53 protein-coding genes (1 of these 53 cut by a window edge) are annotated in these 56,779 nt (G+C 65.8%); 39 read left to right on the plus strand and 14 right to left on the minus strand.

What is annotated here, in order from left to right; translation table 11 throughout:
• Both STE01S_RS00080 and STE01S_RS00085 read right to left on the minus strand, forming a co-directional pair.
• A partial coding sequence (locus tag STE01S_RS00080) for a M16 family metallopeptidase (RefSeq protein ID WP_062763886.1) occupies nt 1-2,620 on the minus strand: 2,620 nt, incomplete at its 3' end.
• A 43-nt stretch (nt 2,621-2,663) separates the two neighbouring features.
• The gene (locus tag STE01S_RS00085) at nt 2,664-3,788 is read right to left on the minus strand and encodes a GGDEF domain-containing protein (RefSeq protein ID WP_062763888.1); all 1,125 of its coding nucleotides are present in this window, start codon (nt 3,786-3,788) and stop codon (nt 2,664-2,666) included.
• Nucleotides 3,789-3,963: 175 nt separating this feature from the next.
• On the opposite strand from STE01S_RS00085, the gene STE01S_RS00090 reads away from it, so the two are divergent.
• A complete protein-coding gene (locus STE01S_RS00090) occupies nt 3,964-5,958 on the plus strand; it encodes a lipoxygenase family protein (protein WP_062763890.1) in 1,995 nt (664 codons plus the stop codon).
• A gap of 156 nt (nt 5,959-6,114) precedes the next feature.
• Here the strand turns inward: STE01S_RS00090 and purC are convergent, their stop codons facing one another.
• Nucleotides 6,115-6,894 carry a phosphoribosylaminoimidazolesuccinocarboxamide synthase gene (gene purC, locus STE01S_RS00095; RefSeq protein ID WP_003040316.1) on the minus strand — a complete coding sequence of 260 codons (780 nt, stop codon included), beginning with the start codon at nt 6,892-6,894 and terminating at the stop codon, nt 6,115-6,117.
• 340 nt (nt 6,895-7,234) lie between these two features.
• On the opposite strand from purC, the gene STE01S_RS00100 reads away from it, so the two are divergent.
• The 3 genes from STE01S_RS00100 (at nt 7,235) to STE01S_RS00110 (ending at nt 10,921) form a co-directional block, all read left to right on the plus strand.
• Nucleotides 7,235-8,158, plus strand: a complete 924-nt coding sequence (locus STE01S_RS00100; RefSeq protein ID WP_058812586.1) for a crotonase/enoyl-CoA hydratase family protein — start codon at nt 7,235-7,237, stop codon at nt 8,156-8,158.
• 290 nt (nt 8,159-8,448) lie between these two features.
• Nucleotides 8,449-8,847 carry a DUF3597 domain-containing protein gene (locus STE01S_RS00105; RefSeq protein ID WP_062764520.1) on the plus strand — a complete coding sequence of 133 codons (399 nt, stop codon included), beginning with the start codon at nt 8,449-8,451 and terminating at the stop codon, nt 8,845-8,847.
• Between the two features lie 217 nt (nt 8,848-9,064).
• Nucleotides 9,065-10,921, plus strand: a complete 1,857-nt coding sequence (locus STE01S_RS00110) for a DUF885 domain-containing protein (RefSeq protein WP_062763892.1) — start codon at nt 9,065-9,067, stop codon at nt 10,919-10,921.
• A 75-nt stretch (nt 10,922-10,996) separates the two neighbouring features.
• On the opposite strand, the gene STE01S_RS00115 is transcribed toward STE01S_RS00110, so the two are convergent.
• The 3 genes from STE01S_RS00115 to STE01S_RS00125 all read right to left on the minus strand — a co-directional run bounded on the left by STE01S_RS00115 (nt 10,997) and on the right by STE01S_RS00125 (nt 13,687).
• Complete coding sequence (locus STE01S_RS00115; RefSeq protein ID WP_003040328.1) at nt 10,997-11,353, minus strand: hypothetical protein; 357 nt, start codon at nt 11,351-11,353, stop codon at nt 10,997-10,999.
• A 37-nt stretch (nt 11,354-11,390) separates the two neighbouring features.
• Entirely contained in the window at nt 11,391-11,843 is a 453-nt protein-coding gene (locus STE01S_RS00120; protein WP_062763894.1) for a hypothetical protein, read from the minus strand.
• Between the two features lie 242 nt (nt 11,844-12,085).
• Nucleotides 12,086-13,687, minus strand: a complete 1,602-nt coding sequence (locus tag STE01S_RS00125; RefSeq protein WP_062763896.1) for a phosphoenolpyruvate carboxykinase — start codon at nt 13,685-13,687, stop codon at nt 12,086-12,088.
• A gap of 246 nt (nt 13,688-13,933) precedes the next feature.
• On the opposite strand from STE01S_RS00125, the gene STE01S_RS00130 reads away from it, so the two are divergent.
• From STE01S_RS00130 to STE01S_RS00165, 8 genes are all read left to right on the plus strand, one after another.
• Nucleotides 13,934-14,644 carry a response regulator transcription factor gene (locus STE01S_RS00130; RefSeq protein WP_003040337.1) on the plus strand — a complete coding sequence of 237 codons (711 nt, stop codon included), beginning with the start codon at nt 13,934-13,936 and terminating at the stop codon, nt 14,642-14,644.
• On the plus strand, nt 14,634-16,226 hold the full coding sequence (locus STE01S_RS00135) for a sensor histidine kinase (protein ID WP_371830024.1): 1,593 nt from the start codon (nt 14,634-14,636) through the stop codon (nt 16,224-16,226). The genes STE01S_RS00130 and STE01S_RS00135 overlap by 11 nt, the downstream gene beginning before the upstream one ends.
• 59 nt (nt 16,227-16,285) lie before the next feature.
• Nucleotides 16,286-16,732: an HPr kinase/phosphorylase gene (locus tag STE01S_RS00140; protein ID WP_003040343.1), complete on the plus strand. Its 447-nt coding sequence runs from the start codon at nt 16,286-16,288 to the stop codon at nt 16,730-16,732.
• Nucleotides 16,729-17,667 (plus strand): RNase adapter RapZ, encoded by a 939-nt coding sequence (gene rapZ, locus STE01S_RS00145; protein ID WP_003040345.1) that lies wholly within the window; start codon nt 16,729-16,731, stop codon nt 17,665-17,667. The genes STE01S_RS00140 and rapZ overlap by 4 nt, the downstream gene beginning before the upstream one ends.
• A gap of 38 nt (nt 17,668-17,705) precedes the next feature.
• Complete coding sequence (locus STE01S_RS00150) at nt 17,706-18,110, plus strand: PTS sugar transporter subunit IIA (RefSeq protein ID WP_040589359.1); 405 nt, start codon at nt 17,706-17,708, stop codon at nt 18,108-18,110.
• On the plus strand, nt 18,107-18,385 hold the full coding sequence (locus STE01S_RS00155) for an HPr family phosphocarrier protein (protein ID WP_003040349.1): 279 nt from the start codon (nt 18,107-18,109) through the stop codon (nt 18,383-18,385). The genes STE01S_RS00150 and STE01S_RS00155 overlap by 4 nt, the downstream gene beginning before the upstream one ends.
• A 147-nt stretch (nt 18,386-18,532) precedes the next feature.
• The gene (locus tag STE01S_RS00160; protein WP_082813167.1) at nt 18,533-19,345 is read left to right on the plus strand and encodes a TrmH family RNA methyltransferase; all 813 of its coding nucleotides are present in this window, start codon (nt 18,533-18,535) and stop codon (nt 19,343-19,345) included.
• A gap of 72 nt (nt 19,346-19,417) precedes the next feature.
• Nucleotides 19,418-20,128, plus strand: a complete 711-nt coding sequence (locus tag STE01S_RS00165; RefSeq protein WP_062763898.1) for an META domain-containing protein — start codon at nt 19,418-19,420, stop codon at nt 20,126-20,128.
• Between the two features lie 37 nt (nt 20,129-20,165).
• Here STE01S_RS00165 and STE01S_RS00170 read toward each other — a convergent pair whose 3' ends face one another.
• From STE01S_RS00170 to STE01S_RS00180, 3 genes are all read right to left on the minus strand, one after another.
• Nucleotides 20,166-21,521, minus strand: a complete 1,356-nt coding sequence (locus tag STE01S_RS00170; protein WP_062763900.1) for a DNA recombination protein RmuC — start codon at nt 21,519-21,521, stop codon at nt 20,166-20,168.
• An 85-nt stretch (nt 21,522-21,606) separates the two neighbouring features.
• Nucleotides 21,607-23,238, minus strand: a complete 1,632-nt coding sequence (locus STE01S_RS00175) for an alkaline phosphatase D family protein (RefSeq protein WP_062764523.1) — start codon at nt 23,236-23,238, stop codon at nt 21,607-21,609.
• A gap of 55 nt (nt 23,239-23,293) precedes the next feature.
• The gene (locus STE01S_RS00180; protein WP_003040363.1) at nt 23,294-24,427 is read right to left on the minus strand and encodes a DUF3667 domain-containing protein; all 1,134 of its coding nucleotides are present in this window, start codon (nt 24,425-24,427) and stop codon (nt 23,294-23,296) included.
• A gap of 79 nt (nt 24,428-24,506) precedes the next feature.
• Here STE01S_RS00180 and STE01S_RS00185 point away from each other — a divergent pair, with 79 nt between their 5' ends.
• The 16 genes from STE01S_RS00185 to rplQ all read left to right on the plus strand — a co-directional run bounded on the left by STE01S_RS00185 (nt 24,507) and on the right by rplQ (nt 37,589).
• Nucleotides 24,507-25,802: a glutamate-5-semialdehyde dehydrogenase gene (locus tag STE01S_RS00185; RefSeq protein ID WP_062763902.1), complete on the plus strand. Its 1,296-nt coding sequence runs from the start codon at nt 24,507-24,509 to the stop codon at nt 25,800-25,802.
• The gene (locus STE01S_RS00190) at nt 25,766-26,461 is read left to right on the plus strand and encodes a nicotinate-nucleotide adenylyltransferase (RefSeq protein WP_120694120.1); all 696 of its coding nucleotides are present in this window, start codon (nt 25,766-25,768) and stop codon (nt 26,459-26,461) included. The genes STE01S_RS00185 and STE01S_RS00190 overlap by 37 nt, the downstream gene beginning before the upstream one ends.
• Nucleotides 26,458-26,868 (plus strand): ribosome silencing factor, encoded by a 411-nt coding sequence (gene rsfS, locus STE01S_RS00195; RefSeq protein ID WP_003040371.1) that lies wholly within the window; start codon nt 26,458-26,460, stop codon nt 26,866-26,868. The genes STE01S_RS00190 and rsfS overlap by 4 nt, the downstream gene beginning before the upstream one ends.
• Nucleotides 26,869-27,013: 145 nt before the next feature.
• On the plus strand, nt 27,014-27,442 hold the full coding sequence (locus STE01S_RS00200; protein WP_003040374.1) for a 23S rRNA (pseudouridine(1915)-N(3))-methyltransferase RlmH: 429 nt from the start codon (nt 27,014-27,016) through the stop codon (nt 27,440-27,442).
• Entirely contained in the window at nt 27,439-28,662 is a 1,224-nt protein-coding gene (locus STE01S_RS00205) for a murein hydrolase activator EnvC family protein (RefSeq protein WP_062763904.1), read from the plus strand. The genes STE01S_RS00200 and STE01S_RS00205 overlap by 4 nt, the downstream gene beginning before the upstream one ends.
• Nucleotides 28,663-28,796: 134 nt before the next feature.
• Nucleotides 28,797-30,185 (plus strand): S41 family peptidase, encoded by a 1,389-nt coding sequence (locus tag STE01S_RS00210; protein WP_058813107.1) that lies wholly within the window; start codon nt 28,797-28,799, stop codon nt 30,183-30,185.
• 16 nt (nt 30,186-30,201) lie between these two features.
• Nucleotides 30,202-30,684: a disulfide bond formation protein B gene (locus STE01S_RS00215; RefSeq protein WP_062763906.1), complete on the plus strand. Its 483-nt coding sequence runs from the start codon at nt 30,202-30,204 to the stop codon at nt 30,682-30,684.
• On the plus strand, nt 30,681-31,202 hold the full coding sequence (locus tag STE01S_RS00220; protein ID WP_062763908.1) for a demethoxyubiquinone hydroxylase family protein: 522 nt from the start codon (nt 30,681-30,683) through the stop codon (nt 31,200-31,202). Before STE01S_RS00215 ends, STE01S_RS00220 begins: the two co-directional genes overlap by 4 nt.
• Before the next feature lie 84 nt (nt 31,203-31,286).
• On the plus strand, nt 31,287-31,889 hold the full coding sequence (locus tag STE01S_RS00225) for a hypothetical protein (RefSeq protein ID WP_058813104.1): 603 nt from the start codon (nt 31,287-31,289) through the stop codon (nt 31,887-31,889).
• A gap of 284 nt (nt 31,890-32,173) precedes the next feature.
• Nucleotides 32,174-32,572, plus strand: a complete 399-nt coding sequence (locus STE01S_RS00230; protein WP_003040391.1) for a hypothetical protein — start codon at nt 32,174-32,176, stop codon at nt 32,570-32,572.
• Between the two features lie 59 nt (nt 32,573-32,631).
• A complete protein-coding gene (locus tag STE01S_RS00235) occupies nt 32,632-33,975 on the plus strand; it encodes a TldD/PmbA family protein (protein WP_062763910.1) in 1,344 nt (447 codons plus the stop codon).
• Between the two features lie 12 nt (nt 33,976-33,987).
• Nucleotides 33,988-34,779 carry an inositol monophosphatase family protein gene (locus STE01S_RS00240; RefSeq protein ID WP_062763912.1) on the plus strand — a complete coding sequence of 264 codons (792 nt, stop codon included), beginning with the start codon at nt 33,988-33,990 and terminating at the stop codon, nt 34,777-34,779.
• Between the two features lie 202 nt (nt 34,780-34,981).
• Nucleotides 34,982-35,350, plus strand: a complete 369-nt coding sequence (gene rpsM / locus STE01S_RS00245; RefSeq protein WP_003040400.1) for a 30S ribosomal protein S13 — start codon at nt 34,982-34,984, stop codon at nt 35,348-35,350.
• A gap of 106 nt (nt 35,351-35,456) precedes the next feature.
• Nucleotides 35,457-35,846, plus strand: coding sequence for a 30S ribosomal protein S11 (gene rpsK / locus STE01S_RS00250; RefSeq protein WP_003040416.1), 390 nt, complete (start codon nt 35,457-35,459; stop codon nt 35,844-35,846).
• A gap of 103 nt (nt 35,847-35,949) precedes the next feature.
• Nucleotides 35,950-37,008: a DNA-directed RNA polymerase subunit alpha gene (locus tag STE01S_RS00255; protein ID WP_003040418.1), complete on the plus strand. Its 1,059-nt coding sequence runs from the start codon at nt 35,950-35,952 to the stop codon at nt 37,006-37,008.
• A gap of 158 nt (nt 37,009-37,166) precedes the next feature.
• A complete protein-coding gene (gene rplQ, locus STE01S_RS00260) occupies nt 37,167-37,589 on the plus strand; it encodes a 50S ribosomal protein L17 (RefSeq protein ID WP_003040421.1) in 423 nt (140 codons plus the stop codon).
• A gap of 97 nt (nt 37,590-37,686) precedes the next feature.
• Here the strand turns inward: rplQ and STE01S_RS00265 are convergent, their stop codons facing one another.
• Nucleotides 37,687-38,688: an NAD(P)H-quinone oxidoreductase gene (locus STE01S_RS00265; protein WP_255265840.1), complete on the minus strand. Its 1,002-nt coding sequence runs from the start codon at nt 38,686-38,688 to the stop codon at nt 37,687-37,689.
• Nucleotides 38,689-38,801: 113 nt separating this feature from the next.
• Here STE01S_RS00265 and STE01S_RS00270 point away from each other — a divergent pair, with 113 nt between their 5' ends.
• The 7 genes from STE01S_RS00270 to glnA all read left to right on the plus strand — a co-directional run bounded on the left by STE01S_RS00270 (nt 38,802) and on the right by glnA (nt 47,782).
• The gene (locus STE01S_RS00270) at nt 38,802-38,999 is read left to right on the plus strand and encodes a DUF1192 domain-containing protein (RefSeq protein WP_058813100.1); all 198 of its coding nucleotides are present in this window, start codon (nt 38,802-38,804) and stop codon (nt 38,997-38,999) included.
• Entirely contained in the window at nt 38,996-40,003 is a 1,008-nt protein-coding gene (locus tag STE01S_RS00275; RefSeq protein WP_162928170.1) for a hypothetical protein, read from the plus strand. The genes STE01S_RS00270 and STE01S_RS00275 overlap by 4 nt, the downstream gene beginning before the upstream one ends.
• A 173-nt stretch (nt 40,004-40,176) precedes the next feature.
• A complete protein-coding gene (gene clpA, locus STE01S_RS00280) occupies nt 40,177-42,513 on the plus strand; it encodes an ATP-dependent Clp protease ATP-binding subunit ClpA (protein ID WP_058813119.1) in 2,337 nt (778 codons plus the stop codon).
• An 84-nt stretch (nt 42,514-42,597) separates the two neighbouring features.
• Nucleotides 42,598-43,437 carry a type I methionyl aminopeptidase gene (gene map / locus STE01S_RS00285; protein ID WP_058813098.1) on the plus strand — a complete coding sequence of 280 codons (840 nt, stop codon included), beginning with the start codon at nt 42,598-42,600 and terminating at the stop codon, nt 43,435-43,437.
• Between the two features lie 111 nt (nt 43,438-43,548).
• Entirely contained in the window at nt 43,549-45,729 is a 2,181-nt protein-coding gene (locus tag STE01S_RS00290) for a PQQ-dependent dehydrogenase, methanol/ethanol family (protein WP_062763918.1), read from the plus strand.
• A gap of 229 nt (nt 45,730-45,958) precedes the next feature.
• Entirely contained in the window at nt 45,959-46,297 is a 339-nt protein-coding gene (locus tag STE01S_RS00295; protein ID WP_003040441.1) for a P-II family nitrogen regulator, read from the plus strand.
• Nucleotides 46,298-46,369: 72 nt separating this feature from the next.
• Nucleotides 46,370-47,782: a type I glutamate--ammonia ligase gene (gene glnA / locus STE01S_RS00300; RefSeq protein WP_058813096.1), complete on the plus strand. Its 1,413-nt coding sequence runs from the start codon at nt 46,370-46,372 to the stop codon at nt 47,780-47,782.
• A 78-nt stretch (nt 47,783-47,860) separates the two neighbouring features.
• Here the strand turns inward: glnA and STE01S_RS00305 are convergent, their stop codons facing one another.
• Nucleotides 47,861-48,523, minus strand: coding sequence for a hypothetical protein (locus tag STE01S_RS00305; protein ID WP_062763920.1), 663 nt, complete (start codon nt 48,521-48,523; stop codon nt 47,861-47,863).
• Nucleotides 48,523-48,732 carry a helix-turn-helix transcriptional regulator gene (locus tag STE01S_RS00310; protein ID WP_062763922.1) on the minus strand — a complete coding sequence of 70 codons (210 nt, stop codon included), beginning with the start codon at nt 48,730-48,732 and terminating at the stop codon, nt 48,523-48,525. The genes STE01S_RS00305 and STE01S_RS00310 overlap by 1 nt, the downstream gene beginning before the upstream one ends.
• Before the next feature lie 178 nt (nt 48,733-48,910).
• Here STE01S_RS00310 and STE01S_RS00315 point away from each other — a divergent pair, with 178 nt between their 5' ends.
• The 4 genes from STE01S_RS00315 to STE01S_RS20990 all read left to right on the plus strand — a co-directional run bounded on the left by STE01S_RS00315 (nt 48,911) and on the right by STE01S_RS20990 (nt 53,442).
• Nucleotides 48,911-50,224 (plus strand): M20/M25/M40 family metallo-hydrolase, encoded by a 1,314-nt coding sequence (locus STE01S_RS00315; protein WP_062763924.1) that lies wholly within the window; start codon nt 48,911-48,913, stop codon nt 50,222-50,224.
• A gap of 92 nt (nt 50,225-50,316) precedes the next feature.
• Nucleotides 50,317-51,756: an aldehyde dehydrogenase family protein gene (locus tag STE01S_RS00320; protein ID WP_062763926.1), complete on the plus strand. Its 1,440-nt coding sequence runs from the start codon at nt 50,317-50,319 to the stop codon at nt 51,754-51,756.
• Between the two features lie 137 nt (nt 51,757-51,893).
• Complete coding sequence (argJ, locus tag STE01S_RS00325) at nt 51,894-53,126, plus strand: bifunctional glutamate N-acetyltransferase/amino-acid acetyltransferase ArgJ (RefSeq protein ID WP_062763928.1); 1,233 nt, start codon at nt 51,894-51,896, stop codon at nt 53,124-53,126.
• A gap of 187 nt (nt 53,127-53,313) precedes the next feature.
• Nucleotides 53,314-53,442 (plus strand): SEC-C metal-binding domain-containing protein, encoded by a 129-nt coding sequence (locus STE01S_RS20990; protein WP_409371965.1) that lies wholly within the window; start codon nt 53,314-53,316, stop codon nt 53,440-53,442.
• A 48-nt stretch (nt 53,443-53,490) separates the two neighbouring features.
• Here STE01S_RS20990 and trxA read toward each other — a convergent pair whose 3' ends face one another.
• Both trxA and addA read right to left on the minus strand, forming a co-directional pair.
• On the minus strand, nt 53,491-53,811 hold the full coding sequence (gene trxA / locus STE01S_RS00330) for a thioredoxin TrxA (protein WP_003040459.1): 321 nt from the start codon (nt 53,809-53,811) through the stop codon (nt 53,491-53,493).
• 41 nt (nt 53,812-53,852) lie between these two features.
• Nucleotides 53,853-56,779: the 3' portion of a double-strand break repair helicase AddA gene (gene addA, locus STE01S_RS00335; RefSeq protein ID WP_062763930.1), read on the minus strand. 541 nt of this gene lie beyond the right edge of the window; the window shows 2,927 of its 3,468 coding nt (coding positions 542-3,468); its start codon lies beyond the right edge, outside the window — the gene reads right to left on this strand; it ends in the stop codon at nt 53,853-53,855.

The following is a 56,779-nucleotide window of genomic DNA, read 5'->3' on the forward strand; positions in this document are numbered from 1 at the left end:
CGATCGCGAAGATCGCGGCGCGCGTCGTCGCCAAATCCTTGTAGTCGACATTGCTTGCGGCGACGAGCCAGCCATAGCCCGGATATTCGTCCGACAGGCTGGCTCCCGCCGACGGGCTGTAGGTTTCGCCCAGCTTTTCGCGCAGTTCGTCGGTGAGCATGAGCTGCATCACGCGCGACAGCAGGTTGAGGCGCATCGCCTCGGTCAGATCGCTGTCGTCGCGCGCCGGCCAATAGACGCGCAGCTCGGCCTGGTCGGCCGGCCCCTTGTGGATCAGCGTGCGTTCGCTGTGGTCGACCGGATAGTCGCGCTTGCGCGCGTCGCTGTGCGGATCGAACGCCGCGCGGCGTTCGGGCAGCGCGCCGAAGGTTGCCGCGATCGCATCGATCGCCGCCTGTTCGTCGATGTCGCCGACGACGCCGATCTCGATCGCGCCATGATCAAAGCTGTCGGCGACCGCCGCCTTCAATTTACTCCAGTCGAGCGCCATCATCGTCGCAAGCGGTGGCGTCTCCTCGCGCGGGTCGCCATTGGCAAGGATGCTGCCGCTGTCGCGCGCCAGCACCGCGCCGGGCGTCGCATCATTGGCGGCATATTGTTGCGGCAGATAGCGACGGATCAGCGCAAGCCCGTCGGCGCGGTAGCCGGGGTGCGTCAGATAGGCCGCCATCAGTTCGGCCTGCGCCGCGAAATCGTCGGGCGAAGTCACCGCCTTGCCGCCGAAGGCATCGGTATCGACGCCGAAGCTCGGGCTGACCGTCTTGCCCGCAAAAATGGTGCGCAGATCGTCGAGGCTATGCGCCTCCAGCCCGCCGAGGCTGATCGATCCCGCAAGCGCCACCTTGGTCGGGTCGTCGCGCGTCGCAAGCAGCGTCCCGCCGTCGACGCGCACCGACAGATAGACCTTGTCCTTCTGGAAATCGGTCTTCTTGATGTTGAGCATCACATTGTTGGCGAAGCGGATGCGCCGGATGCCGAGGTCGTCGATGCGGTCATCGCTGACGATCGTGCCGGGCGTGCCGAAATTGTCATAGGCAAAGGCCGCGCTCTGCGCCTGCGCCGGGGGTGTCACTGCGACCGCGCGCGCCGTGTCGAGCGCGGCAAGGATCGCCTTGTCGCCGCCCTCGACCGGCGTCTTGGCGGTGACGCGCGCAAGCGGCGGGCTGAAGCCCTCCATCCGTTTGCGGAAGGCCGCACTCACCGCATCGGCCGACAGCTGCGGCGCGATTGCATCGAACAGCGCCTGCGAAGTTTCGGGACGCACGACGACATAATCGCCGTCGGACGCGTCGACCAGCACATCGGCGAGCGCGTCGCTGCGCCGGGTCGTCACGCCGGCGACGGCATTCTTGAGCGCGGTGCGCCGATTGGCGATCTGTTCGTTGACCTCGGCCTGGGTGAAGCCGAACTGGACGGCGCGGCGCAGCTCGCGCTCGATCAGGCCGAGCGCCTCCGTCCACGCCCCTTCCTTGGCGATCGCCCCGACGGTGACCTGATCGAAGACCTTCCACCCGTCGGCTTCGCTGAAATAGCCCGCGAGGATCGGAGAATTCTCGTCGAGCGCAATCTTGGCTAGCCGGCGGCTCAGGATCGCTTCGCCTATGTCTTCGGCGAGCTTGCGCGCGCGCTTCGCCTTGGTGTCGGCTTCCTGCACCCAGGGTTTGAAGCTGGCGATCGTCACCGAATCCTGGATCGCAGGGTCGACGAAGGATTCGGCGGCGGCGGGGCGCTTGAAATCGAGCGTGCCGATGTCAGGATCGGCACCGGCCGAACCGCGGCCCTGCCAGTCGGCGAAGCGCGCCTTGATCTTCGCTTCGACCGCGGCGGGATCGAAATCGCCGACCATCACCAGCGTCGCCCGTTCGGGCCGGTAGTAGCGATCGTAAAGGTCGCGCAGGCGCGATGCGGGGGCGGTACGGATAACCTCTTCGGTACCGATCGGCATCCGGTTCGCGACCGTCATCCCCTTCATCTGGAAACCGAGCTGATCGACGATGTTGCGCAGCTGATAGGTATCGCGCGCGCGGCGCTCCGACAGGATGACACCGCGTTCGCGGTCGACCGCGGCGGGGTCGATCGTCAGTTCGCTCGCGGTTTCCCGCATCAACATCAGACCGGTGTCGATCAGATCGTCCGACGCGTTGGGCAGGTCGAGCTGGTAGACCGTCTGATCGAAGCCGGTCGAGGCGTTGGTATCGGCCCCAAAGGCCAGCCCCTTCCTTTCGAGCAGCTTGATCATCTCGCCCTCGGGCACATGGGTCGATCCGTTGAACGCCATATGCTCGATGAAATGCGCCAGCCCACGCTGATCCTCGGCTTCGGCAAAGCTGCCGACGTCGAAACGCATGCGCAGGACGACGCTGTCCTTGGGGGTGCTGTTCTTCAACAGCGCATATTTCATCCCGTTGGGAAGAACGCCGAAGACGATGTTTGAATCGACGGGCACATCGCTGGCCGCGAAATTCCAGGCCTTGGCCGCGGCGGTCTGCGGATTGACCGGAACGCTCTGCGCTGCGGCGGGGGCGGCGGCGGGTTCCGCGAGAACCGGCGATATGCTGACGGCGATGAGGGCAAGGGGCGAGAGCGCAGTCGAGACGCGCCAGAAAATGGTCCGCTTCATGGCGACCGGTCTGACCGCCCCATATGGGGCGGTCAAGCCCGCATCAGCTTGCGATGCCTATGCTTTCGACCGGCGACATGTCGGGTCGACCAGCCGCCTTCGCCGCATAGAGGGCGCGGTCGGCGGTGTCGAAAAGCCGGCGCGCGCTGCCACCGTCGCCGGGCCAGTTGGCGACGCCGACGCTCGCGCCGACGCGCAATGGCTGGCCGCCGATGCGGTAGGGCGCGACGAGCGCGGCGAGCAGATGATCGGCAAGCGCGGTGGCAAGCAGCGGTGAACGGCGCGGCACCAGAATGGCGAATTCGTCACCCCCCTGCCGCGCGACCAGCGCATGATCGCCGCACGCCCGGCGCAGCCGCGCCGCGACTTCGCACAGCAATTGATCGCCGGCGGCATGGCCGTGCCGGTCGTTCACCGGCTTGAAGCCGTCGAGATCGAGCAGCGCGATCGCGAATATCTCGCCATCCGCCGCGCGCGCGATTTCTTCCTCCAGCCGCAGGTCGAACGCACGCCGGTTGGGCAGCCCGGTCAGCGCGTCGCTATGCGCCAGATCGCGCATCTGCCGCTGCAATTCCAGCAGGTCGACAAGCTGGCCATGCTGCTGAAGGATCATGCGCACCAGGAACATCGTCGCGACGACCAGGCTGGTGCCCGCCGCAATCTCGGGCGCGTGGCCGGAGCTGAGCATCAGATAGGCGATCGGCACCATCCCGATGCCCAGATTGAGCAGCGCTGCAAAGCGCGTCGATGACAGGCAATAGGCGGTCGCCAGCGACCCCATCGCCATGATCATCGCATAATAGCTGTGATTTTCGGGCGGCGCGGCGAGCCAGTTGACCACCGTCCAACTGCTGCACATCGCGCCCATCATGCCCGACACCCACGCTGCCTCGACGATCACCCGCCGCGCGCGCCGCGGGCTCATGCGCCGGCCACGATAATGCATCTGCGCGGCGAAACCGAGCAGGCACACCGCCGCCAGAACGACCGGAAAGCCGATCCGGATGATCGGATGGACGCTCGGCATGCCGCCATAGATGGCGGTCGGCGTCGTCGCCGCGAGCATCAGAAAAAGCATCGGGGTCAGCGTCTCGATACGATTGGCGCGCAGAATCGCGACATCGTCCCGGATATCCTCCGGCAATGGCGGAAAAAAGCGCCGCCGCATCCATGCTATAACCCCCGTCATTCCGGCTAGGTATCAAGCGGGGGTAAAGCATGCGTTAAATAAAGGAAGGATTGTTTTTCATCGCCCTAACCGGGCCGCCCCTCCTTACGGCATGCCAAAAATTAACCATGTTCTGCGATCCCTCGCGCCGCGTTCATGTCGCAGGAGCTTTCGCATGTCCTTCCCGTCGCCCGATTTCACCGCGCCCAGCCAGATCGACGGCGCAATCCTTCCGCCCGCCGCGCCCAGTCTGCCGCAGCAGGACACGCCGGCGGAGCAGGCCGCGCGCGCCGCGCAACTCGCTGCGACGCGGCAGGTCTATATGTGGACGACCGACGAGCCGTCGCTTCCCGGCGTTCCGCTCGCGACCGACGTGCCCAAACAGGATATGCCGACGATCGCCTGGTTCGCGATCCTGATCGGCGTCGGGCTGGCGATCGTGCGCAATGCACTCGCGGTGAAGCTGGACGGCGTCGACAAGGGCGAACTCGATACCCCGCGCAGCACCTATGAAGCCGCGCTGGCCGAATGCGACGCGATCGAGCAATCGACCGCGCGGATCGCGGCGGGCCATGCGATGAAGGATGGCACGTCGCTCCTCGGCCATTTCGTCGACGAGGTCGAACATGTCGTGGCCGCGGTCGAAGCCGACACGCAGCTTGCGAAGCTGGAGGCGCATCGCCAGCGGATCGAAGCGCTGATCAAGGTCAGCGCGGCCGAAGTGGCGGGCCTCGGCAGCAGCGCGCCGCGCAGCCTCGACGCTTATCGCGCCCTGTTCCGGACGCTGCCCGTTCCCGGTGTCGCCTATGATTTTCAGGACGATGCCTGTTTCGCGCGGCTGCGCGTTCAGGGGCCGAACAATATGCTGATCGCCGCGGCGGGCGACGCGCTCCCGACCAATTTCCCGCTCAGCCCCGCGCGCTATGCCGCGGTGATCAATGGCGACACGCTGGACGCCGCGCTTGCCGAGCGCCGGCTGTTCCTGCTCGACTATGCCGAACTCGCGGTGCTGACGCCGGGCACCTACGGCAGCCTTGCCAAATATGTCTGGCAGCCGATTGCGCTGTTCGCGGTGCCGCCGGGCGGATCGGCGCTCGTGCCGGTCGCGATCCAGTGCGGGCAGGATCCCGCGCTGCACCCCATCTTCACGCCGTCGGCCGCCGCCGATGCGCAATGGGGCTGGGAGATGGCGAAGCTGGTCGTTCAGGTCGCCGACGGCAATTATCACGAACTCTTCACGCATCTGGCGCGCACTCATCTGGTGATCGAGGCTTTCGCGGTCGCCACGCACCGCCATCTGGCCCAGGCGCATCCGCTATGGGCGCTGCTCGTTCCGCATTTCGAAGGGACACTGTTCATCAACGATCAGGCCGCAACCTCGCTGATCGCCGCGAACGGGCCGATCGACCATATTTTCGCAGGCACCATCGCATCGAGCCAGGCCGCGGCGGCCGACGACCGACTGGCCTTCGACTTTTACGGCAAGATGCTGCCAGCCGATCTGGCCGCACGCGGCGTCGGGACCGGATCGACGCTCGCCGACTATCCTTATCGCGACGACGCGCTGCTGGTCTGGAACGCGATCCGCGAATGGGCGCGCCAATATGTCTGGCTCTATTATACCGACGATAACGCGGTTGTCGGCGACACCGAACTCGCCGCCTGGGCCGACAGCCTGGCCGGCGAAGCGCGGATCAGCGGCTTCGGCCCGATCGCAACGCGCGACCAGCTTGCCGATGTCTGCACGATGGTGATGTTCACCGCGAGCGCGCAACATGCCGCGGTGAATTTCCCGCAAAAGGACATCATGGCCTTTGCGCCCGCCGTCACCGGCGCGGCGTGGCAGGCCGCGCCAGATTGCGAGCGCGGGCAGGACAAGCCGGGGTGGCTCGCGATGATGCCACCGATGGCGCTGGCGCTCGAACAGCTCAACGTGCTCGAACTGTTGGGTTCGGTGCATTACCGGCCGCTCGGCGACTATCGCAGCAACAGCTTCCCCTACCCGCCCTGGTTCCAGGATCCGCGCGTCACCGCGCCCGAGGGGCCGCTCGCGTGGTTCAAGGGGGTGCTGGCCAATGTCGAAACCGCGATCGCCGCGCGAAACGCGCAGCGGCGGCAGCCCTATCCCTATCTGCAGCCCAGCCTGATTCCGACGAGCATCAATATCTGAGGCAGCGTCAGCGACAAAACTGCGTCATGGCGAGCCCGGCAAGGCCGGGTGAAGCAATCCAGAGCGGTTTACGCGCGCTCTGGATTGCCGCGTCGCTTTCGGCTCCTCGCAATCGCGCGCTGTAAACGCTCGGCCGCGCGCGGGATCGGGGCGGCCTTAGCTGCCCTTCTTCTTGCGGTGCGTTTCGAGGTCGAGCACCGCATTGTCGCCGCCTTCGGGCATCAGGCCAAGGCGCCGTGCGACCTCCTGATAGGCTTCGACTTCGCCGCCAAGGTCGCGGCGGAAGCGATCCTTGTCGAGCTTTTCATTGGTGTTCATGTCCCACAGGCGGCAACCGTCGGGGCTGATTTCGTCGGCCAGGATGATGCGGCTGTAATCGCCGTCGTAGAGCCGTCCGAATTCGAGCTTGAAGTCGACGAGGCGGATGCCGACCGCCGCGAACATGCCGCTCATGAAATCATTGATGCGGATCGCCATGTCCTGAATGTCGTGCAGTTCGTCCTGGCTGCACCAGTTGAAGCAGGCGATATGTTCTTCGGCGACCAGCGGATCGCCGAGCGCATCGTCCTTGTAGCAATATTCGATCAGCGTGCGCGGCAGCGGCGTGCCTTCCTCCAGCCCGAGGCGCTTCGACAGCGTGCCCGCCGCGACATTGCGCACGATCACCTCGATCGGCACGATCTCGACCTGACGGATCAGCTGTTCGCGCATGTTGAGGCGGCGGATGAAGTGCGTCGGCACGCCGATATTGCCGAGCAGCGTGAAGACATGCTCCGAAATCCGGTTGTTGAGCACGCCCTTGCCGTTGATCGTGCCGCGCTTTTGCGCGTTGAACGCGGTCGCATCATCCTTGAAATACTGGATCAGCGTGCCCGGTTCGGGACCTTCGTAGAGGATCTTCGCTTTGCCTTCGTAGATCTGGCGGCGACGGGCCATGGCGGTCAACTTTCTGTCGGAACCAAATGAATGGCCCCGGCAAAGCGACTCAAATGTGAGCGCGACGCCGGGGCGGTCGGGGCGCCTATAGCGACAAAGCGAGGGCGCGTCATCCCCGGGTTGAAAGCGATCCTCCCTGTCGCGCAGCGATGGGGAGGTGGCAGCGGCGCAGCCGCTGACGGAGGGGCCTTTGCGCAACGCCGCTGCCCCGCCACCATCCTTCGGATGGCCCCCTCCCCATCGCTGCGCGACAGGGAGGATCTTTCTTTACGTTTACGTAAAGTGCTTGCACTCGACGCCGTCGCTTGCAACGCTGCTACCAAAGCCAAGGAGAGAGAAGATGAGTTTCGAACAGATTCGTCTCGACAAGCATGAGGGTATCGCGCTGCTGACCCTCTATCGCCCCGACCGCATGAACGCCTTCACCGGCGAGATGATGCAGGAAATCATTACCGCGCTCGACGAATGCGATGCCGACGACGGCGTCCGCGCGGTGATCTTCACCGGTCATGGCGAAAAGGCCTATTGCGCGGGCGCCGACCTGGGCGCGGGCGCCGCGACTTTCGATTATGACAAGCGCGCCGACAAGCAGGCGCTGCTGCCCGACGGCACCCCGGCCAGCCCGATCGGCGAAGACGGCACGATCAACTGGTCGCACCCGCTGATCCGCGATGGCGGCGGCCGCGTGTCGATGCGCATCTTCGAAGCGAAAAAGCCTGTCCTCGGCGCCATCAATGGCGCCGCGGTCGGCATCGGCGCGACGATGACCCTGTCGATGGATGCCCGGCTGGCGAGCGACAACGCCCGCTACGGCTTCGTCTTCGCGCGCCGCGGGATCGTTCCCGAAGCGGCATCGAGCTGGTTCCTGCCGCGACTGGTCGGCATCCAGACCGCGCTCGACTGGTGCTATTCGGGCCGGCTGATCCCCGCCGCCGAAGCGCATGAAAAGGGGCTGGTACAGTCGGTCCATACGCAAGGCGAGCTGGTCGACGCCGCGATCGCCAAGGCGCGCGAGCTGACCGGCGACAGCGCTCCGGTATCGGTCGCGCTGACGCGGCACATGATGTGGCGGATGCTCGGCGCCCCGCACCCGATGAGCGCCCACCGTTGGGACAGCCGCGTGATCTTCGCTCGCGGCCGCAGCCCCGACGCGGCCGAAGGCGTAACCAGCTTCCTCGAAAAGCGCGCGCCCAACTTCACCGCCAGCGTCGCCAACGACTATCCGGCGTTCGGAGAGTTCGAGGACGCTCCGCCCTATAGCTGAGGCGATGGGCAATGCTGTGGGTCAGGGCCGTCCGGGCTCTGACCCCGGCGTTCCGGCGCTAGCCCCAGCACGCGTACCATCGAGATTTGATGCCGCCGACCGGCTGCAGAATGTCGGTGAGATTCATGCAAATTCTCCCACCGCGGCGCGGGATCGAACTCAGCCGATGGGGGTTGGTATAGCAGCGCGGGCACCGAGGGGGAGCGGTTCATTCTCCTGTCATCCACCCGCCGCATAAATGAGTCTGGCGCGCTTCGTCCGAAGCGCCGGACCAAAGTGGGAGCATGAACATGAGCATTTTCAGCAAGATAAAAGACGCGATCTTCGGCAAGAAGGCGGAAGCCGCCACCCCCGCTCCGGTAACACCGGTAGCCCCCGCCGAGGTACCCGCTGGCCCCGCCGCGGCCGCGGCGCCCACTGCTGCAATCAGCGAAGTCGATGTCGAGGCTATCCTCGCCGCAGAAGCTGCCAAGGTGACGCAGCCGCTCAACTGGCGCACCTCGATCGTCGATCTGATGAAGCTGCTCGACATCGATTCGAGTCTCGCCAATCGCAAGGAGCTGGCGCAGGAACTCGGCTATACCGGCGAACTCAACGGCAGCGCCGAAATGAATATCTGGCTGCATAAAGCGGTGATGCGTGAACTTGCCGCAAACGGCGGCAAGGTTCCCGCCGACCTGACCGACTGATCCTTTTCTTGCTCCTCCCCGTCGCGACGCGATGGGGAGGTGGCAGCGGCAAGGCCGCTGACGGAGGGGCGATAGCGCCACGTTGCCGCCCCTCCACCATCCTTCGGATGGTCCCCCTCCCCACCGCCTTGCGGCAGGGAGGAACGGGTTCCGGTTGACCCCCGCGCCGCGGTGCCTAGACAGGTTTCAACAGAAACAAGTCGCGAGGGAGCCGTCCGTGTCCGATCCATTCCATACGCCCGTCAGCCGCCGTCAGACGATCGCCACCCTCGGTGCCGGAGTCGCGGGGCTGGCCTTGACCGCGCCGGCCCGCGCCTTCGCGCCCGCGACCAGCGGCGACGGCACGGCGGGCGCCGACGCGCTGCTGACCTCGATCGCCGACAATCTCCTCGCCCATTCGCCCGAGGGAGCGACCTCGCTCGGCATCGATACCGGCGCGCGCGCGGCGATGCGGGCGCAGCTCGGCGATCGGTCGGCGGCGGGGCAGCAGGCACTGGCGGCGACGCTGAAGGCCGACCTGGCGCGCGTCCGCGCCTTCGACACGGCGGGGCTCGACCATGCGACGCGAACCAGTCTTGCGGTCGTCGACAGCGCCTATGACGTCGCGCTCGCCGGCTTTGCGCAGCCCTATGGCGATGTCGCGGTGGGCGGTTGGCGCAACACGCCCTATGTCGTCATTCAGAATGTCGGCGCCTATCTCGACGTGCCGAAATTTCTCGACAGCGATCATCCGGTCAAGACGAGCGCCGACGCCGAGGCCTATCTTGCGCGCCTCGCCGCCTATCCTGCCGCGCTCGACGGCGAAACCGAACGGCTCAAGGCCGCCGCCGCCCAAGGCCTCATCGCCCCGGCCTTTCTGATCGACAAGGCGGTCAAGCAGATGGAAGCGAGCCTTGCCGACGCCCGCGACGGCGGCGGGCTGGTCGAGAGCCTCGCCTCGCGGACGCGCAAACAGAATATTGCCGGCAACTGGGGCCCGCGCGCCGAGGCGATCACGCGCGAGACGGTGGTGCCGGCGCTCGAACGCCAGCTTGCCGAACTCAAGGCGCAGCGGCCGAAGGCGACGATGGACGCGGGCATGTGGGCACGGCCGCACGGCGACGAATTCTATGCCTGGGCGCTGCGCGCATCGACCACGACGCGGATGACCCCCGACGAGGTTCACAAAATGGGTCTGGAGCAGCTTGAAGAGTTGCACGGGCGGATGGACCCGATCCTTCAGAAGCTCGGCTATACGCAAGGGTCCGTCGGCGACCGGATGAACGCGCTGGCGAAAGACCCGCGCTTCAAATTCCCCGACAATGATCAGGGCCGGGCCGAGATCGTCGCCTATATCCAGAGCTGGCTGAACAAGATTCGCGCCCAGTTGCCGCGCGCCTTCCGCACGATGATGAAGGGCAATGTCGAGGTGAAGCGCCTGCCGCTCGCCGAAGAACCCGGCGCGCCCGCGGCCTATGGCGGCGCCGGATCGATCGACGGATCGATCCCCGGCCGCTTCTGGATCAACCTGCGTACGACCGATCTGCACAGCAAATATTCGCTCCCCGACCTTGCGATGCACGAAGCGATCCCCGGCCATGCCTGGCAGGGCGAATATGCGAACAAGATGCCGCTGATCCGCTCGATGCTCGCCTTCAACGCCTATTCCGAGGGCTGGGCGCTCTATGCCGAGCAGCTTGCCGACGAGCTGGGGCTTTACGACGATTTCGAGGTCGGACGGCTCGGCTATCTTCAGTCGATCGCCTTTCGCGCCTGCCGCCTTGTCGTCGATACGGGGATCCACGCGAAGCGCTGGACGCGCGAAGAGGGCGTGCGCTTCTTCGTCGAACGCAACGGATCGAACCCGCTGGAGGTCGCGAGCGAAGTCGATCGTTATTGCAGCTGGGTCGGCCAGGCCTGCGGCTACAAGGTCGGCCACAGCGAAATCGTCCGCCAGCGCGGCCGCGCCCAGACCGCGCTCGGTGCAAACTATGACCTGCGCGATTTCGACGACACCGTCGTGCTCGGCGGTAATGTGCCGCTCGACGTTCTCGCGAAGAACGTCGACGAATATATCGCGGAAACGAAGGGATAGTGACCGGAAAAAGGCAAGGCGATCCTTCGCTTCGCTGACGCTATCGCCGACGGTAGGCGCACCTGACGGGTTCGCCTATTTCTTCCCGAACAGCGAGCCCGCGATGCCGCCCAGGTCGTTGAGCGGGTTGCCGTCGCCATCGCGGTCGAGCGCACCGAGAATGCCCGCGCCGCCGTCCTGCTGGACCATCTGCGCAAAGCGACCGAGCGAGCCTTCGCCGCCGATCTGGCCGATGATCTCCTGCAACTTGTCGAGCGGCAGACCGGTGGTCGCGGCAGCGCCTTCGGCGGTGTCACCCTGCATCGGGTGATGCTTGGCGAGCGCGGCAATCGCCGATTCGACATGCTCGGGCGACAGGCCGACCTTGGCGGCAAGGTTAGCCACCGTGTCGTTTCCGGAAATCTGTCCGAGAATATTGTCCAAGATGCTCATGGCTGCGCTCCTTCGCTTCGAGTCGGAACCGACGCTATCACGGCGCAGGCAGCGGCGCGAGGTCCGGCGGGACGAACCCGCGCCGCGCCGGCACCGAAAAGAGCAGGTCGCGGCTGTAGAAGCGCAGCGGCCAGTCGCGCGCGCCCACGGGCGATCGCAGCAACGCATTGACGCGGCTGGTCAGGCCCGTCTCCGGCGTTTCAGCGAGGAACAGCCGCACCCCCGCGACATAGGCGCGGGTGATGCTGTCGTGATAGCCCTGCGTGTCGTCGTTCACGCCGCCCACGCTTTCGTTGAAGCGGCGGATGATCGGCGCAATTTCGGCATCGACGTCGATGTCGGGGCGCTCGCTCAGCAGCCAGAGGCACGCCGCCAGATGCGCCTCGTGCGTCCACGCCTCGCGCGGCAGGGTGCAGGCGAGCAAGCCTGCACCGATCGCGCGAATATCGGCATCGCGCTCGAACAGGCGCGGGGTAAAGTCGGTGGTCATGGGTCCGGTCCTTCCGGGTGAATGAGCACCCGGAAGTTTCCGGGTTGGGGTTAGAACCCGCCCAATACACCGCTGAGGTTTGAAGCGATTTCGTTCAGTGCAAGGAGAAGAGACGCCCGGATATAGATATATCCCAAGGCTCTTCGACGCGGCAATGGACGAAATCGGTCAAATCCCGAAGGGACGCCCAAATGGCTTCGCCATTTGGGCGCCTCAGCGGCGTATTGGGCGGGTTCTAACCCTTAGGCCGCGACGGCGGCCTGCGGTGCGGCGTTGCGGACGCCTTCGTCGACATGGTCCGCAAATTGCGCGAAATTGTCGATGAATTGCTGCACCAGCGTTTGCGCCGTGCGGTCATAGGCCGCCTTGTCGGCCCAGGCTTCGCGCGGATCGAGCAGGCCCGAATCGATGCCGGGCACCGCAACGGGAACCATGAAGCCGAAATTCGGATCCTTGCGGAATTCCGCATTGTTCAGGCTGCCGTCGAGCGCCGCGTTGAGCAGTGCGCGGGTCGCCTTGATCGGCATGCGGCTGATCCCCTCCATCGTCGCCATGCCGCCGGTCCAGCCGGTGTTGACGAGCCAGCATTCGACGCCGCCCTTGGCGATGCGCTCCTTGAGGAGGTTGCCGTAAACCGACGGATGGCGCGGCATGAACGGCGCGCCGAAGCAGGTCGAGAAGGTCGCCTCGGGCTCGGTCACGCCGATTTCGGTGCCGGCAACGCGCGCAGTATAGCCCGACAGGAAGTGATACATCGCCTGATCGGGGGTCAGCTTCGCGATCGGCGGCAGCACACCATAGGCATCGGCGGTGAGCATGATGATATTCTTGGGCACCGGACCCATATTCTTTTCCGACGCATTCGGGATGAAGTCGATCGGATAGGACCCGCGGCTGTTTTCGGCGAGGCTGTTGTCGTCGAGGTCGAGTTCGCGCGTCGCGGGGTCGATCACCACATTTTCGAGCACCGTGCCGAAACGCTTCGTCGTCGCATAGATTTCGGGTTCGGCCTCGGCCGACAGGCGGATCATCTTGGCGTAGCAGCCGCCTTCGAAGTTGAAGACCGCGGTGTCCGACCAGCCATGCTCGTCGTCGCCGATCAGTGTGCGCGAGGCGTCGGCCGACAGCGTCGTCTTACCCGTGCCCGACAGGCCAAAGAAGACCGCGGTGTCGCCGTCGGCGCCGATGTTCGCCGAGCAATGCATCGGCATCACGCCCTGCACCGGAAGGAGATAGTTGAGGATGCCGAACACCGACTTCTTCATCTCGCCGGCATATTGCGTGCCGCCGATCAGGATCAGCTTTTCGGAGAAGTTCACCGCGATCACCGTTTCGGTGCGCGAACCATGTTTCGCCGGGTCGGCGCGGAAGCTCGGCAGGTCGATGATCGTATATTCGGTCGCGAAGGACGCCAGTTCCTCGGCCGTCGGACGGCAGAGCAGCGTGCGAATGAACTGGCTGTGCCAGGCGAATTCGGTGATGACCTGCACCCCGACGCGATATTCGGGCTGCGAACCGCCGAACAGCCGCTGGCGATAGACGCGGTCGCGCGATGCGAGATGGGCAAAGAAATCGGCCTTGAGCGCGGCGAAATGATCGGGGGTCATCGGCACATTGGTCTTGCCCCACCAGATGGTATCTGCCGTTTCGGCATCCTGGACGATGAACTTGTCCTTGGCGCTGCGCCCGGTGTGCTTGCCGGTGGCGACGACGAGCGGGCCGTCCTTCGCGAGCAGGCCTTCGCCATTGCGCACGGCATCCTCGACGAGCTGCGCAGTGCCCCAGTTTTCGGCCACATTCGCTTTGGTTTCGACGGTGTCGGTACCGATCACAACCTTGGTCATTTGCTTCGCCTTTCCTCTGCGCCGCGCGCACCTTTGCATAGGTATGCAGGACATGCCATGCGAAAGCGATGGGCCCGCATGAACATGGGGTGCCGACGTCACGCCGATTCCGAAATCCCGGCCGCGTTAGCGATAGCCGAGGCGGAGGTCAAAAGATTAAAAGGTGAATCGCGGGCGGGACGTGCGCAGTTGTCGCTGGGCGGCAGATCGGCTAGTCCGGCGCCGGGTCCGCCCAATGGAAAGAGCATGACGGCAACCATCGCGCTGGTCGACGACGACCGCAACATCCTGCAATCCCTGTCGATCGCGCTTCAGGCCGAAGGCTTCGTCACGCGCGTCTATTCGGACGGCGAAGCCGCCCTGAAGCCGCTCATCGACAATCCGCCCGATCTGGCCGTCTTCGACGTCAAGATGCCGCGCATGGACGGGCTCGAGCTGCTGCGCCGCCTGCGCGAGAAAAGCCAGCTTCCGGTGATCTTCCTCACCAGCAAGGACGACGAGATCGACGAGGCGCTGGGACTCGCGATGGGTGCCGACGACTATATCTCCAAACCCTTTTCGCAGCGGCTGCTGATCGCCCGCATCCGCGCGATCCTGCGCCGCGTCGACCTCAACCGCAATGCCGCGGCCGCCGACGACGAGCCTGCGGCCGAACCGATCGTGCGGGGCCGGCTCGCGATGGACCCGGCGCGGCACAAGGTGAGCTGGGGCGGCAGGGATGTGACGCTGACCGTCACCGAATTCCTGATTCTGGAGACGCTTGCCAGCCGCCCGGGCATCGTGCGCAGCCGCAACCAGCTTCTCGACGCGGCCTATCAGGACGATGTCTATATCGACGATCGCACCATCGACAGCCACATCAAGCGCCTGCGCCGCAAGTTCCGCGAGGTCGATTCGGACTTCGACGCGATCGAGACGCTCTATGGTGCGGGGTATCGTTTCTCCGATGATGGCTGACGCGTCGATTGCCGAACAGGAGGAAGCCCCGCTCGTCTGGTCGGCGCGCTGGTCGCTCACGACGCGCATCCTGGCCGTCAACATCCTGGCGATCGCGCTGCTGGCGGGCGGATTCTTCTATCTCGATACCTATCGCACCCGCCTCGTCGATACGCGCATTTCCGAAATGCAGGACCAGCTCGGCCTGCTCGACAGCGCGCTCGAGGCGGCGCGCCCCGACCAGCGTGCGCGGCTGATCGGCGAATTCACGCGCGCGACCGAATCGCGGCTGCGCTTCTATGCTGCCGATGGCCGCAAGCTGTCCGACAGTTTCGATCATGGGCCGCCGACCTATACGCTTCGCGATCCCGATTTGCAGGCGTGGCAGCGCGATGCGGCGCGCGCGATGGACCGCGGCATCGACTGGATCGTCGGCGCGCCGAGCTACCCCGAATTTACCGAGCCGGCCCAAGACACGCTCGCCGCCTGGCCCGAGGCCGAAGCGACATTGCGCAGCGGCGAAGCGCAGGCGCGATTCCGCTATGCCCCCGAACGCACCCCGCTGCTCAGCGCCACCCGCGTCGTCGATCTGGAGACACCCGAGGTGATGCTGATGACGCTCAACGCGCGCGACATCACGCGCACGGTGCGCGCCGAGCGCTTCCGCCTCGCAATCGTCATCGCGATGGTCGTGATCGCATCGGTCCTGCTGTCGCTGTTTCTGGCGCGCACGATCGTTCGCCCGCTGCGCCGACTGGCACGCGCCGCCGTTCGTGTCCGGCTGGGCCGCGCGCGCGAGGTGGTCGTCCCCCGCCTGCCGAGCCGCCGCGACGAGATCGGCACGCTGGCACGCGCGCTGAGCGACATGACGCAGGCGCTGCGCGAGCGCATCGACGCGGGCGAACATTTCGCCGCCGATGTGACGCACGAGCTTAAAAATCCCATCGCATCGGTGCGATCGGCGATCGAAGGGCTGGGGCGCGTAACGTCCGACGCGCAGCGCACCCAGTTGCTCGCTATCGCCGACGAGGATGTCCGCCGGCTCGACCGCCTCGTCACCGACATCAGCGACGCAAGCCGGATCGACGCGCAATTGTCGCGCGCGTCTTTTGAACCCGTCGATGTCGGGCTGATGATCGAATCGATGCTCGCCGCGCGCTGCGCCCGCAACAGCCAGAACGAAGATCGACCGCGCATCGCCTTTGCGCGGCCGCGCAAGGGGACGACTGCGGTGATGGGCGACGGCCATCGGATCGAGCGGGCGATCGACAATGTCATCGACAATGCGATCAGCTTCTCGCCCGCAGGCGGCCTCGTCTGCATCGCCGCCACGCGGCTGGGCGACGAGGTTCACGTGCGGGTCGACGACGACGGGCCGGGGATCGAACCGTCGCAACGCGAAGCAATTTTTCGCCGTTTCCATAGCGAACGGCCGTCGGGGGAAGCGTTCGGCAAGCATAGCGGGCTGGGCCTCGCCATCGCGCGAACGATCATCGAGGGGCATGGCGGCACCATCTCGGCGCGCGACCGCGACGACGGCCGGCCCGGCGCCAGCCTGCTGATCACCCTGCCCGCGCGCGAAGGCTCCGATCCCACAGGCTGAACTTGCCGCGGGCGCCTATCGCCTTGCAGCCCCGCTTCGTCGCCGGTAAGCCTGCACCCATGTTCCCGAGCAGGACCAGGGCCGAGATCCACAATATCCATGCGAGCTGCGTGGCAGCGGGCAATGGCGGCGTCCTGATTCTCGGCAATTCGGGCCAAGGCAAGTCGGATCTTGCGCTCCGCCTGCTCGACCGGGGTGCGCGGCTCGTCGCCGACGACCGCTGCGACATCTGGTACGAGCGCGGCCGCCTGTGGTGCCGTCCGCCCGAAAATCTGGCCGGAAAGCTTGAAGTGCGCGGCATCGGCATCATCGAGCGGCCATGGACCGCCCCGGTTCCGCTGGCTCTCGCGGTCCGGCTTACCGACCATTATGATCGCATGCCCGCGGTGAATCAGGTCGAAATGGTTGTCGGCCATCCCCTACCCGCACTGCTGCTTTCGGCCTTCGAAGTATCGGCCCCGATCAAGATATTGCTCGCGCTCGAACGGCTGGCACCGGCTGCATGAGCGATCCCGCCGCGCCGCGTCTGCTGCTCGTCACCGGCCTTTCGGGCGCCGGCAAATCGACCGTGCTCAAGGTGCTGGAAGACCTGGGGTGGGAGGTTGTCGACAATCTGCCGCTCGCGCTGCTCGACGCGCTGATCGACGCACCGGTGCAGCGCAGCGCGGCGAACCGGCCGATCGCGGTGGGCATCGACAGTCGCAGCCGCGGTTTCAAGCCGGCGCTGCTCGTCAAACGCATGAAGGAATTGCGCGAAGCGGGCGGGCGCGACATGCAGACGCTGTTCCTCGATTGCGCAGGTGCCGAACTCGAACGGCGCTTTTCGGAGACGCGCCGCCGCCACCCGATGGCGGAGGACCGCCCCGCCGCCGACGGCATCGCGCGCGAACGCGAGATGATGGAGCCGCTCCGCCGCTGGGCCGAGCATGTCATCGACACGACCAACTATACGAGCAACGATCTGCAGCAGGAGGTGCGCCAGCGCTTCGGCGGCGGCGGCGACGATGCGCCGGTGCTCAACATATTGAGCTTCGGCTTCGCGCGCGGGTTGCCGCGCCACGCCGATCTGGTGTTCGACATGCGCTATCTGCGCAATCCGCACTGGGACGCGGCGCTGCGCCCGCACACCGGGCTCGACCCCGACGTCGCCGCCTATATCCGCACCGATCCCGCTTATGAAGCGACAGTGGCGCAGATCGAAACCCTGCTCCTCACCCTGCTGCCGCGCTACCGCGCCGAAGGGAAAAGCTATGTCACCATCGCCTTCGGCTGCACCGGCGGGCGCCACCGTTCGGTCCATGTCGCCGATCGTGTTGCTCGAACGCTACGCGCCGCGGGTCACGAGCCCACGGTGACCCACCGCAACCTTGACTCGGCCCCGCAAGATGGGCTTGAGGGCAAGCCCCCGCCCGCATCTCCCGCACCCGGCGGACAAACATAAGGGTCTCGCTTTTCATGCCCACCGATAAAGCCCTGCCGCTGCTCGGAATGGTTCTCGTCACGCACGGCCGCCTCGCCGAGGAAATGGTGACGGCGATGGAACATGTGGTGGGACCGCAGCGCGCGGTGGCGACGGTGTGCATCGGCCCCAATGACAATATGGAAGTGCGCCGCGGCGAAATTGCCGAAGCGATCCAGCGCGTCGACGAAGGGCGCGGGGTCGTCATACTGACCGACCTGTTCGGCGGCACCCCGTCGAACCTTGCCATCAGCCTGCTGGAAAGCGGGCGAACCGAAGTCATTGCCGGCGTCAACCTGCCGATGCTCATCCGGCTGGAAAGCGCGCGCAAGACGATGGACCTGCGTGCCGCGGTGATCGCGGCCAAGGAAGCAGGCCAGAAATATATTTCCGTCGCATCGGAAATGTTGGGGGTGGGGCCATGAACCAGATCAGCGAAACGGTAGAAATCACCAACCAGCGCGGTCTGCACGCCCGCGCCAGCGCCAAGTTCGTTACCTTCGTCAGCCGCCTGCCCGAAACCGTGTCGGTCGAGGTCGAAAAGGGTGGGTCGCGCGTATCGGGATCGTCGATCATGGGATTGATGATGCTGGGCGCGGCGAAGGGCGACAGCATCACCATCCACACCAGCGGCGACGGCGCCGAAGCCGCGATGCTCAAGCTCGTCGGGCTGGTCAAGGACAGCTTCGGCGAGGACTAGATACGCTCCTCCCTTCTGCCGCATCCCCGAGCGAAGACGAGGGGACATGGCGAGCGAAGTCGAGGCAAGGACATTGCGGGTTCTCGCTTCGCTCGAAGGGGCCCCTCGTCTTCGCTCAGGGAGACGGAATCCCAAGGAACACCAGAGTTGACCCATCTCCGTTCCCGAATCGAAAGCCTGTCGAACCCGCTCGTCAAGCGGATGCGGCTGCTGCGCGAAAAGCGGCATCGCCGCGCCGAGGGGCTGTTCCTGGCCGAAGGGCTGCGCATTGCGACTGAAGCGCGCGAGGCGGGCATATTGCCGCGCTGGCTGTTTCTGGCCGAAGAGGGCGCCGCGCACCCGCTCGCGCGGGCGCTGATCGACGCGACGCTGGCGAGCGGCGGCGAGGTGATCGACACGACGCCGGCGATCCTCTCCAAATTGTCGGGCAAGGACAATCCGCAGACCGTCGTCGGCATCTATGCCGAGCCGCGGACTGCGCTATCCGACCTCGATCGCGACGCGGCGCCGATCTGGCTGGTTGCCGAACGGCTGCGCGATCCCGGCAATCTGGGCACCATGCTGCGTACCGGCGACGCGGTCGGTGCCGGCGGGTTGATCCTGCTCGGCGAATCGACCGATCCCTATGGCGTCGAGGCGGTGCGCGCGAGCATGGGGGCGATCTTCACCCAGCGGCTGGTGCAGGCCGAATGGGACGAGTTTCTGCCCTGGCTGCGCAGCGGGCGCGGCGAACTGGTCGCAACCTGGCTCGGCGACGACACCAAGGATTATCAGGCGGTGCGTTATGCCGCCCCCACCTTCATCCTGATCGGCAATGAATCGCAGGGCCTGCCGCAAGCCTATGCCGAAGCCGCCGACGTGCGCGTAAAAATGCCGATGATGGGCAAGGCCGACAGCCTGAACGCGGCCGTTGCGGCCGCGGTCATGGCCTATGAAGTGCTGAACCAGCAGCGAAGCTGAACGCTGGCCATGCAACCTGTTCAGCGGCCGGCCATTGGACCCGATGTACCCGCCGCTGCGAAAGGATCTGTCATGAAAATGTTGCTTGTCCCCGCCCTAACCGCCGCAGCGACGCTTGCCGGCTGCGCTGCCACCGGCACCGGACCCGCGACGCCCGCTCCGCCGACCGAGGCCTATATGGCGCTGGGTACCGAGCCGGGCTGGACGCTGGAAATCACGCCCGCGCGCCTCGCCTATAATGGCGATTATGGCGCGACGCGGATCGCGGTCGCCAACCCCGGCGCGCGGCCGAGTTTCAACGGCGAGCGCTATGTGACCGACCGGCTGACCGTCGATGTGACGCACAGCGCGTGCAGCGACGGGATGAGCGACCGCCGGTATCGCGACACGGTGACCGTCACCGCCGACGGCAAGACGGTTAAGGGCTGCGGCGGTGCGATCTTGCCGGCCGCCGATCTTACCGGCACCCGCTGGACCTTCGTGTCGATTGGCGGCACGCCGGTCGCCACCGATCGCCCCACCGACCTCGCCTTCGAGGGAGAACGGATGAGCGGCAGCGCGGGCTGCAACCGCTTCGGGGGCAGCTATGCCGTCGAGGACGGCGTGCTGACCGCAGGACAGCTTGCGGCGACGCTGATGGCTTGCCCAGGCGCCGGCATGGCGCAGGAACGCGCCTTCTTCGACCTGATGAAGACGCCGGTGCGGCTGAGCTTCCCGTCCGACGGCACGATGGTGCTGATCGGTGAAAGCGGCCAGACGGCGGTGCTGAAGCGCGTGATCTGACGCGCCATATCGCCTCCGCCCGAGCGGGGGCGATAGGTCATTCGCTCGCGTCGTTCACCGCAGCCGGTGCCGCCGCAAGCTTCGCCAGCGGCCGCGCCGCCTGTTCGGCAACGGGCAGCACGGGAATTTCCTTGCCGCCCGTCTCGACGTCGAGCGCCTCGAAACGCTTCGCCTGCGTCAGCACCTGGCTTTCGAAGCTGCCGACAAAGGCGTTGTAGGCGCCGGTCGCCTGATCGAGATTCTTGCCGACGCGCGCGATATGCCCGCCCATCGTCGCCATGCGCGCATAAAGCTCCTTGCCCAGCGCGGCGATCTCGCGCGCCTGCCCCGCCAGCTTTTCCTGCCGCCACACCGCCGCGACGGTGCGCGCGATCGCGATCAGGTTGGTCGGCGTAGCGAGCAGCACCTTGCGCTCGAAGGCATAATCCCAAAGCTCGGCATCATGATCGAGCGCGGCGGCGAGGAAATGTTCGCCGGGGACGAACATCACGACATAGTCGGGCGTGTCGTCGAACTGGTTCCAATAGGCCTTGGCGCCCAGCGTGTTGACGTGCGCCTTCATCGCCGCGGCATGTGCGGCGAGATGCGCGGTCTTTTCGGCTTCGTCGACCGCGCCGAACGCGTCCTGATAGGCGTTGAGCGACACTTTGGCGTCGATGACCAGGCTTTGCCCGCCGGGCACCTTGACGACGACGTCGGGACGCAGCCGCCCGCCCTCGCCATCGGCGACGCTCACCTCGGTCTGGAAATCGGCATGTTCGGACAGGCCGCAGCTTTCGAGCACATTGCGCAGCTGTTGCTCGCCCCAGCGGCCGCGCGCCTTGGGCGCGTTGCGCAGCGCGTTGACTAGCTTCGCCGCCTCGCTCGACACGCGCTCGGTCCCTTCGCGCATGGCGGCGATCTGGCCGTGCAGCAGCCCGAAGGCGTCGCGGCGTTCGGCCTCGACCTTGCCGACCGCCTCTTCATATTTGGCCAGCCGTTCGTGAACCGGCTGGAGCAGCGCCCTCAGATTCTGCCCCGCGCTTTCCTCGCTTTGGCGGAACCGCTGATCGGCGCGTTCGAGGAAGTTTTTCTGCGCCTCGCCCAGCATCGCCTGCCCGACCTCGCGGAATTGCGCGGTGAGCGCCGCCTGTGCCTCCTTGAGCTGCGCGACCTGCGCGTCATGCGCCGCGTCGCGCGCCTTTTGTTCGGCGAGCAGCGACGCGAGCTGGATATCGGCGGCCTTGCGCGCCTCCGCCTCGGCAGCGAGATCGGTGACGGCGACCCTGAACCGTTCGGCGAGCCCGTCGCGCTCAGCCTTGAGCCCGCCCGCCTGCCGTCCGGCGAACAGCCAGCCGATCACGGCACCGACGACAAGGGCAGCAACGACAGCGAGGAGCAGGGGCAGGGCCATCGGCAGAACATAGGACGAACGCAGCGCGCTTGGCTAGCCGCTAATTTAGCACCCCGATCCGCCGGAGGCTCCCTCGCCCGGCGCGTCAGCCCTTGTCATAGGCATTGCGGCCGCGCGTCGCGGTCATCCGGTGCGACGAGGCGAGCGCGAGGTCATGGCTGCGCACCGAACTGACGAAATGCCAGTCGGCGGTGACGCGCTCGGGCGTCAGCGCCACCGTCGCATAGCCGCGATCGCGCGTGTTCGCCCAGCGCAACTGCGGCGACGCGGCGCGCAGGGCGGCGACCCGAATATCGTCGGGGATGGCGGGCGTATAGCTTTCGAACCCCGGCGAGGTGACGCTGTGTCCGCCGACCTCGATCCCCGCCGGCCGGCCCCCATGCGTCAGGTCGAAGGCCCAGGCATTGTGACTGTCCCCCGACAGGGTGACAAGATTGGCGCCGGCGCGCTGCGCCGCGGCGAGCAGGCGGTCGCGCGCGGCGGGATAGCCGTCCCAGCTGTCCATGTTGAGCGGCAGCCCGGCCTTGGCGGCGAGCTGACCGATCTCCACCCGCCGCTGCACATAGTCGGGCAGGTCGGCGCCGAACCAGTTTTTCGATTCGGGCGGGGTGAACAGGCTGCCCATGACAATCTGCTGCGCGCAGACCTGCCAGCGCGTGCCCGATTTCGCCGATGCCGCGAAGCCGTCGAACAGCCATTTTTCCTGCTCGCTGCCCAGCAATTGCCGCGCCGGGTCGCGATAGCCGGTTTCGGCAAATTGCTTGAGCGCGGCGGCCGCGTCGCCCTTGTCGGCAAGGATGTCGCCGATCTCGAACTGCTTGTCGCGCGCGGTGATGCGCGTTTCGGGCAGGAAGATCGTCGCCAGATCGCCGACCTGATAGCTGCGCCAGCGCGCGCCGCCGACCGGCATCCATTCGTCATAGGCGCGCATGGCGGCGGCTTCGCGCGCGCTCCAGTCGCCCTCGTCGGGCTGGTGATTTTCGGCCCCGCCCTTCCAGGTGTCATTGGCAAATTCATGATCGTCCCACTGCGCGACGATCGGGAACAGCTGGTGAAGGCGCTGCAAATCGGGGTCGCTGCGATAGGCGGCATAGCGTAGCCGGTAATCGGCGAGCGCGATCAGCTCGTTTGATGGCTGGATCAGGCGGCCGGGCACCGCCTCTTTCGCCGACGGATAGGTGCCGACCTTATATTCGTAGAGATAATCGCCCACATGGACGACCAGATCGATATCCGAACGGGCGGCGGCATGGCCGTAGGCGTTGAACCAGCCGAACGGCATGTTCGCGCAGGAGAACAGCGCCAGGGTGAAGGCACCCGCCGCCCCTTCCGGCAAGGTGCGCGTGCGCCCCGTCACCGACATCGTGCCGTCGGGCGCGACGAAGCGATAGAAATACCAGCGGCCGGGCTCGAGACCGTCGACGTGCAGCTTCGCGGTGTGATCCGCATCGCCGGCGGCGGTGACGCTGCCGCCACCGACGATTCGGACGAAGTCGGCCGTGTCCGACACCTCGGCCGTCAGCGCGGTGTCGGCCGCAGCGGCATAGCGCGTCCACAGCAGCACCGACCGCGGACCGGGCTCGCCGCTCGCCACCCCGTGGGTGAAGCCCTGTGCCGCCATCGCCTGCGCCGCGCCGGGCAAGGCCATTGCGGCAAGCCCTGCCGTGCCGAGCTTCATCAGCAGGCGGCGATCCATTTCGGCCCAAAGCTGGTGCATCGTTTTTCCTCCCGTCTCGCCGGGTCTGTGCCCGGCTTTCATGACAATTATGCGCTCACCCGCTCATACCGAGCGCGAGCAACAGCAGCATGAAAGCGATGACCGCGAACAGGCTGAAGAATAGCAGCAGGGTCGTCCGGGCAAGCGCGCCGACGCGCGACGAGCGATAGGCGCCGCGAAGCTGGCGATACATGTGGAACGGGACATAGAGCATCGCGAAGAAGGTCGCGAGATCGCCCAGCACCGTCAGATTGAGCAGCCGCACCACGACGAAGAGCAGCAGCATGAAGCTGATCGAATAGGTGACGAAGACGAAATGATCATAGGTGTGGAAACGCCGGCTGAACGGATAGAGCAGCCACATGAAGGGCAGCGACAACGGGATCAGCGCCCAGGCGAATTTATAGGCGTTGGCCTGCAATTTATAGAGAATCAGCGCGGGGTTCGCGAACGCCTTTTGCAGACCATGGTCGATGAAAGGCACCCCCGTATCGACCTTGTTGCGCGTGACGAAATCGGCGCTGGTCTTCACCTGATCGACCGGGTTGTCGAGAACCGGCGGCCCCGCGGCGCGGTCGGCGGTGCGCTCATCCTTGCTGCGGCTGCGCGCAATCCCCAGATAGTCGGCGCTTTTCTGAAGCGTGGCGCGTTCGTCCTGCAATTCCTTGCGCTGCGCCGCGGACAGATCTTTTTTCGCAAGTTCGGTATCGATGCGGTCGACCTCGACCTGCATGCTGTCCTTGATCGCGGCCGATCGCGTCTGTTCGGCCGCGGCCTTGTTCAGTTCCTCCCCGACGCCGCCCCCCGCGCCGACCATCGCCAGCACCGCATAGGTCAGGAAAACCGCAAACAGGAACAGCGCCAGCGGCGAAATGAAGCTCGCCCGCTCGCCGTGAATGTAGCGGCGCGTCAGATCGCCGGGCCGCCATGTCAGGAGCGGCAGCGTGTTCCACAGCTTGCCCTCGAAATGAAAGATGGCGTGAACCAGATCATGCCCGATCGCGCCGAAGCTGCGATGGACATCGGCCTTCTGCCCGCAGCGGTGGCAGTGCGAGCCGCGAAGTACCGTCCCGCAATTCAGACAGCGGGCGCCCGCGTGCGCGCTGCCGTCGCCGTGTCCCGGCTCGATCGCGCCGCCCGCAAGCCCCGCCGTGATCGCCGCCCCGAATGCTTCGATGTCCCCGCTCATGCGCCCTGACTAGTGGGGTGAATGACCTCGTGCAACGGGGCTTTCGGGAATCACGCCAAAAGTGATATTGGCCCGTCGCATGAACGCTGAAACCTCCCTCACCCTCGGCGACGCGCCGCGCCTGAACGATGCCGATGCGCTGATCGCCGACATGGGCGCGCGCGCGCGGCTGGCGGCGAAGGCGCTCGCGGTCGCGACGACGGCCGAAAAGGCAAAGGCGCTGCGCGCGGCTGCGGCCGAGCTGCGCATGCGCGGCGCGGCGATCCTGGATGCCAATGCGCGCGATATGGAGGCGGGACGCGAAGGCGGCCTGTCGTCGGCGATGCTCGACCGGCTGCGCCTCGACGAGAATCGGCTCGCCGCGATTGCCGACGCGGTCGAGGCCGTCGCCGCCTTGCCCGACCCGGTCGGCGCCGAAATCGACCGGACCGTGCGCCCCAACGGCATGACGCTGGCCCGCGTGCGCGTCCCGCTCGGCGTCGTCGGCATCATCTATGAAAGCCGCCCCAATGTGACCGCCGATGCCGCCGCGCTGGGGCTGATGTCGGGCAATGCGGTGATCCTGCGCGGCGGCAGTGAGGCTGTGCACTCGAACCGCGCGATCCACGCCGCGCTCGCGGCGGGTCTCGCCCAAACCGGACTGCCCGCCGATGCCGTGCAACTGGTGCCGACACAGGATCGCGCCGCGGTCGGCGCGCTGCTCCGCGCGCAGGGCCTGATCGACATCATCATTCCGCGCGGCGGCAAGGGGCTGGTAGCGCGCGTGCAAGACGAGGCGCGCGTACCCGTGCTCGCGCATCTCGACGGGATCAATCATCTCTATATCGACGGCGCCGCCGATCCGGCCAGGGCAGTCGATCTTGCGGTCAACGCCAAGATGCGCCGCACCGGCGTCTGCGGCGCGACCGAAACGATCCTGATCGACCGCGCCTATCCCGCGCCGCTTGCCATCGTCGACGCGCTGATCGCCGCGGGCTGCGAAGTGCGCGGCGATGCCGCCATCGCGGCGCTCAGCCCGCATGTAACACCGGCGAGCGCGACCGATTGGGACTGCGAATATCTCGACGCGATCGTCTCGATCGCCGCGGTCGACGGGATCGAGGGCGCGCTGTCGCATATCGACACCCATTCGAGCCGCCACACCGACGCGATCGTCACCGAGGATGTGGCGACCGCCGAGCGGTTCCTGTCCGAAGTCGACAGTGCGATCGTCATGCACAACGCCTCGACGCAATTCGCCGACGGCGGCGAGTTCGGCCTCGGCGCCGAGATCGGCATCGCCACGGGACGCCTCCACGCGCGCGGCCCCGTCGCGCTCGAAGGGCTCACCACCTATAAATGGCTGGTGCGCGGGAGCGGACAGGTTCGACCCTGACCCGCCCGCTCACCACCGGCCTCCTCGGCGGCAGCTTCAATCCCGCGCATGGCGGGCACCGCGCGATCAGTCTGAACGCGATCGATGCGCTGGGGCTCGACGAGCTGTGGTGGCTCGTTTCGCCCGGCAATCCGCTCAAGGCGCAGGCGGGCATGGCGCCGCTTGCCGCCCGGTTGGCCTCGGCGCAGCGCATGGCGCGCCGCGCGCCGATCCGCGCCACCGCGATCGAGGCCGAACTCGGCACGCGCTATACGGTCGACACGCTGCGCGCGCTGATCCGTCGCTATCCGAATCGGCGCTTCATCTGGATCATGGGCGCCGACAATCTGGTTCAATTGCCCCGCTGGCGCGACTGGCGGGATATTGCGCGATTGATGCCGATTGCGGTTATCGCGCGTCCGGGCTATAATGGCCGCACCCATGCTGCAGAGGCGATGGGTTGGCTGCGGCGCTTTGTCCGGCCCGCGGACCAGAAACGTCTTTGGACAGACTGGAGACCGCCTGCCCTCGTGTTCCTGCGTTTTTCGCCCGATGTGCGATCCGCAACTGCAATACGGCAGGCCAACCCCCGCTGGTTCGAAAGCTATGCAGGCCGCGCGCTGCGCGACCCTGTCACGCATTCGCGGCTGGCCATGGATGAAAGGAATGAAACCGCTTGATAGCCGCCAGTAAGGATGCCGCGCCCGGCGCCGCGTCCGCACCCAAGTCTTCGGACGACAGCGTGGAAAGCCTCCACGCGCTGATCCTTCACCAGCTGGACGAGGATCAAGCCCAGGAAACCATTTCCATCCCGCTTGCCGGCAAGAGCAGCATCGCCGATCATATGGTGATCGCGAGCGGTCGGTCGACGCGCCATGTGTCGGCAATCGCCGACAAACTGGCGCAGCGGATCAAGCAGGAAACGGGCCGGCCGGTCCGCGTCGAGGGGCTGCCCAATGCCGATTGGGTGCTGATCGACGCCGGCGACGTGATCGTCCACCTGTTCCGTCCGGAGGTTCGCAGCTTCTATAATCTCGAACGCATGTGGTCGTTCGGCGATGCACCGCCGGTTGCCGCGGTAAATTGACGCCTTTGTTCTGTTCGGCCTAAAGCCCGAACAGAAGCGGCACCAGCCCGCTCCCCCGCCCGGCCTCCCCGACGATAGTGGCCTGTGGGAGGCCGGGCGGGGGAGCGGGCTGGTGCCGCTTTCACCGAAGGTGAACGAAGACATCATGTTGCTGCACATCATCGCGCGGGGCCGGATCGGGCGCGGGCCCGAGGCCGAACTGGTCGAGCGTTATATGAAGCGCGTGACCTGGGCGCAGAAGATTTCGGAACTTCCCGACACCGGCGGCCGCGTGCCCGCCGCACCTGTCGGCAGTCGTACCGTGCTGCTCGACGAAGGCGGCGAACAGATGTCGTCGCTCGAATTCGCCAAACTGCTGGAAAAATGGCGCGACGGCGGCGTGCGCGAGGCGCGATTCTGCCTTGGCGCCGCGGACGGCTTCACGCCCGACGAGCGCGAGGGGGCCGACAAGGTCATCGCCTTCGGCCGCGCAACCTGGCCGCATCTGATGGCGCGCGCGATGCTCGCCGAACAATTATGGCGCGCCACCAGCATCGTCGCCGGCCACCCCTATCACCGCGAAGGTCGCCAATGAGGGCCGCCTTGCTTGTCGTCGCCGCCTTTGCGGCGATCACCGGCGGCGCGCTGGCGCTGGCGCAGAGCGACGTTTTCGATCCCGCCGCGATTGCGGCGCGCGAGCGCCAGCAACTGCTGACCGCCAAGGCCCAGTCGGCCGCGGCAATGCGGCGAAGCGCGGTGCTCGAAGCGCAGGCAAGCGCCGCGCGCGACGAGGCCGACCGGCTTAAGAAGCGCAGCGCCGCCCTCGCCGCGCGGATCCAGTCGGCCGAGGCCGATATCGACGCGGCAGAGGCGCGCGTCGCGCTGGTCAGTCGCCGCCTTGCCGATCAACAGACGCGGCTCGCCGAACAGCAGCAGCCCCTGCTCGCGCTCACCGCATCGCTCCAGCAATTGAGCCGCCGCCCGCCGGTGAGCGTGCTCGCGCAGCCGGGCTCGCTGCGCGACATGGTCCACGCGCGCGCCGTACTCGACGCGGTGATGCCGGTGATTCAAGAGCGCACCGCGGGAGTCCGGCAGGAACTCGCGCGGCTGCGCACGACGCAGCAGCAGCAACGCGTCGCGCTGCAGGCGCTTTCGGCAAGCAAGGCACAGCTTGCCGAGCGGCGGGACGCGCTGACGCGGCTCGAGAATGAAGGCCGGCTGCGCTCGCGCGACCTGATGAGCAGCGCGCAGCTCGAAGCCGACCGCGCGCTTGGTCTCGGCGAAAAGGCGCGCGACATCGTCGATCTGATGGACGCGCTGGAGGCCGACGCGGCGGTGCGCGGCGAACTCGCCGATCTGTCCGGGCCGCTTCCGCGCCCCGCCGATCCCGCCAGCGCGGCACCGCAGGCCGCGCCCGTCGCGCCGGCCGCAAGCCGCGACGCGGACCTCGGCGCGGGCGCCTATCGCCTGCCGGTCGTCGGGCGCATCGTTGCGGGGCTCGGCGAAGTGAATGACAGCGGCGTCCGCTCGCGCGGCATCACCGTCGCGACGCAGCCCGGCGGTCAGGTGGTCGCCCCCGCGGCGGGTCGCGTGAGCTTTGCCGGCGATTATCGCGGCTATGGCAAGATCGTCATCATCGACCATGGCGGCGGCTGGACATCGCTGATCACGGGAATGATCGCGCTGTCGGTTTCGGTCGGCGACACGCTGGACGCCGGGGCGCCGGTGGGCCGCGCCGGGTCCGACGACAGCCGCATCACGGTCGAACTGCGCCGCGCCGGGCGCCCGGTCGATCTGGTCGCGATGCTTGGCTGACGCCGCCGCCGTTAACGCGCCGTTCGGGCGACCTTTGCTAGGGCGATCGCGCGCTTGACGCCGATGCAAAGGCATTGGACGATGGCTCGCCGGGGATTATAGTGCGGCCTATTCCGCGTGACTGAAAGACATCCATGACCGAATCGACCAAGACTCCCGCCTCCCCGAAGCGCCGCTTCGCCTTCTGGCAGGGGGCTGCCGCGCTCAGCACGCTGGCTCTCGTGCCGCTCGCAACCGGCGCGATGGCGACGGTCGATTCGAAGACCACCGAGGAAATCCAGCGCTTCATGGACGTGTTCCTGGAAGTGAAGGCCAATTATGTCGAACCGGTCAGCGACGACAAGCTGATCGAAGGCGCGATCAACGGCATGCTTGCCAGCCTCGATCCCCATTCGGGCTACCTCGACGCGCGCGACTATTCGACGCTGCGGACACAGACCGATGGCGAATATGGCGGCCTGGGCCTGTCGGTGACGATGGAGGACGGGGTGGTCAAGGTGATCGCGCCGACCGCCGACACACCGGCCGACCGCGCAGGCATCAAGGCCGGCGACTATATCACCCATATCAACAAGCAGCTCATCTTCGGCATGACGCTCGACGAAGCGGTCGAACAGATGCGCGGCCGTCCCGGCACCGAAGTCGAGATTACGGTCGTGCGCGAAGGCCAGGACAAGCCGATGGAGCTGACCCTGAAGCGCGAGATCATCGACGTGAAGCCGGTCAAATGGGAGGTGAAGGACGATGTCGGCGTGCTGACCATCGCCAGCTTCTCCGCCGATGCGGGTCGTGATCTGCGCGCCGCGATGGTCGCGGTCGAAAAGTCGCTCGGCCACAAGCCGCGCGGCTGGATCGTCGATCTGCGCTCGAACCCCGGCGGCCTGCTCGATGAGGCGGTGAGCGTCAGCGACGTCTTCCTCGACCGCGGCGAAATCGTCTCGCAGCGCGGGCGCCGCAAGAACGACATCGAGCGTTTCTTCGCCGAACCCGGCGACCTTGCGCAAGGCGCGCCGCTGATCGTGCTGATCGACGCCGGGTCGGCATCGGCGTCCGAAATCGTCGCCGGCGCGCTGCAGGACCAGCACCGGGCGCTGATCATGGGCGAGCGCAGTTTCGGCAAGGGGTCGGTGCAGACCGTGCTGCCGCTGACCGACACGACGGCGCTGCGCCTGACGACGGCGCGCTATTACACTCCGTCGGGTCGCAGCGTGCAGGAAGGCGGGATCGAGCCCGATATCCGTGTGCCGCAGCTGTCCGACCCCGATTACAAGGACCGTCCGCGCTTTCGCGAAAGCGACCTGCGCCGCCATCTGATCAACGAGAAAAAGGTCGACAACAGTCTGCTCGAAAAGGACGAGAAGGACGATCCGCGCTTCACCGCCACCGCCGAGGAGCTGAAGGCCAAGGGCATCGAGGATTATCAGCTCTATTATGCGCTGCAGACGATCGGTCGCATCGGCCCGTCGACTTCGCGTATGGCGCAGGCGACCAAGCCCGCCGCCAAGCCGACGACGCGCAACTAAGAGGGGCTGACCGACGATGCGAATTTCGCGTTACGCCGCGCCGCTTGCCGCGCTTACCATCCCGCTGGCGCTCTATGGCGGCGCGCTGGTGTCGCAATTCGGCTTCGGACTCCACCCGTGCGAGATGTGCTACTGGCAGCGCTGGCCGCATCAGGCGGCGATCGTGCTGGCGGCGCTGGCACTGCTGCTCTCCCGCAATACGGCGGCGATGCGCGGGCTGACCCTGCTCGCCGCAATCGCCATCGCGATCAGCGGCGTCATCGGCGTCTTTCACGCCGGGGTCGAATATGGCTTCTGGGAAGGGCTGACGACGTGCAGCACCGGCGTCAGCGGACCGGTATCGCTCAGCGACATCATGGCGGCGCCCATCACCCGCTGCGACGTCCCGCAATGGACGCTGCTCGGTGTTTCGCTCGCCGGTTTCAACGCGATCTTCTCGCTCGCCGGCGCGGCGTTCGTCTTGACCTTGCTGCGCCGCCGTCCCACATCGGCGGCATGATGACAGCTGACCGCAAAACGGCCTCGATGATCCGCGTCGATCAGGCAGGCGAATATGGCGCGACGCGCATTTATGCGGGTCAGCTCGCGGTGATGGGCGACCGCCATCCGATGGCGCGCGAGATCGCGCATATGGCCGAACAGGAAGAGCGGCACCGCAAATTTTTCGACGCGATGGTCGCGCGCCGCGGCGTGCGCCCCACGGCGCTTCAGCCCTTCTGGAACGTCGCGGGCTTCGCGCTCGGCGCCGTCACCGCCGCGATGGGGCCGCGCGCCGCCATGGCCTGCACCGCCGCCGTCGAGACCGAGATCGATCGCCACTATCGCGAACAGCTCGATACGCTGGGCGACAGCGACCCCGAACTGAGCGCAGCGGTTGCCGATTTCCGCGCCGAAGAGCTGGAGCATAAGGAAGCGGCGATTGCCGCGGGGGCCGAAAGCGCGCCCGCCTATCCGTTGCTCAGCCTCGCGATCCGCGCGAGCTGCCGCGCAGCCATCGCGCTGTCGAAGCGTATCTGATAGGGTTCCACGGGGAAAGCCTGACCGTTCAGCGCGGATGCAGGCAGCGGGTGGCAAGTCGCCCGAAACGAAAAGGAAATAACGATGACCCGCCTGCCGCTTGCCATGCTGATCCTCGCCGGGGCAGCGATCGCCCAGCCCGCCGCCGCGCAAGATACGGGGCCGGTGGGCCCCGCGAATGAGAAGATCAATCAGGTCATCGTCTATGGCAACGACAAATGCCCCGAGGCGAATGGTGATGAAATTCTGGTCTGCGCCGTGCTGCCCGAAGGCGACCGTTACCGTGTCCCGCAGATTTTCCGTGGCGGCGACCCGCTCGACCCGCGCAACGAAGCCTGGGTCAACCGGGTCGTATCGCTCCAGCGCGTCGGCCGCTTCGGCACCGACAGCTGTTCGCCGGTCGGGCTCGGCGGCTTCACGGGCTGCACCCAGCAATTGCTCGCGGGCGCGAAGGCCGAGCGGCAGGCGGCCGACAAGACCGACTGGCAGGCGATGATCGCCGACGAGCGCGCCAAGCGCCTCGCCGGGATCGACGCTGCCGCCGACACGGTCGAAGCAGCCGTCGTCGCCGAGGAAAAGGCGCTGGCCGACCGGCAGAAGCAGGCCGAAGAGACCGCGCCCGCAACCGACGCACCGGCAACCGACAATCCCGACGCCGAACCGCTGCCGGTCCCCCCGCCGCGCTGATTTGCGGCACGGCGCGCGGCGCGCGCCTCTCTCAACTGCTATCTTCGACTCGGGCAGAGTTCGCCCTCGCGACCGGGGCTGACGGGGCGCGCCTTCGCGCCCGGCACCCTGCGAAACAACCGAATCTGCGGCAATATCAGCCGTCGGACCCGATTTTGTTGCGATTCTGCGGTGAATCGAACCCGAAAATTAACGAATCGCTGGCAACCTGTCTTGACTTGGGAATTTTCGGCTGAAAACTTCGCATTTATGGGAATCGCCAGCCGGGGAGGCTGAAAAACAACATGGCATCGACCTTCGAACCGCGCCTCTGGCGCCGCGCCACCGCCAGCGTTCCACCGGCACGCAGTCTGGGTCGACGCATGACCTGGCACGCCGCCGCCGCGCTGATCGTTTTTGCGGCCCTCCAGGTCTGGCTGGTGATGAGCGCGGTTTCGGCCGGCGCCCCGTCGATGCTGGCGGTCGTGTCGCTGATCGTCGTCCTTGCGCTCGCGCTTCCCGTCGCGCGCTCGACCGAGCGGCGCTGGTATCATCTGAGCCGCCAGGCGCTGGCAAGCTGGGGGCTGCACGCGCGCTTCCGCCGCGATGTGCGCCGCCTGTGGGTTGCCGCGATCACCCTGCCCTTCTTGTGGGTCAGCGGTGCGATGGCGGCCACCGATGCCATCGCCGCCATCGCGCGCTGAAGCGCACGTCATCCGACTTTGATTTTGACGCCCCGCCGCGCGCCGTATAGGGCGCGGCCATGCTGAGTGTTTCCGAAGCCCTCGACCGCGCGCAAATGCTGTGCGCCGCCGCGACCAAGGCGGGCGCCGACGCCGCCGACGCGCTTTACTATTGCAATGCCGCGACCTCGGTCTCGATGCGGCTCGGCGCGCTCGAGGATGTCGAGCGGTCCGAGGGGCAGGATATCAGCCTGCGCGTTTTCGTCGGGCAGCGCAGCGCCAGCGTCTCGACCGCCGACATGGATGCCGCCGAACTGGCGAAGCTCGTCGAGCGCTGCGTTGCCATGGCACGCGAGGCTCCCGAAGATCCCTATGCGGGCCTTGCCCCCGCCGACCGCCTGTTCACCGGCCCGGTCCCCGATTTCGATCTCGACGACGGCAGCGAAGCCGATCCCCAGGCGCTGCGCGAGGCCGCGCTGGCGGTGGAGGAGGCCGCGCGCGCCGTCGCCGGCGTCACCAACAGCGAAGGCGGCAGCGCGAGCCACAGCCGCACGCGCTTCGCGCTCGCGACGAGCCATGGCTTCGCCGGCGGCTATGGGTCGAGCGGGCACAGCCTGTCGGCGAGCGTCATCGCCGGCGAAGGTGCGGCGATGCAGCGCGATTATGGCTGGCACAGCGCGCATCATCTGTCCGACCTCGAAAGCGCCGCCGAAATCGGCGCGCGCGCCGGAACCCGCGCCGTCGCGCGGCTGAACCCCGGCAAGGCGCCCGTCGGCAAGGTGCCGGTCGTCCTCGATCCGCGCATCGGCAGCAGCATCGTCGGCCATCTGCTCGGCGCGATCGCCGGCCCCGCGATCGCCCGCGGCACCAGTTTCCTGCTCGGCAAGGAAGAACGGGCGCTGTTCGACAGCGCAATCGTCGTGCGCGACGAACCGCATCGTCCGCGCGGGCTGCGCAGCCGGGCCTTCGACGGAGAGGGCCTGCCGACGGCCGCGCGCGATATCGTCGCCGATGGCCGCATTACGGGGTGGCTGCTCGACACCGCGTCGGCGAAGCAGCTCGGGCTCGAACCGACCGGCCATGCGAGCCGCGGCGGCGGCGCGTCGGGGGTCTCTGCCAGCAACCTGCATCTCGCGGCCGGGTCGATCACGCCCGACGCGCTGATCGCCGACATCGACCGCGGCGTCTATATCACCGAACTGATCGGCCAAGGTGTCAACCCCGTGACCGGCGATTATAGCCGCGGCGCGTCAGGTTTCCTGATCGAGGGGGGGCAGATCGCCGGCCCGATCGCCGAATTCACGATCGCGGGCAATCTGATCGACATGTTCGCCGCGCTGGTCCCCGCCGACGATCTGGTCTTCCGCCACGGCACCAACGTGCCGACGTTGCGCATCGACGGCATGACCGTCGCCAGCAGCTAGGCCGGCCGCCCGATGCCCGCGCGCAACCTGGAAGCCGTGATCGCCGCGACGCGCGAGGTCGGCGACATGGCGATGGCGCGCTGGCGCGGCGAGGGCAAGGCGGTCAATGTCTGGCACAAGTCGGAGAATAATCCGGTCAGCGACGTCGATCTGGCGGTCGACGCCCGGTTGAAGGCGGTTCTCGGCGCGATGGTGCCGGAGGCCGGATGGCTTTCGGAGGAAACCGCGGACAACAGCGACCGGCTGTCGCGCCGTTTCATGTGGTGCGTCGACCCCATCGACGGCACCCGCGACTTCATCCGCGGCCGTCCGGGCTGGGCGGTGTCGGTCGCTCTGGTCGTCGACGGCGCTCCCGAAATCGGCGTGCTCTACGCGCCAGCGCTCGACGAGCTTTGGGTCGCCCGCAAGGGTCAGGGCGCGACGCTCAACGGCGAAACGCTGCGCGCCAGCCGCCGGATGATCTTCAACGGATCGCGCGTTCCCGCCGACAGCCTGCCCAAGATCGACCGCGACCTCATCATGGTGACAAAACCCAACAGCATCGCGCTGCGCATGGCGCTGGTCGCCGACGACCGCGCCGATCTGGTCGCGACGCTGCGCTGGGGTTTCGAATGGGACGTCGCCGCCGCGGCGCTGATCGCGACCGAGGCCGGTGCGACTGTCACCGACGCCTTTGGCGAGCCGCTCGTCTTCAACACGCCGCGCGCGCAGGCCTTCGGTGTCATCGCGAGCGCGCCGGGCATTCATGGCGCGGTCGTCAACCGGCTCCACGACCGCGCGGTGGCGCTGACCGCCGACGATTGAGGCGCGCCCCGGCAGGCTGCAAAAGCCGCCGCTTCGCTTGACAATTCGCCCGACTCACCCTAATTGCCGCTGCATTCCAACACCCTGACCGGACGGCGAAACGCTCAGCGCGTCTTCGTGGTCCGTTTTTTGCGTTGGAAAACAGACGCTTTGAGATAGGGCTCGTTTGCCAGCGAACCCTGTGGAGCAGGAGAAAGAACAGATGGCACGTATCGCGGGCGTAAACCTGCCCACCAACAAGCGCGTAATCATCGCGCTCACCTACATCCACGGCATCGGCCGCAAGACCGCCGTCGACATCGCCGACAAGCTCGGCATCGACCACACCCGCCGCATCCAGGACCTGTCGGACGCCGAAGTCCTGCAGATCCGCGAAACGATCGACGCCGACCTCACGGTCGAGGGTGATCTTCGCCGCAACACGGCGATGAACATCAAGCGCCTCATGGACCTCGCCTGCTATCGCGGCCTGCGTCATCGCAAGGGCCTTCCGGTCCGCGGCCAGCGCACGCACACCAATGCGCGCACCCGCAAGGGCAAGGCCAAGCCGATCGCCGGTAAGAAGAAGTAAGAGCAGAGATTCGTCCGGGGGACGGATTTCCTTATTTCTCCGCCGGAGGTCGCCATCGCACTGGCACCACCGGTCGTTTTCAGGATTTAGGGTTTAGGAATTCAAAATGGCTCGTGAACCGCAGCGCCTTCGTCGGCGCGAACGCAAGAATATCTCGTCGGGCGTCGCCCACGTCAACGCGACCTTCAACAACACGATGATCACCATCACCGACGCGCAGGGCAATGCGATTGCCTGGTCGAGCGCCGGCATGATGGGCTTCAAGGGCAGCCGTAAGTCGACGCCCTATGCCGCGCAGGTTTGCGCCGAAGACGCCGGCAAGAAGGCCGCCGAACATGGCGTCCGCACGCTGGAAGTCGAAGTGAAAGGCCCCGGCGCCGGTCGTGAATCGGCGCTGCGTGCCTTGCAGGCGGTCGGTTTCCACATCACGTCGATCCGCGACGTGACGCCGATCCCGCACAACGGCGTACGTCCGGCCAAGCGCCGCCGCGTCTGACGTTTCCGGACTGGCGGTCTTCGGGCCGCTCTGCCGTCACCATATCTAACGCAGGACAGGCTCGACCCGCCCCGCCCGTCCCGCCCAAAGCAAAGGGAAGTCCATGACTGTCAATATCCGGAACTGGCAGGAATTGAAGAAGCCCAGCAACCTGGAAATCAAGGCTGGAAGCGACAGCAAGCGCAAGGCCACCTTCGTGGCCGAACCGCTCGAACGCGGCTTTGGCCTGACGCTTGGCAACGCGCTGCGCCGCGTGCTCCTGTCGTCGCTCCAGGGTGCGGCCATCACGTCGATCAAGATCGAGAACGTCCTGCACGAATTCTCGAGCCTGGCCGGCGTGCGCGAGGACGTGACCGACATCGTCCTCAACGTGAAGCAGATCGCGCTCAAGATGGAAGGCGAAGGCCCGAAGCGGCTGCAGCTTTCGGCGACCGGTCCCGCGACCGTCAAGGCCGGCGACATCATGGTGTCGGGTGACATCAAGGTGATGAACCCCGATCATGTGATCTGCCACCTCGACGACGGGGCGACGCTGAACATGGAACTCGTTGCCGACACCGGCAAGGGCTATGTTCCCGCGACGGCCAACCGTCCGGCCGACGCGCCGATCGGCCTGATCCCGGTCGATTCGCTCTACTCGCCGGTGCGCCAGGTCGCCTACAAGGTCGACAATGCCCGCATCGGTCAGGAACTGGACTATGACAAGCTGTCGCTGACCGTCGATACCGACGGCACCGTGACCCCGGAAGATGCCGTCGCCTATGCCGCGCGCATCCTCCAGGACCAGCTTCAGGTCTTCGTCCACTTCGAAGAAGCGATGAACGACAGCGGCCTCATCGGCATGGCGGCTCCGTCGGCTTCGACCGAGGAATCGGACGTCAACCAGCTCAACCGCTTCCTTCTCAAGAAGGTCGACGAGCTCGAACTGTCGGTCCGTTCGGCCAACTGCCTCAAGAACGACAACATCATCTACATCGGCGACCTGGTCCAGAAGACCGAGGCCGAGATGCTCCGTACGCCGAACTTCGGCCGCAAGTCGCTCAACGAGATCAAGGAAGTGCTCTCGTCGATGGGTCTGCGCCTCGGCATGGACATCCCCGGCTGGCCGCCGGAAAACATCGAGGAAATGGCCAAGAAGCTCGAACAGGAGCTACTGGGTTAAGTCCCGAACTGTTCCCCGGCGAAAGCCGGGGCACAGGTGCAACGCTGAATCTGGACCCCGGCCTTCGCCGGGGAACACAAAGGGAAAAGGGCTCCCCCGCAAGCGGGCCTGGCTTGGGGTACCTTGAACGGCCCCTCTGACAAACGAAGGAATGGATTATGCGTCATAAATCGGGTGGCCGGAAGCTTCAGCGCACCGGCGCGCATCGCATCGCGATGTTCCGCAACATGTCGGCTTCGCTCATCAAGCATGAGCAGATCACAACGACCGTCGCCAAGGCGAAGGAACTGCGTCCCTATGTCGAAAAGCTGATCACGCTCGCGAAGCGTGGCGGCCTTGCCAATCGCCGTCTGGCGATGAGCCGCCTGATGGACGAAGCGCAGCTCCAGAAGCTGTTCGACGTCCTCGCCGAACGCTACAAGGACCGCAACGGCGGCTACACCCGCATCATCAAGGCCGGCATCCGCGCTTCGGACGCCGCGCCGATCGCGATCATCGAATTCGTCGATCGCGACGTCGATGCCAAGGGCCAGGATTCGGGTCCGGTGCTGACCGACGAGGAACTGGAAGACGCGGCCTGAGCCGAACTTTCCATCGACACAAGATCAAGGGCGGCGTCCACCGGGACGACCGCCCTTTTTCTTGGCCAGCCGACGGGGACCAGCGCTCCGCAAAGGATCAACCGATCGTGAGGACGATCTTTCCCACGTGCGCGCCCGCCTGCATCCGCGCATGCGCGGCGGCGGCATCGGCAAGCGGAAAGGCCTGATCCATCGCGGGCTTCCAGGCCCCGCTGGAAAGCCGCGGCCACAGCGTCTTGTGAATCTCGTCGGCCAACGCGGCCTTGAAGTCGGCGCTGCGCGCCCGCAGCGTCGATCCGGACATCGTCAGACGGCGGCGCATCAGCTGCGACATGTCGATTTCGGCTTTCGCGCCCCGCTGGAAGGCGATGGTGACGTGCCGCCCATCGTCGGCAAGACACGCAAGATTGCGCGGCACATAGTCGCCGCCGACCATATCCAGCACGACATCGACCCCCGCCCCGCCGGTAAAGCCCTTCACCGCCTCGACATAATCCTCGGCCGAATAATCGATCGCGAGGTCGGCGCCGAGCGCCCGCGCCGCGTCGCATTTGTCGGCGCTGCCGCAAGTGACGATGATGCGGATATCGAACAGCTTGCACAGGCCGATCGCCGTCGTGCCGATACCGCTGGTCCCGCCGTGGACGAGCGCCGTTTCCCCTTCCTTGACCCAGCCGCGCTCGAACAGATTATGCCATACCGTGAACACCGTTTCGGGCAGCGCCGCTGCTTCGGCCATGGTGAAACCCGCGGGAACGGGCAGCACGCTGCCCACCGGCGCGACGCAATATTCGGCATAGCCCCCGCCCGCGACCAGCGCGCAAACCGCCTGCCCCAGCATTTCGGGATCGCCGCCCGGTCCGGTGGCGACGACAGTGCCGGCGATTTCGAGGCCGGGAAGGTCCGATGCGCCTGGCGGCGGCGGATAGAAGCCCATGCGCTGGAGCACGTCGGGACGGTTCACCCCCGCCGCGGCGACGCGGATCAGCAACTCGCCCGGCCCCGGCCGCGGCACGGGTCGCTGCTCGGCAACGAGCACTTCGGGGCCGCCGGGTTCGCGGATCGCGACGGCGGTCATGCTCTCGGGCAGGCTGGTCACGCTAAATCCCCCACTTTGTTCGATTTCCCACTCGCCCCGCCTTATTGACAGCCGCGGCGCAGGGGTCAACAGTTCGCGCCCCGCAAGACCGCAATTCGACAGGGAGGATGACCATGGACGACGACGACCTTCCCCGCCGCCGCGACGATGTGCTGGCGGCGCTCGCCAAACAGTCGCTCGACCCCTTGTCGGTCGCCGAACTCGACGATCGCCTTGCGGTGCTGGAAGCCGAGATAGCACGCACAAAGGCGCACAAGGCGGCAGCGGGCAGCTTCAAGGCAAATGCGGAGGCGCTGTTCCGCAAGGGATGAGCCGCTCTAATCCCAATTCGACCTCGCCAGTAAAGAAGGACGAAACGGGCTATCGAGTGCGCCTTCGTTTTCGCGCAACGAAAGCCTTGGGGATCGCCGATTCCCAAATTCCGATCACCATTGATCGCCGAAATCTTGAGATACGTCCCGACCCACGCGATCAACCTTTGAACAAGGCCAAATGGTTCGTCCTCAGCGCGGGCGGCTTTAGAGATGAGCTCGAAGCGCTGCAGTTCGGGGAGCGCCTCCGATCAATCTTCCAGATTGCCTCTCTCTGCTCACATTGGGGCATTGATGTTGGCAACGACACAGCGACTAGTTGGATCGACGAAGAATATGCGCGTGAACTCGGACTGATTGAGCCTCACCAGCGCATCGCTGGAAACATCCACGGGCTAATGACATTCCCAGACGATGATAGGACTAGGGTACCTCACTCCGAGATTACGCTGTCAGTGCAATCGAACGTAGAACACCTGCTTAGTGCGATCGAAAGCCTTGCCACTCAAGCGGACTTGGAAAAATACGCCGCCCAACGTGGTGTGACTTTGCTCAATCACGCGATCATGCAGTCAGAACCTCTGACCAGAATCGTTTTGGCATTTTCGGCTGTAGAGAACCTAGGCCAGGCTGAGACATGGTCATCCGAACAGACACAGATGCTCAAGCAGGCAGCTGATGCCGTCCAAGCTCTTACTACGGGCAGCCCCGAAGAGCGACGAGAGGTCTCTGATGCAATTATCCGCGGGACGCATCGGATTGGTTTGAGACAAGGAGTAATCAGAGTTCTCCGCGAATTGGGCTTCGCTGACCGGATAAGGGAATGGGACAACCTTTACCGCCTTCGAAGCGGCGTAATCCACGGAACTGCGAAGCTAGACGACGGACAGCTCAACGAGCTAGCTGGCAAAAGCGTTAAATTCGCGATGGAAGTGACTATTCGAAGGCTCCAACACATGGGCTTGAACATTCCAGAAGTTGCCAAAACGCACTTCTCGTTTTGAATTCCAGACCTTGCGCGCCCCAAATCCCAACGCCACGTTAACCATAAGACAAGCCTGTCATCGTAATTTCACACGACCTTCCGCTTTTCCCTTGCGGAGAGACGGGAGCATCGCCACGTTGTGTTCCTAGGGGCGGCCTCTCCCCGGCACGTCCCCGCAAGGAGATGAAGACCATGCCGTCCTTTTCGGAGTCCCTCGAAAAGACCCTGCACAACGCGCTGAAGGCCGCGTCGGAGCGCCACCACGAATATGCGACGCTCGAGCATCTGCTCTACGCGCTGATCGACGACGAACATGCCGCCGAGGTGATGCGCGCGTGCGGCGTCGCGCTGGGCGAGTTGCAGTCGGCGGTGGTCCATTATCTCGACACCGAACTCGACAGCCTGAAGGTCGAGGGGCACAGCGACCCCTCCCCCACCAGCGGTTTCCAGCGCGTCGTCCAGCGCGCGATCCTGCACGTCCAGTCATCGGGCAAGGATGAGGTGACGGGCGCCAATGTCCTTGTCGCGCTCTTCTCCGAACGCGAAAGCTATGCGGTCTATTTCCTGCAGCAGCAGGATCTGACGCGGCTCGATGCCGTTTCCTACCTCAGCCACGGCGTCGGCAAGGGCGGCAAGCCCTCGCCCACCGCCGAGCCCGAGGAAAAGGAAGAAGCGAAGGACAAGAGCGAAGGCAAGAACAAGAAGGAAACCGCGCTCGACCAGTTCACGGTCAACCTCAACGAAAAGGCGAAGGGCGGCAAGGTCGACCCGCTGATCGGCCGCAGCGCCGAGGTTGACCGCACGATCCAGATTCTCTGCCGCCGCAGCAAGAACAACCCGCTCTATGTGGGCGACCCCGGCGTCGGCAAGACCGCGATCGCCGAGGGCCTCGCGCGCAAGATCATCGAGGGCGACGTGCCCGAGGTGCTGAAGGAAGCGGTGATCTATTCGCTCGATATGGGCGCGCTGCTCGCTGGCACGCGCTATCGCGGCGATTTCGAGGAGCGGCTGAAACAGGTCGTCTCCGAACTCGAAGGCATGCCGCACGCGATCCTGTTCATAGACGAGATCCACACGGTGATCGGTGCCGGCGCGACGAGCGGCGGCGCGATGGACGCCTCGAACCTCCTGAAGCCCGCATTGTCGGGCGGTGTGATCCGCTGCATCGGGTCGACCACCTACAAGGAGTTCCGCAATCATTTCGAGAAGGACCGCGCGCTGCTGCGCCGGTTCCAGAAGATCGATGTGATCGAACCGAGCATCGAGGACACGAAGAAGATCCTCGCCGGCTTGCGCGACGCGTTCGAGAGCCATCATAATGTGAAATACACCGCCGACGCGATCAACGCGGCGGTCGAGCTGTCGTCGCGTTACATCAACGACCGCAAGCTGCCCGACAAGGCGATCGACGTGATCGACGAAGTCGGCGCGATGCAGATGCTGGTGCCGCCGTCGAAGCGCCGCAAGACGATCACCGCCAAGGAGATCGAGGCGGTGATCGCGACGATGGCGCGCATCCCGCCCAAATCGGTGTCGAGCGATGACAAGAAGGTTCTCGAAACGCTCGAGACCGACCTGAAGCGCGTCGTCTTCGGCCAGAATACCGCGATCGAGGTGCTGTCGTCGGCGATCAAGCTCAGCCGCGCCGGGCTGCGCGATCCCGAAAAGCCGATCGGCAATTATCTGTTCAGCGGCCCCACCGGTGTCGGCAAGACCGAGGTCGCGAAACAGCTCGCGCATCTGCTCGGCATTCCGCTCCAGCGGTTCGACATGTCCGAATATATGGAACGCCATTCGGTGAGCCGCCTGATCGGCGCGCCGCCGGGCTATGTCGGCTATGACCAGGGCGGCCTGTTGACCGACGCGATCGACCAGAACCCGCACTGCGTGCTGCTGCTCGACGAGATCGAGAAGGCGCATCCCGACCTGTTCAACATCCTGCTCCAGGTGATGGACAATGGCCGGCTGACCGACCACCACGGCAAGACGGTCGATTTCCGCAACGTGATCCTGATCATGACAACCAATGCGGGCGCGAGCGACATGACGCGCGAGTCGATCGGTTTCGGCACCCAGACGCGCGAGGATGCGCAGGAAGAGGCGGTGAAGCGCATGTTCACCCCCGAATTCCGCAACCGCCTCGATGCGATCGTCCCCTTCGGCTATCTGCCGCCCGAAGTCGTGGCGCGCGTCGTCGACAAGTTCATCCTGCAACTCGAACTGCAGCTTGCCGACCGCAACGTCCACATCCAGCTCGACGACAAGGCGCGCGAATGGTTGACCGCCAAGGGCTATGACAAGCTCTATGGCGCACGCCCGATGGGCCGCCTGATCCAGGAAAAGATCAAGCAGCCGCTCGCCGAAGAACTGCTCTTCGGCAAGCTCGTCCACGGCGGCGAGGTCAAGGTGAAGCTGAAAACCGGCGAGGATGCCAAGGTCGGCAATCCGCTGAGCTTCGAAATCACCCCGGCGGCGCCCAAAGCGAGCAAGGGCAAGGGCAAGGCCAAAGCCGAGAAGGCGGCAGAGTAGAAACCGCTTCAACCCCTACCGCTTGCGGGAGGGGTTTTGTTTGACCCCCTCGCTTTTTGGGGCTGCGGCGCCTATATCACCTGCATGTACAACTACATCTCCGTAACCGCCGACGAAGCGGCCACCCCCGCCCGCGTCCGCGACGGCACGATCAAGCTGCACGACGAATCCGGCTTTGCCGGAATGCGCAAGGCCGGCCGGCTGTCGGCCGAGATCCTCGACGCGCTCGTTCCTTTCATCCAGCCCGGTGTGACCACCGGGGCGATCGACGATCTGGTGCGCGAGAAGATGCTTGCGGGCGGCGGCATTCCCGCGACGCTGGGCTATCGCGGCTTCACGCATAGCTGTTGCACCAGCATCAACCATGTCGTGTGCCACGGGATTCCCGACGACAAGCCGCTGCGCGAAGGCGATATCGTCAATGTCGACGTTACCAGCATCGTCGATGGCTGGCATGGCGACACCAGCCGCATGTATCTGGTCGGCGAGGTTCCGATCAAGGCGCGGCGGCTGGTCGACGTGACCTATGAATGTCTGATGCTGGGCATCGAACAGGCGAAACCGGGCAATACGATGGGCGACGTCGCGCACGCGATCCAGAGCCACGCCGAACGCCATCGCTATTCGGTGGTGCGCGATTTTTGCGGTCACGGGCTCGGCCAGATGTTCCACGATGCGCCCGAAGTGGTCCACGCCGGGCGCCCCGGCACCGGCCCGGAGCTGAGGCCCGGCATGTTCTTCACCATCGAACCGATGATCAACACCGGCAAATATGCCGTGAAGATGCTTGCCGACGGCTGGACTGCAGTGACGCGCGACCGGTCGCTTTCGGCGCAGTTCGAACATAGCATCGGCATCACCGATGACGGCTGCGAAATCTTTACCGCAAGCCCCAAGGGACTCAACGCCCCGCCCTGGGCCTGAAACCTGCCACAGACTTTAGGTAGAACACCCTAAATTCCCGCTTGCGAATCCGCTTCGCCCGGCGCAGTCTTGACGTGAACGTCAAGCATAGGACGTCGAGGGAGAGCGAATATGGCGAAACGGGTCATGGCGACCGCGCTGCTTTGTGGTGCGGCCTTGGTTCTGGCGGGTTGCAACGCGTCGAAGTCGGGCGGCACGGGCGGATCGCTCGACGATGCCGAGAAGGCGAGCGAAGCACTGCTCAAGACCGGCGGCAACGGCGACAACTGGGCCGGCATCGGCTATGGCTATGACGAGCAGCGCTTCAGCCCGCTCACCGACATCAACGACAAGAATGTGGGCGAGCTTGGTATTGCCTGGTTCGCCGATCTTGAGGACGCGCGCGGACAGGAAGCGACCCCGGTCGTCGTCGATGGCAGCCTTTATGTCAGCCACGCCTGGTCGAAGGTCGACGCGTGGGACGCCGCGACCGGCAAGAAGCTCTGGTCCTTCGATCCCAAGGTGCCGGGCGACCGCGCGGTCAACGCCTGCTGCGACGTCGTCAATCGCGGCGTCGCGGTATGGGGCGACAAGCTCTTCGTCGGCGCACTCGACGGGCGGCTGATCGCGCTCGACCGCAAGACCGGCAAGGAACTGTGGTCGACGCAGACCTTCGATCCCCAAAAGCCCTACACGATCACCGGCGCGCCGCGCGTCGTGAAGGACATGGTGCTGATCGGCAGCGGCGGCGCCGAATTCGGGGTGCGCGGCTATGTCACCGCCTATGATGCCGACACCGGCAAGGAACGCTGGCGCTTCTACACCGCGCCGAACCCCGAAAAGAAGAAGGACGGCGCCGCAAGCGACGACATCTTCGCGTCGAAAGGCAATGCAACCTGGTCAGACCAAGGGGAATGGAAGACGTCGGGCGGCGGCGGCACGGTGTGGGACGCGATCGTCTATGACAAGGATCTCGACCAGATCTATCTCGGCGTCGGCAACGGCAATCCGTGGAACCATGGTACGCGTTCGAACGGCGAAGGCGACAACTGGTTCCTCTCGTCCGTGGTGGCGCTCGATGCGTCAACCGGCAAATATAAATGGCATTATCAGGAAACGCCGGGCGAGAGCTGGGACTATACCGCGACGCAGCCGATCATCCTTGCCGAGCAGGCGGTGAACGGCACGCCGACCAAAGTGCTGTATCATGCACCGAAGAACGGCTTTTTCTTCACGATCGACCGCACGACCGGCAAGCTGATCGACGCCAAACCCTTCGTCGACGGGATCAACTGGGCGACCGGCTATGACATGGCCACCGGTCGGCCGATCGAAAATCCCGATGCACGCTTCTACAAGACCGGCAAGCCCTTCATCGCGATCCCGGGCGCGCTCGGCGCGCACAACTGGCACCCGATGAGCTACAACCCGGCCACCGGCCTCGTCTATATTCCGGCGCAGCAGATTCCGCAGGGCTATATCCAGGATATGGACGAGCTGGACCGGCGCAAGGTGCTCGGCTTCAACATCGGCGCCTCGCTGACCGCGGCGATGCTGCCCGACGACAAGGCCGCCTTCCGCGCGGCCGTCGCCGCGACCACCGGCCGTCTCGTTGCCTTCGACCCACGCACCGGCAAGGTCGCTTGGGGCGTCGACTATCCCGCCGCATGGAATGGCGGCACGATGACGACCGCCGGCAATCTGGTCTTCCAGGGAACGAGCACCGGGCGCTTCCGCGCCTATGCCGCCGACACCGGCAAGCAGCTCCTCGACCTCGACATGCAGTCGGGGATCGTCAGCGCGCCATCGACCTTCCGCGTCGGCGGGGTGCAATATGTCGCTTTCCAGACCAGCAAGGGCGGCGCCTTTCCGCTCGTCGCCGGGGTCGCGGGCGGCGTGACGCGCAAGGTGCCCAATATTCCCCGCCTCGTGGTGCTCAAACTCGGCGGCACGGTGCAGTTCCCCGCCCCGCCCGCGACCACGACGCTGGCGTGGAATCCGCCCGCGCAGTTCGGCACGCCGCAGCAGATCGCATCGGGCAAGGCGCATTTCGGGCGCTATTGCCAAGTCTGTCACGGCGACAGCGCGATCGGCAACGGCTTCACCCCTGACCTGCGCGTTTCGGGCGCGCTGACCAGTGCCGATGCATGGAAAGGCGTGATCCTCGACGGCGCGCTGAAGGACCGCGGCATGGTGAGCTTTGCCAAGGTGCTGACCCCCGCCGATGTCGAGGCGATTCGCGCCTATGTCATCGACCGGTCGAACTGGACCAAGGCGAACCTGCCCGACGCGACGGCGCCCGTCGGGCGCTGATTGCACAAAATTTAATCACCGAAATCACGCCGTTGCCCAAAGGACGGGCAGCGGCGTAATTTCGTGCCAAATTTCTTACCGAAAGCTTGCGATTCGCCAATTGGCACGGGTCTTGATTGGTGCAAGATGGCCGCACACCGCACCGACTCACGGGGGAAACCGGTTCAGGCGCACCTGACCCGGCTTCGACCACAGGCAAAGGTGGAAGGCCCAAAGGGGGACATGAAGCGTGAAGAAGATTGAGGCGATCATCAAACCGTTCAAGCTCGACGAGGTGAAGGAGGCGCTGCACGAAGTGGGTGTCAGCGGCATCACCGTTACCGAGGCGAAGGGCTTCGGTCGCCAGAAGGGGCACACCGAACTGTATCGCGGCGCCGAATATGTCGTCGACTTCCTGCCGAAGGTGAAGCTGGAGGTTATCGTCGACGACAATATGGCCGAACGCGTGGTCGAGGCGATCGCCGCGGCCGCGCAGACGGGCCGCATCGGCGACGGCAAGATTTTCGTGATCCCTGTGGAAACCGCGCTGCGCATCCGCACCGGCGAACGCAATGAGGACGCGCTCTAAGCTTCCATCGCTCCATCCCGTTCAACAGACGCCGGTCCAGCCGGTACTATTCGCAAAAAGGAAGAAGTGACCATGGCCACCAAGCCGAAGGATATCATCGCCCGGATCAAGGATAATGACATCGAGTGGGTCGATCTGCGCTTCACCGATCCCAAGGGCAAATGGCAGCATCTGACCATGTGCGCCGGCGTGATCGACGAAGACGCCCTCGAAGACGGCCTGATGTTCGACGGATCGTCGATCGAAGGCTGGAAGGCGATCAACGAAAGCGACATGATCCTGAAGCCCGATCTCGAAGCGGTCTATGACGATCCCTTCTCGGCAACCCCGATGCTGGTGATGTTCTGCGACATCGTCGAGCCTTCGACCGGCGAAGGCTATGCCCGCGACCCGCGCACGACCGCGAAGCGCGCCGAAGCTTATGTCGCCTCGACCGGCATCGGCGACACCGTCTATGTCGGTCCCGAAGCCGAGTTCTTCATGTTCGACGACGTCCGCTTCGAAACGGGCTACAACAAGTCGGGTTTCGAAATCGACGATATCGAACTGCCGACCAACACCGGCCGCGCCTATGAAGGCGGCAACCTTGGCCATCGTCCGCGCGCCAAGGGCGGTTACTTCCCGGTCGCGCCCGTTGACAGTGCCGTCGACATCCGCGCCGAAATGGTCTCGACCATGCTCGAAATGGGCCTGCCCTGCGACAAGCATCACCATGAAGTCGCCGCCGCGCAGCACGAGCTGGGCCTGACCTTCGGCACGCTGACGCAGACCGCCGACCGCATGCAGATCTACAAATATGTCGTGCATCAGGTCGCCCATGCCTATGGCAAGACTGCGACCTTCATGCCCAAGCCGATCAAGGACGATAACGGATCGGGCATGCACACCCACATCTCGATCTGGGAAAAGGGCAAGCCGCTTTTTGCCGGCAACGGCTATGCCGGGCTTTCGGACATGTGCCTCTATTTCATCGGCGGCGTCATCAAGCACGCCAAGGCGCTCAATGCCTTCACCAACCCGACGACGAACAGCTACAAGCGCCTCGTCCCGGGCTTCGAGGCACCGGTGCTGCTCGCCTATTCGTCGCGCAACCGTTCGGCTTCGTGCCGCATCCCCTATGGCGCGGGCGCCAAGGCGAAGCGCGTCGAATTCCGCTTCCCCGATGCGATGGCAAACCCCTATCTCTGCTATTCGGCGCTGCTGATGGCGGGGCTCGACGGCATCCAGAACAAGATCCACCCCGGCGACGCGATGGACAAGAATCTCTATGATCTGCCGCCCGAAGAACTCGCCGAAGTCCCGACCGTCTGTGGCAGCCTGCGCGAAGCGCTCGACAGCCTCGCGGCCGATCACGACTTCCTCTTGAAGGGCGACGTCTTCTCGAAGGATCAGATCGAAGCCTATATCGAACTCAAATGGGCCGAAGTTTACAACTTCGAACAGACCCCGAGCCCGGTCGAATTCGACATGTATTACAGCGCCTGATCTGCAGCGATCAGTCACGCTCGAAGGGCGTCCGGCTTGGGGGAGCTCGGACGCCCTTCCCTTATCTGCTACCTGCGCTCAGCGCATCATCAGGCCGCGGCGACCGATCGCCACAAAGGCCCCGACAAGCATCATCGCCGCCAGCGTCGTCACCACGTCGATCGCGGTGAGCACCGGTCCGAGCCCCAGAAAATCGGCGGCGCCCCAGAGGGTCAGCCCGATCCAGCTCAGGCCGAAGGCCCAATAGCCGCCCTCGATACCCAATTGGCGGTTAAGCTCGTCATATTGCCGCCGCCACGCCCAGCTCGCCGCGACACCGCCCGCAATCACGAGGGCCAGCACCGCCGCAGCCGCCTGCGCCGGAACGGGTCCGGTCGGAAAGGAGGGCGTGCGTGCGAGCGCGAGCGCAAGCAGCGCGGCACCGATTGCGCCCATGACGATGACCGATCGCCCCATGCCCGCGCGCTCCTCGCGCAGTTCGTCGGCATCAGCGACGTTGAGCAGCCTGGCGCCTGTGCGCGGCGCCGCCAGCCCGAAGCCGACAAAGGCCGCCATCAGGAGATAGAGGATGGCGACCCCGGCCAGCGCAACGCGCGATCCGCCCATCGCATCGATGAAATCGGTCCCGGCGACATGCATCAGCCCGGCGACCGTGCCCGCACCGACGATCGCGCCGACCAGCGCCCCGATCCCGCTCTTCTTCCACGCCGCAACGCTATGTCCGGCCACCATCTTGTCCATCACTCGTCCTCCGGCATCCAATGATCGATAAACAGCTCGCGCACCTCCAACCCGAACAGCTGGGCCATGCGCAGCGCGAGCGGCAGGCTGGGGTCATATTTGTCGGTTTCGACGGCATTGATCGTCTGCCGCGAGACGCCGAGTCGGCGGGCCAGTTCGCCCTGGCTCCACCCCGCCTGCTCGCGGCAATCCCGAACGCGATTTTGCAATGACCGTCCTTTCAGCCTGTCAAACACTCTTTACAGACGCGAAACACATGCTGTCAAACACTCTTTACAGGTCATGTTCGAGATGGGGATCGGCAAGCGAGCGAATATTGCCCGGCGCGATGGCTTGCGGCGGCGGCCTTCAGGCGGCACAAGGGTGCCGACAAAGGAGATTGTGCAGATGAAATCAGTCCGCTTCGCCGCGCTTGCCGCCCTTGCCGCGCTCGCTCTTGCCCCGGCCGCGCATGCCAAGCTGAGCCCGATCGAAAGCCGGATGGCCGGAACGGTGAAGGCCGAGCAGGAACGGTCGATCACGCTGCTCGAAAGGCTGGTGAACCAGAACAGCGGCACGCTGAACCTCGCCGGGGTCGAAAAGGTGGCCGAGATGATGCGCGCCGAGCTTGAACCGCTGGGCTTTACGGTCACCTGGAAGCCCACCCCGGAAACGAAGCGCGCTGGCCATCTCATCGCGGTGCACAAGGGACGTGCCGACGGCAAGAAGATGCTGCTGATCGCGCATCTCGACACGGTGTTCGAACCCGATTCGCCTTTCCAGACCTTCACGCGCAAGGATGGCTGGGGTGAAGGCCCCGGCGCGGGCGACGACAAGGGCGGCATGGTCGTGATCGTCGCGGCGCTACGCGCGATGAAGGCGGCGGGGACGCTGAAGGACGCCAATATCGAGATCCATATGACCGGCGACGAAGAAGACGCCGGCGATCCGATCGAAAAATCGCGCGCCGACCTGATTGCGGCGGGCAAGCGCAGCGACATCGCGCTCGATTTCGAAGGACTTGTCCGCGACAATGGCGCCGATATGGGATCGATCGCCCGCCGCAGTTCGGAAAGCTGGACCGTCACCGCAACGGGCATGAGCGCCCACAGCTCGGGCATCTTCAGCGCCGAGGTCGGCGACGGCGCGATCAACGAACTGGCGCGCATCATCCGCGATTTCCGCACCCAACTGCCCGAACCCGATCTGACCTTCAACGTCGGGCTGATCGCCGGCGGCCAGGAGGCGACACTCGACACCGGCGGTATCCGCGCGACCGCAAACGGCAAGACCAACATCGTCGCCCCGATTGCGGTGGCGCGGGGCGACCTGCGCACGCTGTCCCCCGAACAGTCGGCACGGGTGAAGGACAAGATGGCGGCGATCGTCGCGCGCCACCTGCCCGGCACCGATGCGAAGCTTGCCTTCGACCCCGGTGCCTATCCGCCGATGGCGCCGACGGCGGGCAACAAGGCGCTGCTCGACCGGCTCAACGGCGTCAACCGCGACATGGGACTTCCCGAAATGGCGGCGCTCGACCCGCTGAAACGCGGCGCTGGCGACATCAGCTTCGTCGCCGCCGATGTCGATGGCCTTGCCGGGCTCGGCACCTATTCGACCGGCGATCATGCGCCCGGCGAAAGGGTCGAATTGTCCAGCATCGCACGCCAGGCGACGCGTGCTGCCATACTCATGTCACGCATCGCCGCTGAAAAGCGCTGAGCTGGAAGAAATCGCAGCCGACCGCGCTTGATTCGCGCGGCACAGTGATTAGGTAGCAATCCGAGACGGAAGTTTCCGCCGATGGGAGAAAGATGATGAGCGATACCGAAACGCACCTGAAACAGAATTACATCGGCGGCAAATGGGTCGACAGCAAGGGCGGCAAGCTGCACGACGTCATCAACCCGGCGACCGAGGAAGCGGCATCGACCGTCGTGCTCGGCACCGCGGCCGACGTCGACGATGCCGTCGCCGCCGCCAGGGAAGCCTATAAGACCTATTCGCAGACGACGCGGGAGGAGCGCCTGGCGCTGCTCGGCCGTATCGTCGAGGAATATAAGAAGCGCGCCGCCGATCTTGCCAAGTCGATGGCGGCCGAAATGGGCGCACCCGTCAGCTTCGCAGGCACCGCGCAAGTCGGCGCCGGCATCGGCGGCTTCCTCGGCACGATCGAGGCGCTGAAGAATTTCGAGTTCAGCGAACAGCATGGCGCAAACAAGGTCGTCTATGAACCGATCGGCGTCGTCGGGATGATCACCCCCTGGAACTGGCCGCTCAACCAGATCGCGCTCAAGGTCGCGCCCGCGCTCGCCGCTGGCAACACGATGGTGCTGAAGCCGTCGGAAGAATGCCCCGGCAATGCCGTTATCTTCGCCGAAATCCTCGATGCGGCAGGCGTTCCGCCGGGCGTGTTCAACCTGGTTCAGGGTGACGGCCCGACCGTCGGCAATGCGATCAGCGCGCATCCGGGGATCGAAATGGTGAGCTTCACCGGATCGACCCGCGCCGGCATCCTCGTCGCCAAGGCGGCGGCCGACACGGTAAAGCGCGTCCATCAGGAACTGGGCGGCAAATCGCCGAACATCGTCCTGCCCGACGCCGATCTGGCCCAGGTCCTGCCCCCGACGGTGCAGGGCGTGCTCGTCAACACCGGTCAGAGCTGCATCGCCCCGACGCGTATTCTGGTCCACAAGGACCGCAAGGAAGAGGCCGTCGGCGTCATCAAGGCGATGTTCGACGGAACGCAGGTTGGCGATCCGGCGCAGGAAGGCGGTCATATCGGCCCCGTCGTCAACAAGGCGCAGTTCGAAAAGATCCAGGGCCTGATCCAGTCGGCGATCGACGAGGGCGCAACGCTCGAAACCGGCGGCACCGGCCTGCCGGCGAACGTCAACCGCGGCTATTTCATCAAGCCGACCGTCTTCTCGGGCGTCACGCCCGACATGCGGATCGCCAAGGAAGAAGTGTTCGGCCCCGTTGCGACGATCATGGAATATTCCAGCCTCGACGAAGCGGTCGATATCGCCAACGACACCGAATATGGCCTGTCGGCCGTGGTATCGGGCGATCCGTCCAAGGCGGCAGAGGTGGCGCCGAAGCTGCGCGCCGGTATGGTCGCCGTCAACGCCTGGGGCCCCGGACCGGGCGCGCCCTTCGGCGGTTACAAGGCGTCGGGCAATGGCCGCGAAGGCGGGCTGTTTGGCCTCAAGGACTTTATGGAAGTCAAGGCGATCAGCGGCATCCCGGCGTAAGCCGACCGATCCTCCTTGTGGCGACGCCGCGGGGAGGACGACCGCCGGGAAGCGCTCGCCGCTGAACTCCGGCAGCAAAGCCCCTTCCGTTCGCGGGAGGGGTTTTTCTTTGCCCCCCCAACGGCTATGCGCGCGCCATGACTGATCGCTCGCCGCTCGCGCCCGCTGCCTTCCCCGCCCTGCCCGAAATCGCCGGGGTGACGCGCCGTATCGCGCGCGCGCACTACAAGAATTGGGACCGCTGCGACCTCACCTATGTCGAACTGACGCCGGGTACCGTCGTCGCGGGCGTGACGACGCAGAATGTCTGCTGTTCGACCGAGGTCGAAATGTGCCGCGAGGGCATCGCCCACGGCCGCGCCCGCGCGCTGATCGTCAATGCGGGCAATTCGAACGCCTTCACCGGCTATCGCGGACGCGAGGCGGTCGAGCAGATCGTCGATCAGGTCGCTGCGCATCTGGCGTGCGATCCGAGGGAAGTGTTCGTCTGTTCGACGGGCGTGATCGGCGTGCCGTTGCCCAAGGACAAGGCGCGCGCCGGCGTCGCCAAGGTCATCAGCTTCGACACCCCGAGCGCAAGCTGGGAAGAAACGGCGCAGACGATCACCACCACCGACACCTTCCCGAAGGGTGCGGCGGCGAGCGCGGTCGTCGGCGGTACCACGGTGCAGGTCGCGGGAATCGTAAAGGGATCGGGGATGATCGCGCCCGACATGGCGACGATGCTCGGCTATATCTTCACCGATGCCGCGGTGGCGCCCGATCTGTTGCAAGCGATGCTGAGCGAGGCAACCGCGGGCAGTTTCAACGCGATCACGGTCGACAGCGACACGTCGACCAGCGACACGGTGCTGCTGTTCGCGACCGGCCTGGCGGGCAATCCGGTGCTGACGACGCGCGACGATCCGGGCGCCGACGCGCTTTATGCAGCGATCCGCAGCGTTGCGCTCGACCTTGCGCAGCTTGTCGTGCGCGACGGCGAAGGCGCGTCGAAATTCATCGAAATTGCGGTGACCGGCGCGGTCAGCGATGCCAGCGCCAAGCGCGTCGCGCTGTCGATCGCCAATTCGCCGCTGGTCAAGACCGCGATCGCGGGCGAGGATGCCAATTGGGGCCGCGTCGTGATGGCGGTGGGCAAGGCAGGCGAACCCGCCGACCGCGACCGGCTGGCAATCCGCTTCGGCGACCATTGGGTCGCGAAGGACGGGCTACCCGTCGACGGCTATGACGAGGGCCCCGTTGCGGCGCATCTGAAGGGCCAGGACATTCGCGTCGGCGCCGACCTCGGCCTCGGCGACGGGCGCGCGACCGTTTGGACCTGCGACCTGACCCACGGCTATATCAGCATCAACGCCGACTATCGGAGCTGACCGCGATCTGTTAGGTCCGCCCCTGCGCGCAATCAGGTGCGCCGACCACAGGAGGCCGTCATGGTACGCCAAAAAGACTTCGCCGACCTGCCTTGCTTTCGAGATCACCTCGAAGCGGCGTAAGGGTTACCCGTCCGAAACACAGGTCAAGCGTGGTCATCGCTTCGTCCGCGGCGATATCGAACTTATCGAAAAACTCGGCCGAAAAGACCCGTGCCCATGCGGATCAGGCCAGAGGTTTCCGCAATTGCTGCCTCGCTTCGGGCCGGTTTCGATGGCTCCGAACGACACGACTATTGGCGTGACTGACCGATAGAAGGCGCCCCCCGACACCGATCACTCGGCATCGGGGGGCTAGCTAAAATCAAAGCGCGCCTTCGAGCCAGCCCTTGAGCGCGCTCTTCGGTGCGGCGCCGACCTTGGTGTCGGCGATCTGGCCGTTCTTGAACAGGATCATCGTCGGGATGCCGCGCACGCCATATTTGCTCGGCGCGTCGGGATGGTCGTCGATGTTCAGCTTGGCGATCACCACCTTGCCGGCGAGTTCGTTCGAGATTTCTTCGAGCGACGGGCCGATCATCTTGCACGGACCGCACCATTCGGCCCAGAAATCGACGAGCACGGGGGTGTCGCTGTCGAGGACATCGGCCTGAAAGCTGGCGTCGGTGATTGCCTTGGTTGCCATCGTCTGAACTCCTGAAATTCTGCAAAATCGTTGATGCCAAGCTAGGACGTCGGGGCGTCCGGCTCAAGGGGCGGCGGCGGCAAATTCGCCTTGGCGGCAAGCAAGCCGGGCTTGTGCGGTGCCAGCGCCGCATTGTCGAGCGCGATCAGGCGCGGTCCCGCCGTATAGAGCAGCGCCGTTTCGACGCGCCGGCCCGGAAAGATGACCGCCAGCGCATCGCGATAGGCCGCCATCTGGCGCAGATAGGCGGGCGCGACATCGGACGCGCTCCCGGGTATCCGCCGCCCGGTTTTGTAATCGATCACTGTCACCGCGTCGTCGGTCACGCGCAGCCGGTCGACGATCCCCGCCACGACCATGCCGTCGACCACCGCCGACAGCGGCACTTCGGCCAGGCTGTCGGGGCCGAAAAGCGCGGCGTGCGCCGGATCATCAAGGATGGCGAGCACCTCGTCCGCCATTGCCATACGCGCCGCATCGTCGAGCATCGGCGCCTGCGCCGCGAGCCAGCGCAGCGCCGCCGCGCGCCGCCTATCGGTCGCGACCGGCGGCAGGCGTTCGAACAGCGCGTGGAGCAGCAGGCCGCGCGTTACCGCCGCGACGCGCGCCGAACCCTGCGGCGGCACCGCGACATCATCTTCGCCCAGCGCCGACGGCGCGAGCGGGCGCGGCGGGCGCGCCTCCTCGGGCGCCGGGGCGTGGGTCCAGGCGGGCAGCGCGAGCGGCGGCGGTGCGGCGCGCACGGCCGCATCCCTGCGCGCCCATTTGCCATCATTGACGCGGTGGACACGGCGGCGGCCCCACAGCGGCCCCGCATCCTCCCAATCGCAACCAAGCCCCTCCAGCGCCACCGCGGCCGCGCTGTACCAGCTCGTCTCGGGCACCGACAGGTCGGGCTTTTTGGTAACGCCCGCGACGATCAGCATCTCTTCGGCGCGGGTCATCGCGACGTAGAACAGCCGCCAATGCTCCTGCGCCGCGGCATCGGCCGCGTCCTGATAGGCCTGCGCCAGCGCACCCTGCCGCTCGTCGGCGGGCATCGCGAAGACGGGCAGCTTTTCCCAGGCGGCGACATCGACGGTGAAGGGACGATGACCGATCGCGGCATCGTCGGTCGCATCGGCGAGAATGACGATCGGCGCCTGCAAGCCCTTCGATCCGTGGACCGTCATCACGCGCACGACGTCGCTGCGCGCTTCGGTCTGGCGCTTGATATCGGCGCTGCTGCCCGCGATCCGGGTCAGAAAGCCGAGTAGCGACACGGTTTCACGCGCCTCGAACGCCAGCGCTTGGCTCAGCAGTTCGTCGATCGGGTCGCGCGCCTCGCGCCCCAGCCGCGCGTACAGCTTGTGCCGTCCGTCGATCGGTCCTGAGAGGACCGTTTCGAGAAAGCGGAAAGGGGTCGTGAAATCGGCCATGCCGAGCAGCGCGCGCAGCGCCGCCATCGTCGCGGGCGGCATCGCGTCTTCGTGCGCGCGCAGATGTTCCCAGATGGCGGCGCGACCGCGCTTTGCGGTGCGCGCGTAGAGGTCGTCCTGCGTCCAGCCGAGCAGCGGCGAGACGAGCAGTGCGGCAAGGTTGAGATCGTCGAGCGGCTGCACCGCGAAGCGCATCGCGGCGATCAGATCCTGCACCGCGAGCGGCTGGGTCAGCGCGAAGCGGTCGACGCCCGCGACGGGGACGTGCAGCGCCTGAAGCCGCGCGACGATCCGCGCCGCCAGATCGCGGCGTCGGCGGACGAGGATCATGATATCGCCCGGCGCCACGGGACGCCCGTCCTTGCCGTTCGCGATCCAGTCCTGCACCTCGCCCGCGATCGCCTTGGCCAACCGCATCGAGGCGGGATCGGAAGCGGGGGCGCTGCCGTCCCCCTCGTCTCCGCCGTCCTCCGCGGCTGCGGCATCGATCGCCTTGCCGACGGGCAGCGGCGCCCAGAGTTCGACCTGGCCGGCTTGGGCGCTTCGAAACGGGCGGTGGGGCGGCTCTTCGCCGTCGAGCCCCATCGCTCTCGTCCCGCCGTCGCCGAGCCAGCGGTCGACGACGTCGAGCACCGCGGGCGTCGAGCGATAGTTGGAAACCAGATCGACCTGGCGGAAGGGCTGGCCGCCCATCTCGCCCAGCGCGTGGAACATGTCGCGCGCGGTCGCGAACGCCTTGGGCTCGGTGCCCTGAAAGCCGAAGATCGCCTGTTTGCGGTCGCCGACGGTAAACAGCGTCCGCAACCGGTCGTCCTTTGCGCTGACGCCCGCGAAAAATTCCTCGGCAAGCGACAGGACAATGCCCCACTGGCGCATGTTCGTATCCTGCGCCTCGTCGACGAGGATGTGGTCGGTGCGCTGATCGAGCTTGAAGCGCACCCATTCGCCAAAGCTGCTGGCGCGCAGCAATGTTCCGGCGAGCGTGATGAGATCGTCGAAGTCGGCAAGACCCCCATCGCGCTTGGCGAGCGCATAGGCTTCGGCAAAGCGCGCGCCAAGCTTCCACCCAGCCGCGAGATCGTCGGCGACGCGCATCGCGGTCGCGGTCGCGCGCAGCCGCCCGGCGGCATCGACGATGCGCACCGCGCTGTCGGCACAATCGGTCATCCGGCCCTTGTCGCCCGCAAAATCGGCGCGCAGCTCGCCCTTGCCCGTCAGGAAACAGCCGAGCAGTTCATCGAGCATTGCGGCGCGCGCCGACGCCTCGGCGATGAGCCAGCCGACCATCTTGTCCGAACAAGCCTCGCCGGTCTTGGTCCCCCACGCCGCCCCGCTGGTCGCGACCGCCTTGATATCGGCGTCGGCGATCGCTCCGCCCGCAATTTCAGCAGCGAGCCACGCATCGGGATCGCCGCTGGGGAGATCGAACGCCGCGCGCAAATCATGCGCCGCGGGCGGCAGCGCCGCGCGCGGGCCACCGAAGACCGCGGCGCAGCTCGACAGGAAGGCAAGCGCCGATTCCTGCCCCAACCGCCGCGACAGCATCGCCG

Source organism: Sphingopyxis terrae subsp. terrae NBRC 15098 (genome assembly GCF_001598815.1).
GTDB classification, from domain to species: domain Bacteria; phylum Pseudomonadota; class Alphaproteobacteria; order Sphingomonadales; family Sphingomonadaceae; genus Sphingopyxis; species Sphingopyxis terrae.

What these genes read in the sequence shown, in the direction of transcription:
- STE01S_RS00205 (WP_062763904.1), top strand. Translation starts at nt 27,439, where the DNA reads ATGAGGGCCGCCTTGCTTGTCGTCGCCGCCTTTGCGGCGATCACCGGC.
- STE01S_RS00270 (WP_058813100.1), top strand. Translation starts at nt 38,802, where the DNA reads ATGGACGACGACGACCTTCCCCGCCGCCGCGACGATGTGCTGGCGGCG.
- STE01S_RS00320 (WP_062763926.1), top strand. Translation starts at nt 50,317, where the DNA reads ATGATGAGCGATACCGAAACGCACCTGAAACAGAATTACATCGGCGGC.
- STE01S_RS00185 (WP_062763902.1), top strand. Translation starts at nt 24,507, where the DNA reads ATGAACGCTGAAACCTCCCTCACCCTCGGCGACGCGCCGCGCCTGAAC.
- rplQ (WP_003040421.1), top strand. Translation starts at nt 37,167, where the DNA reads ATGCGTCATAAATCGGGTGGCCGGAAGCTTCAGCGCACCGGCGCGCAT.
- STE01S_RS00230 (WP_003040391.1), top strand. Translation starts at nt 32,174, where the DNA reads ATGGCATCGACCTTCGAACCGCGCCTCTGGCGCCGCGCCACCGCCAGC.
- STE01S_RS00275 (WP_162928170.1), top strand. Translation starts at nt 38,996, where the DNA reads ATGAGCCGCTCTAATCCCAATTCGACCTCGCCAGTAAAGAAGGACGAA.
- STE01S_RS00215 (WP_062763906.1), top strand. Translation starts at nt 30,202, where the DNA reads ATGCGAATTTCGCGTTACGCCGCGCCGCTTGCCGCGCTTACCATCCCG.
- STE01S_RS00090 (WP_062763890.1), top strand. Translation starts at nt 3,964, where the DNA reads ATGTCCTTCCCGTCGCCCGATTTCACCGCGCCCAGCCAGATCGACGGC.
- STE01S_RS00155 (WP_003040349.1), top strand. Translation starts at nt 18,107, where the DNA reads ATGAACCAGATCAGCGAAACGGTAGAAATCACCAACCAGCGCGGTCTG.
- STE01S_RS00170 (WP_062763900.1), bottom strand. Translation starts at nt 21,521, where the DNA reads ATGGCCCTGCCCCTGCTCCTCGCTGTCGTTGCTGCCCTTGTCGTCGGT.
- STE01S_RS00305 (WP_062763920.1), bottom strand. Translation starts at nt 48,523, where the DNA reads ATGGACAAGATGGTGGCCGGACATAGCGTTGCGGCGTGGAAGAAGAGC.
- STE01S_RS00225 (WP_058813104.1), top strand. Translation starts at nt 31,287, where the DNA reads ATGACCCGCCTGCCGCTTGCCATGCTGATCCTCGCCGGGGCAGCGATC.
- STE01S_RS00315 (WP_062763924.1), top strand. Translation starts at nt 48,911, where the DNA reads ATGAAATCAGTCCGCTTCGCCGCGCTTGCCGCCCTTGCCGCGCTCGCT.
- clpA (WP_058813119.1), top strand. Translation starts at nt 40,177, where the DNA reads ATGCCGTCCTTTTCGGAGTCCCTCGAAAAGACCCTGCACAACGCGCTG.
- glnA (WP_058813096.1), top strand. Translation starts at nt 46,370, where the DNA reads ATGGCCACCAAGCCGAAGGATATCATCGCCCGGATCAAGGATAATGAC.
- STE01S_RS00125 (WP_062763896.1), bottom strand. Translation starts at nt 13,687, where the DNA reads ATGACCAAGGTTGTGATCGGTACCGACACCGTCGAAACCAAAGCGAAT.
- argJ (WP_062763928.1), top strand. Translation starts at nt 51,894, where the DNA reads ATGACTGATCGCTCGCCGCTCGCGCCCGCTGCCTTCCCCGCCCTGCCC.
- STE01S_RS00130 (WP_003040337.1), top strand. Translation starts at nt 13,934, where the DNA reads ATGACGGCAACCATCGCGCTGGTCGACGACGACCGCAACATCCTGCAA.
- STE01S_RS00140 (WP_003040343.1), top strand. Translation starts at nt 16,286, where the DNA reads ATGTTCCCGAGCAGGACCAGGGCCGAGATCCACAATATCCATGCGAGC.
- STE01S_RS00085 (WP_062763888.1), bottom strand. Translation starts at nt 3,788, where the DNA reads ATGCGGCGGCGCTTTTTTCCGCCATTGCCGGAGGATATCCGGGACGAT.
- rapZ (WP_003040345.1), top strand. Translation starts at nt 16,729, where the DNA reads ATGAGCGATCCCGCCGCGCCGCGTCTGCTGCTCGTCACCGGCCTTTCG.
- STE01S_RS00200 (WP_003040374.1), top strand. Translation starts at nt 27,014, where the DNA reads ATGTTGCTGCACATCATCGCGCGGGGCCGGATCGGGCGCGGGCCCGAG.
- STE01S_RS00115 (WP_003040328.1), bottom strand. Translation starts at nt 11,353, where the DNA reads ATGAGCATCTTGGACAATATTCTCGGACAGATTTCCGGAAACGACACG.
- STE01S_RS00100 (WP_058812586.1), top strand. Translation starts at nt 7,235, where the DNA reads ATGAGTTTCGAACAGATTCGTCTCGACAAGCATGAGGGTATCGCGCTG.
- rpsM (WP_003040400.1), top strand. Translation starts at nt 34,982, where the DNA reads ATGGCACGTATCGCGGGCGTAAACCTGCCCACCAACAAGCGCGTAATC.
- STE01S_RS00255 (WP_003040418.1), top strand. Translation starts at nt 35,950, where the DNA reads ATGACTGTCAATATCCGGAACTGGCAGGAATTGAAGAAGCCCAGCAAC.
- purC (WP_003040316.1), bottom strand. Translation starts at nt 6,894, where the DNA reads ATGGCCCGTCGCCGCCAGATCTACGAAGGCAAAGCGAAGATCCTCTAC.
- STE01S_RS00120 (WP_062763894.1), bottom strand. Translation starts at nt 11,843, where the DNA reads ATGACCACCGACTTTACCCCGCGCCTGTTCGAGCGCGATGCCGATATT.
- STE01S_RS00165 (WP_062763898.1), top strand. Translation starts at nt 19,418, where the DNA reads ATGAAAATGTTGCTTGTCCCCGCCCTAACCGCCGCAGCGACGCTTGCC.
- STE01S_RS00235 (WP_062763910.1), top strand. Translation starts at nt 32,632, where the DNA reads ATGCTGAGTGTTTCCGAAGCCCTCGACCGCGCGCAAATGCTGTGCGCC.
- STE01S_RS00180 (WP_003040363.1), bottom strand. Translation starts at nt 24,427, where the DNA reads ATGAGCGGGGACATCGAAGCATTCGGGGCGGCGATCACGGCGGGGCTT.
- STE01S_RS00240 (WP_062763912.1), top strand. Translation starts at nt 33,988, where the DNA reads ATGCCCGCGCGCAACCTGGAAGCCGTGATCGCCGCGACGCGCGAGGTC.
- STE01S_RS00190 (WP_120694120.1), top strand. Translation starts at nt 25,766, where the DNA reads ATGGCTGGTGCGCGGGAGCGGACAGGTTCGACCCTGACCCGCCCGCTC.
- STE01S_RS00210 (WP_058813107.1), top strand. Translation starts at nt 28,797, where the DNA reads ATGACCGAATCGACCAAGACTCCCGCCTCCCCGAAGCGCCGCTTCGCC.
- STE01S_RS00175 (WP_062764523.1), bottom strand. Translation starts at nt 23,238, where the DNA reads ATGCACCAGCTTTGGGCCGAAATGGATCGCCGCCTGCTGATGAAGCTC.
- STE01S_RS00105 (WP_062764520.1), top strand. Translation starts at nt 8,449, where the DNA reads ATGAGCATTTTCAGCAAGATAAAAGACGCGATCTTCGGCAAGAAGGCG.
- STE01S_RS00290 (WP_062763918.1), top strand. Translation starts at nt 43,549, where the DNA reads ATGGCGAAACGGGTCATGGCGACCGCGCTGCTTTGTGGTGCGGCCTTG.
- trxA (WP_003040459.1), bottom strand. Translation starts at nt 53,811, where the DNA reads ATGGCAACCAAGGCAATCACCGACGCCAGCTTTCAGGCCGATGTCCTC.
- rpsK (WP_003040416.1), top strand. Translation starts at nt 35,457, where the DNA reads ATGGCTCGTGAACCGCAGCGCCTTCGTCGGCGCGAACGCAAGAATATC.
- STE01S_RS00220 (WP_062763908.1), top strand. Translation starts at nt 30,681, where the DNA reads ATGATGACAGCTGACCGCAAAACGGCCTCGATGATCCGCGTCGATCAG.
- STE01S_RS00135 (WP_371830024.1), top strand. Translation starts at nt 14,634, where the DNA reads ATGATGGCTGACGCGTCGATTGCCGAACAGGAGGAAGCCCCGCTCGTC.
- map (WP_058813098.1), top strand. Translation starts at nt 42,598, where the DNA reads ATGTACAACTACATCTCCGTAACCGCCGACGAAGCGGCCACCCCCGCC.